The 57,671-nt window shown below is 47.8% G+C and carries 54 protein-coding genes and 1 riboswitch (1 of these 55 cut by a window edge); of the genes, 11 read left to right on the forward strand and 43 right to left on the reverse strand.

Features of this window, described 5'->3' with window-relative positions:
- Positions 1 to 25 precede the first annotated feature (25 nt).
- Positions 26 to 718 carry a hypothetical protein gene (locus HW560_RS01980; protein WP_179261785.1) on the forward strand — a complete coding sequence of 231 codons (693 nt, stop codon included), beginning with the start codon at positions 26 to 28 and terminating at the stop codon, positions 716 to 718.
- A 143-nt stretch (positions 719 to 861) separates the two neighbouring features.
- Positions 862 to 921 (forward strand): putative holin-like toxin, encoded by a 60-nt coding sequence (locus tag HW560_RS34365; protein WP_367620559.1) that lies wholly within the window; start codon positions 862 to 864, stop codon positions 919 to 921.
- Between the two features lie 314 nt (positions 922 to 1,235).
- Here the strand turns inward: HW560_RS34365 and thiC are convergent, their stop codons facing one another.
- A complete protein-coding gene (thiC, locus tag HW560_RS01985; protein ID WP_257031610.1) occupies positions 1,236 to 3,041 on the reverse strand; it encodes a phosphomethylpyrimidine synthase ThiC in 1,806 nt (601 codons plus the stop codon).
- A gap of 342 nt (positions 3,042 to 3,383) precedes the next feature.
- Positions 3,384 to 3,497, reverse strand: a riboswitch (TPP riboswitch).
- Between the two features lie 119 nt (positions 3,498 to 3,616).
- Positions 3,617 to 4,360: an IclR family transcriptional regulator gene (locus tag HW560_RS01990; protein ID WP_063568040.1), complete on the reverse strand. Its 744-nt coding sequence runs from the start codon at positions 4,358 to 4,360 to the stop codon at positions 3,617 to 3,619.
- A 358-nt stretch (positions 4,361 to 4,718) separates the two neighbouring features.
- Between HW560_RS01990 and HW560_RS01995 the strand changes: the two genes are divergently transcribed.
- A complete protein-coding gene (locus tag HW560_RS01995; RefSeq protein ID WP_090904290.1) occupies positions 4,719 to 5,747 on the forward strand; it encodes an alpha/beta hydrolase in 1,029 nt (342 codons plus the stop codon).
- Positions 5,748 to 5,946: 199 nt separating this feature from the next.
- On the forward strand, positions 5,947 to 7,266 hold the full coding sequence (locus tag HW560_RS02000) for a Fe-Mn family superoxide dismutase (RefSeq protein WP_179261787.1): 1,320 nt from the start codon (positions 5,947 to 5,949) through the stop codon (positions 7,264 to 7,266).
- 135 nt (positions 7,267 to 7,401) lie between these two features.
- On the opposite strand, the gene HW560_RS02005 is transcribed toward HW560_RS02000, so the two are convergent.
- The 9 genes from HW560_RS02005 to HW560_RS02045 all read right to left on the reverse strand — a co-directional run bounded on the left by HW560_RS02005 (position 7,402) and on the right by HW560_RS02045 (position 18,433).
- A complete protein-coding gene (locus tag HW560_RS02005) occupies positions 7,402 to 11,043 on the reverse strand; it encodes an S-layer homology domain-containing protein (RefSeq protein WP_179261789.1) in 3,642 nt (1,213 codons plus the stop codon).
- Between the two features lie 271 nt (positions 11,044 to 11,314).
- Positions 11,315 to 11,539, reverse strand: a complete 225-nt coding sequence (locus HW560_RS02010; RefSeq protein WP_053779639.1) for a hypothetical protein — start codon at positions 11,537 to 11,539, stop codon at positions 11,315 to 11,317.
- A 70-nt stretch (positions 11,540 to 11,609) separates the two neighbouring features.
- The gene (locus HW560_RS02015) at positions 11,610 to 12,464 is read right to left on the reverse strand and encodes a lipoate--protein ligase family protein (protein WP_090904287.1); all 855 of its coding nucleotides are present in this window, start codon (positions 12,462 to 12,464) and stop codon (positions 11,610 to 11,612) included.
- A gap of 268 nt (positions 12,465 to 12,732) precedes the next feature.
- On the reverse strand, positions 12,733 to 13,326 hold the full coding sequence (gene folE / locus HW560_RS02020; RefSeq protein WP_076290489.1) for a GTP cyclohydrolase I FolE: 594 nt from the start codon (positions 13,324 to 13,326) through the stop codon (positions 12,733 to 12,735).
- 88 nt (positions 13,327 to 13,414) lie between these two features.
- Positions 13,415 to 13,678 (reverse strand): YneF family protein, encoded by a 264-nt coding sequence (locus HW560_RS02025; protein ID WP_076290490.1) that lies wholly within the window; start codon positions 13,676 to 13,678, stop codon positions 13,415 to 13,417.
- Between the two features lie 223 nt (positions 13,679 to 13,901).
- A complete protein-coding gene (locus tag HW560_RS02030; protein ID WP_090904286.1) occupies positions 13,902 to 14,933 on the reverse strand; it encodes an HD-GYP domain-containing protein in 1,032 nt (343 codons plus the stop codon).
- A 15-nt stretch (positions 14,934 to 14,948) separates the two neighbouring features.
- Positions 14,949 to 16,790 (reverse strand): tRNA epoxyqueuosine(34) reductase QueG, encoded by a 1,842-nt coding sequence (gene queG / locus HW560_RS02035; protein ID WP_090904285.1) that lies wholly within the window; start codon positions 16,788 to 16,790, stop codon positions 14,949 to 14,951.
- A gap of 178 nt (positions 16,791 to 16,968) precedes the next feature.
- Entirely contained in the window at positions 16,969 to 17,574 is a 606-nt protein-coding gene (gene lepB, locus HW560_RS02040; RefSeq protein ID WP_256222425.1) for a signal peptidase I, read from the reverse strand.
- Positions 17,575 to 18,007: 433 nt separating this feature from the next.
- Positions 18,008 to 18,433: a GNAT family N-acetyltransferase gene (locus HW560_RS02045; protein ID WP_024632996.1), complete on the reverse strand. Its 426-nt coding sequence runs from the start codon at positions 18,431 to 18,433 to the stop codon at positions 18,008 to 18,010.
- A 536-nt stretch (positions 18,434 to 18,969) separates the two neighbouring features.
- Between HW560_RS02045 and HW560_RS02050 the strand changes: the two genes are divergently transcribed.
- A complete protein-coding gene (locus HW560_RS02050; protein ID WP_024632995.1) occupies positions 18,970 to 19,581 on the forward strand; it encodes a superoxide dismutase in 612 nt (203 codons plus the stop codon).
- Positions 19,582 to 19,698: 117 nt separating this feature from the next.
- Here the strand turns inward: HW560_RS02050 and mutY are convergent, their stop codons facing one another.
- Positions 19,699 to 21,030 (reverse strand): A/G-specific adenine glycosylase, encoded by a 1,332-nt coding sequence (mutY, locus tag HW560_RS02055; protein ID WP_090904284.1) that lies wholly within the window; start codon positions 21,028 to 21,030, stop codon positions 19,699 to 19,701.
- A 58-nt stretch (positions 21,031 to 21,088) separates the two neighbouring features.
- Complete coding sequence (gene acpS / locus HW560_RS02060) at positions 21,089 to 21,505, reverse strand: holo-ACP synthase (protein ID WP_179261792.1); 417 nt, start codon at positions 21,503 to 21,505, stop codon at positions 21,089 to 21,091.
- Positions 21,506 to 21,691: 186 nt separating this feature from the next.
- Between acpS and HW560_RS02065 the strand changes: the two genes are divergently transcribed.
- The gene (locus HW560_RS02065) at positions 21,692 to 22,507 is read left to right on the forward strand and encodes an alpha/beta hydrolase family protein (RefSeq protein WP_179261794.1); all 816 of its coding nucleotides are present in this window, start codon (positions 21,692 to 21,694) and stop codon (positions 22,505 to 22,507) included.
- A gap of 99 nt (positions 22,508 to 22,606) precedes the next feature.
- Here HW560_RS02065 and nadE read toward each other — a convergent pair whose 3' ends face one another.
- From nadE to HW560_RS02080, 3 genes are all read right to left on the reverse strand, one after another.
- On the reverse strand, positions 22,607 to 23,416 hold the full coding sequence (gene nadE / locus HW560_RS02070; protein ID WP_179261796.1) for an ammonia-dependent NAD(+) synthetase: 810 nt from the start codon (positions 23,414 to 23,416) through the stop codon (positions 22,607 to 22,609).
- 137 nt (positions 23,417 to 23,553) lie between these two features.
- On the reverse strand, positions 23,554 to 23,988 hold the full coding sequence (locus tag HW560_RS02075; RefSeq protein ID WP_179261798.1) for a BrxA/BrxB family bacilliredoxin: 435 nt from the start codon (positions 23,986 to 23,988) through the stop codon (positions 23,554 to 23,556).
- A 168-nt stretch (positions 23,989 to 24,156) separates the two neighbouring features.
- On the reverse strand, positions 24,157 to 25,878 hold the full coding sequence (locus HW560_RS02080; protein ID WP_179261800.1) for a two-component system sensor histidine kinase NtrB: 1,722 nt from the start codon (positions 25,876 to 25,878) through the stop codon (positions 24,157 to 24,159).
- A gap of 169 nt (positions 25,879 to 26,047) precedes the next feature.
- On the opposite strand from HW560_RS02080, the gene HW560_RS02085 reads away from it, so the two are divergent.
- A complete protein-coding gene (locus HW560_RS02085) occupies positions 26,048 to 27,316 on the forward strand; it encodes a BaiN/RdsA family NAD(P)/FAD-dependent oxidoreductase (RefSeq protein WP_179261802.1) in 1,269 nt (422 codons plus the stop codon).
- A 176-nt stretch (positions 27,317 to 27,492) separates the two neighbouring features.
- On the opposite strand, the gene HW560_RS02090 is transcribed toward HW560_RS02085, so the two are convergent.
- The 5 genes from HW560_RS02090 to HW560_RS02110 all read right to left on the reverse strand — a co-directional run bounded on the left by HW560_RS02090 (position 27,493) and on the right by HW560_RS02110 (position 31,038).
- Entirely contained in the window at positions 27,493 to 27,876 is a 384-nt protein-coding gene (locus HW560_RS02090; protein ID WP_179261805.1) for a hypothetical protein, read from the reverse strand.
- A gap of 38 nt (positions 27,877 to 27,914) precedes the next feature.
- Positions 27,915 to 28,715: an alpha/beta fold hydrolase gene (locus HW560_RS02095; RefSeq protein WP_179261807.1), complete on the reverse strand. Its 801-nt coding sequence runs from the start codon at positions 28,713 to 28,715 to the stop codon at positions 27,915 to 27,917.
- Positions 28,716 to 28,728: 13 nt separating this feature from the next.
- A complete protein-coding gene (locus HW560_RS02100; RefSeq protein ID WP_179261809.1) occupies positions 28,729 to 28,959 on the reverse strand; it encodes a ribbon-helix-helix domain-containing protein in 231 nt (76 codons plus the stop codon).
- 75 nt (positions 28,960 to 29,034) lie between these two features.
- Positions 29,035 to 30,285, reverse strand: coding sequence for an ABC transporter permease (locus tag HW560_RS02105; RefSeq protein WP_179261811.1), 1,251 nt, complete (start codon positions 30,283 to 30,285; stop codon positions 29,035 to 29,037).
- Positions 30,286 to 30,306: 21 nt separating this feature from the next.
- Entirely contained in the window at positions 30,307 to 31,038 is a 732-nt protein-coding gene (locus HW560_RS02110) for an ABC transporter ATP-binding protein (protein ID WP_179261813.1), read from the reverse strand.
- A 299-nt stretch (positions 31,039 to 31,337) separates the two neighbouring features.
- Here HW560_RS02110 and HW560_RS02115 point away from each other — a divergent pair, with 299 nt between their 5' ends.
- Positions 31,338 to 31,583, forward strand: coding sequence for a hypothetical protein (locus HW560_RS02115; protein WP_257031613.1), 246 nt, complete (start codon positions 31,338 to 31,340; stop codon positions 31,581 to 31,583).
- Between the two features lie 146 nt (positions 31,584 to 31,729).
- Here the strand turns inward: HW560_RS02115 and HW560_RS02120 are convergent, their stop codons facing one another.
- On the reverse strand, positions 31,730 to 33,046 hold the full coding sequence (locus HW560_RS02120) for an MFS transporter (RefSeq protein ID WP_179261815.1): 1,317 nt from the start codon (positions 33,044 to 33,046) through the stop codon (positions 31,730 to 31,732).
- Positions 33,047 to 33,388: 342 nt separating this feature from the next.
- Between HW560_RS02120 and HW560_RS02125 the strand changes: the two genes are divergently transcribed.
- Positions 33,389 to 33,850, forward strand: coding sequence for a MarR family winged helix-turn-helix transcriptional regulator (locus HW560_RS02125; protein ID WP_062326256.1), 462 nt, complete (start codon positions 33,389 to 33,391; stop codon positions 33,848 to 33,850).
- 89 nt (positions 33,851 to 33,939) lie between these two features.
- Here HW560_RS02125 and HW560_RS02130 read toward each other — a convergent pair whose 3' ends face one another.
- The 5 genes from HW560_RS02130 to HW560_RS02150 form a co-directional block, all read right to left on the reverse strand.
- Positions 33,940 to 34,125, reverse strand: coding sequence for a hypothetical protein (locus HW560_RS02130; protein WP_179261817.1), 186 nt, complete (start codon positions 34,123 to 34,125; stop codon positions 33,940 to 33,942).
- Between the two features lie 31 nt (positions 34,126 to 34,156).
- The gene (locus tag HW560_RS02135; RefSeq protein ID WP_179261819.1) at positions 34,157 to 34,645 is read right to left on the reverse strand and encodes a hypothetical protein; all 489 of its coding nucleotides are present in this window, start codon (positions 34,643 to 34,645) and stop codon (positions 34,157 to 34,159) included.
- A gap of 118 nt (positions 34,646 to 34,763) precedes the next feature.
- The gene (locus HW560_RS02140; RefSeq protein ID WP_256222442.1) at positions 34,764 to 36,272 is read right to left on the reverse strand and encodes an MDR family MFS transporter; all 1,509 of its coding nucleotides are present in this window, start codon (positions 36,270 to 36,272) and stop codon (positions 34,764 to 34,766) included.
- A gap of 204 nt (positions 36,273 to 36,476) precedes the next feature.
- Positions 36,477 to 37,049, reverse strand: a complete 573-nt coding sequence (locus tag HW560_RS02145; RefSeq protein WP_179261821.1) for a GNAT family N-acetyltransferase — start codon at positions 37,047 to 37,049, stop codon at positions 36,477 to 36,479.
- A gap of 197 nt (positions 37,050 to 37,246) precedes the next feature.
- Complete coding sequence (locus HW560_RS02150) at positions 37,247 to 37,543, reverse strand: hypothetical protein (RefSeq protein WP_179261823.1); 297 nt, start codon at positions 37,541 to 37,543, stop codon at positions 37,247 to 37,249.
- 186 nt (positions 37,544 to 37,729) lie between these two features.
- On the opposite strand from HW560_RS02150, the gene HW560_RS02155 reads away from it, so the two are divergent.
- The gene (locus tag HW560_RS02155; protein ID WP_175382173.1) at positions 37,730 to 38,218 is read left to right on the forward strand and encodes a GAF domain-containing protein; all 489 of its coding nucleotides are present in this window, start codon (positions 37,730 to 37,732) and stop codon (positions 38,216 to 38,218) included.
- Between the two features lie 154 nt (positions 38,219 to 38,372).
- On the opposite strand, the gene HW560_RS02160 is transcribed toward HW560_RS02155, so the two are convergent.
- From HW560_RS02160 to HW560_RS02190, 7 genes are all read right to left on the reverse strand, one after another.
- On the reverse strand, positions 38,373 to 39,188 hold the full coding sequence (locus HW560_RS02160) for a MerR family transcriptional regulator (RefSeq protein ID WP_179261825.1): 816 nt from the start codon (positions 39,186 to 39,188) through the stop codon (positions 38,373 to 38,375).
- A gap of 366 nt (positions 39,189 to 39,554) precedes the next feature.
- Positions 39,555 to 40,979: an aldehyde dehydrogenase family protein gene (locus HW560_RS02165; RefSeq protein WP_179261827.1), complete on the reverse strand. Its 1,425-nt coding sequence runs from the start codon at positions 40,977 to 40,979 to the stop codon at positions 39,555 to 39,557.
- Positions 40,980 to 41,069: 90 nt separating this feature from the next.
- Positions 41,070 to 41,492 (reverse strand): universal stress protein, encoded by a 423-nt coding sequence (locus tag HW560_RS02170; RefSeq protein WP_179261829.1) that lies wholly within the window; start codon positions 41,490 to 41,492, stop codon positions 41,070 to 41,072.
- Positions 41,493 to 41,511: 19 nt separating this feature from the next.
- Positions 41,512 to 42,732 (reverse strand): MFS transporter, encoded by a 1,221-nt coding sequence (locus HW560_RS02175; protein WP_179261831.1) that lies wholly within the window; start codon positions 42,730 to 42,732, stop codon positions 41,512 to 41,514.
- A gap of 261 nt (positions 42,733 to 42,993) precedes the next feature.
- On the reverse strand, positions 42,994 to 43,434 hold the full coding sequence (locus HW560_RS02180) for a helix-turn-helix domain-containing protein (RefSeq protein WP_090999248.1): 441 nt from the start codon (positions 43,432 to 43,434) through the stop codon (positions 42,994 to 42,996).
- Positions 43,435 to 43,680: 246 nt separating this feature from the next.
- Positions 43,681 to 44,040: an SdpI family protein gene (locus tag HW560_RS02185; protein ID WP_179261833.1), complete on the reverse strand. Its 360-nt coding sequence runs from the start codon at positions 44,038 to 44,040 to the stop codon at positions 43,681 to 43,683.
- Positions 44,041 to 44,118: 78 nt separating this feature from the next.
- Positions 44,119 to 46,500, reverse strand: coding sequence for a heavy metal translocating P-type ATPase (locus HW560_RS02190; protein WP_179261835.1), 2,382 nt, complete (start codon positions 46,498 to 46,500; stop codon positions 44,119 to 44,121).
- 263 nt (positions 46,501 to 46,763) lie between these two features.
- Between HW560_RS02190 and HW560_RS02195 the strand changes: the two genes are divergently transcribed.
- Positions 46,764 to 47,135 (forward strand): ArsR/SmtB family transcription factor, encoded by a 372-nt coding sequence (locus tag HW560_RS02195; protein WP_053779670.1) that lies wholly within the window; start codon positions 46,764 to 46,766, stop codon positions 47,133 to 47,135.
- A gap of 139 nt (positions 47,136 to 47,274) precedes the next feature.
- On the opposite strand, the gene HW560_RS02200 is transcribed toward HW560_RS02195, so the two are convergent.
- The 9 genes from HW560_RS02200 to HW560_RS02240 all read right to left on the reverse strand — a co-directional run.
- Entirely contained in the window at positions 47,275 to 48,435 is a 1,161-nt protein-coding gene (locus HW560_RS02200; protein ID WP_179261837.1) for an AI-2E family transporter, read from the reverse strand.
- 314 nt (positions 48,436 to 48,749) lie between these two features.
- Positions 48,750 to 49,784, reverse strand: a complete 1,035-nt coding sequence (locus HW560_RS02205; RefSeq protein ID WP_179261839.1) for an LLM class flavin-dependent oxidoreductase — start codon at positions 49,782 to 49,784, stop codon at positions 48,750 to 48,752.
- A gap of 164 nt (positions 49,785 to 49,948) precedes the next feature.
- Positions 49,949 to 50,260, reverse strand: a complete 312-nt coding sequence (locus HW560_RS02210) for an ArsR/SmtB family transcription factor (RefSeq protein ID WP_063567799.1) — start codon at positions 50,258 to 50,260, stop codon at positions 49,949 to 49,951.
- A gap of 147 nt (positions 50,261 to 50,407) precedes the next feature.
- Positions 50,408 to 51,085 (reverse strand): NAD(P)H-dependent oxidoreductase, encoded by a 678-nt coding sequence (locus tag HW560_RS02215; protein ID WP_179261841.1) that lies wholly within the window; start codon positions 51,083 to 51,085, stop codon positions 50,408 to 50,410.
- A gap of 270 nt (positions 51,086 to 51,355) precedes the next feature.
- Positions 51,356 to 51,814, reverse strand: a complete 459-nt coding sequence (locus tag HW560_RS02220; RefSeq protein WP_090904259.1) for a 2-thiouracil desulfurase family protein — start codon at positions 51,812 to 51,814, stop codon at positions 51,356 to 51,358.
- Between the two features lie 60 nt (positions 51,815 to 51,874).
- Complete coding sequence (locus tag HW560_RS02225) at positions 51,875 to 53,143, reverse strand: hypothetical protein (RefSeq protein ID WP_179261843.1); 1,269 nt, start codon at positions 53,141 to 53,143, stop codon at positions 51,875 to 51,877.
- Positions 53,140 to 53,718 carry an RNA polymerase sigma factor gene (locus HW560_RS02230; RefSeq protein ID WP_257031619.1) on the reverse strand — a complete coding sequence of 193 codons (579 nt, stop codon included), beginning with the start codon at positions 53,716 to 53,718 and terminating at the stop codon, positions 53,140 to 53,142. Before HW560_RS02230 ends, HW560_RS02225 begins: the two co-directional genes overlap by 4 nt.
- 175 nt (positions 53,719 to 53,893) lie before the next feature.
- Positions 53,894 to 54,628, reverse strand: coding sequence for a class I SAM-dependent methyltransferase (locus HW560_RS02235; protein WP_179261845.1), 735 nt, complete (start codon positions 54,626 to 54,628; stop codon positions 53,894 to 53,896).
- Positions 54,629 to 54,733: 105 nt separating this feature from the next.
- On the reverse strand, positions 54,734 to 57,671 hold the 3' portion of the coding sequence (locus HW560_RS02240) for an invasin domain 3-containing protein (RefSeq protein WP_179261847.1). The gene runs 1,343 nt beyond the window's last position; the window shows 2,938 of its 4,281 coding nt (coding positions 1,344-4,281); the start codon falls outside the window, past its right edge — the gene reads right to left on this strand; the stop codon is at positions 54,734 to 54,736.

Below are 57,671 nucleotides of genomic sequence, written 5' to 3' on the forward strand. Positions count from 1 at the left end.
ATAGAATCCATTTCAGGGGGCAAGTATGATGATGACCATTGGCTGTTTTCACGCTCACTATTCCAATATTGCACTGATTGAAGAAGCACTCGCTCCTTATGAGGTTGAATTTGTACATTATGTCGATCCGGGTCTGGATCGCCTCAAACATGATGCTGATTTTACCGAGGCAGTTACGCATGAGAAAGTATCACAGACGCTGCAATGGATCGCCCAATGCCATGCAGATGCCATCCTCGTCACTTGTACCCTGTTTGCAGCCGTACTCGAGCAAGAGGCACAACATATTCCCGTGCCCGTGATAGGAATTGATGATCCATTACTTCAGGAAATGCAGCAAAATTCTGGCGAGTACATCCTTGCGTTTACCAACCCCGCAACGATTGAAGGAACGATGGCGCGGGTGAATCAGGCTTTGCAGCAAGATGATGAAGATGAGCAGCGACACGAGGCCGTGACCGTAAAGACTGAAGCAGTATTGATCCCGGGCACATTCGAGTTAATTATGCGAGGCGATAAGGAAGGTTATCTTGCAGCAGTTAGCGGCGGTTTACAGCATCTTGCTGAGCAGTATCCGGATAGCACGCTAGTAGCCGCTCAACTGTCCATGGCTCCTGCAGCAGCACGGGTTACAGCAGATAAAGGCATGGCGATCTATAGCCCTTTGGCTTCGCTAGCGGCGTATTTGGAGAAGAAGTTGAGCTTGAAGCGGTGTTGAGTGTTGAGCTCATGAAGCAAAATAAAAAGGCTCTCGAATGAGAGACTTTCGAAAGGAATAATTATTTTGAGCCAATCTGTGGTGGGAAATAGATTGCCTCCGGTGGGAGGTGATCCTATGAACTTCTCTTTCAACGACGTAAAATCGTGTTCGCAATGCTAATTATTGCGCTCTTGACATACATCGACCGTAAAAAGAAGTGACCCGCCACAGGTTGACGGCCTGACGGGTCACTTCGTCTGAACTATGCTGCACTTGGAGGAATACCCACCGCAAATGCTGTGCAGGAGTAGCCATTGGCCTGGCTACTCTTATTTGTTTTTCACTTACATTCATTTTATTAAACATCTGGGAGACAATCAACCTATAACTGATAAAATATGTTGTGTCATTATCCTTGTTCCTCGAAGTTAAGTGTGCGCACCACATACCAAGTAAGAGGCCGCTCTTCTCCGCAATCACGGAGAGGAACGGCTTTTCACCATGTCAGGCCGCCCAGATTGCGCTGTAACGACGCTTAGGAGCGTGTCCGGTATTCCTCAGCCTTTTCCTGCATACCCGCTGCCACGGCCTCATTCTCGGACAAACCTTTGTCTGCGGCAAAAGCACGAATATCCTGCGTAATGCGCATGCTGCAGAACTTCGGCCCGCACATGGAGCAGAAATGGGCTTCTTTTGCCCCTTCGGCCGGCAACGTCTCATCGTGGTAGGACAGCGCACGCTCAGGGTCCAGCGACAGGTTGAACTGATCCCTCCAGCGGAACTCAAAGCGTGCTTTGGACAGCGCATCATCCCGCCGCTGGGCACGCGGGTGACCTTTCGCCAGATCAGCGGCATGCGCAGCGATCTTGTAGGCGATAACCCCTTCCCGCACATCATCCTTATTAGGCAGGCCCAGATGTTCTTTTGGCGTAACATAACAGAGCATCGACGTACCGAACCAGCCGATCATCGCTGCCCCAATGGCCGAGGTAATATGGTCATATCCTGGTGCAATATCGGTCGTCAGCGGTCCCAGCGTATAGAACGGCGCCTCCTTGCAAATCTCCATTTGCAGATCGACATTCTCCTTGATCTTGTGCATCGGCACATGTCCCGGACCTTCAATCATCACCTGCACATCATGCTTCCAGGCGATTTGTGTTAGTTCACCAAGCGTCGCCAGTTCCGCCATCTGGGCTTCATCATTGGCATCGTAGATGCTTCCTGGGCGCAGTCCGTCTCCGAGAGAGAAGGCCACGTCATACCTTTTCATAATCTCGCAGATGTCTTCAAAATGGGTATACAAAAAATTTTCCTCATGATGCGCAAGACACCATGCTGCCATGATGGACCCGCCCCGTGACACAATGCCCGTCATGCGTTTGGCGGTCATCGGAATATATCTCAGCAGCACGCCTGCATGGATCGTAAAGTAGTCCACACCCTGCTCTGCCTGCTCTATGAGCGTGTCACGATACAACTCCCAGGTCAGTGCTTCGGCTTCTCCATTGACCTTCTCCAGTGCCTGATAGAGCGGAACTGTTCCAATGGGTACAGGTGAATTGCGGATGATCCATTCACGGGTTGTATGAATGTCCTTGCCTGTGGAAAGATCCATCACCGTATCCGATCCCCAGCGTACGGCCCAAGTCATCTTTTCTACCTCTTCCTCGATGGAGGAGGATACCGCAGAGTTCCCGATGTTAGCATTGATCTTCACATGAAAATGACGCCCGATCAGCATCGGCTCACTCTCCGGGTGATTGATGTTCGACGGCAGGATGGCCCTGCCACTCGCCAGCTCCTGCCGCACAAATTCCGGCTCCACACCCTCACGGATGGCAGCGAACTCCATCTCCGGTGTGATCATTCCCTGCCGTGCATAATGCATCTGGGTCACGCAGCGCCCTGCCTGTGCCCGTAACGGTTTACCACGCAAGCCTGGATACTTCTCGGCTCCAGTTCGCTTCCCTCCGGGTTTCAATCCGTTATCCTCCGGTTTTACCGTTCGTCCCTGGTAGGCTTCAACATCTTCACGCTCCGTAATCCAGCGGGTGCGCAGCGCTGGCAGCCCTGCCCGGATATCGGCATGAAATCCGGGATCAGTCATCGGCCCGCTCGTATCGTAGACACGCAGCGGTTCGTTATGCTCCACTCCTTGGGGAGTATTCGTGTCATGAAGGGCAATTTCACGCTCCGGTACTGCAATGTCCGGTCGTGAGCCCTGAATGTACACTTTGCGGCTGCCCGGGAAGGGCTTAATTCGTCCGGCCGCACCTGCACTCTTTTCCAACACCTGATCCTGCTCGTCTTGTCCCAGCGTTCTGTTCTCTGTACTCATCGCTCTTGTCTCCTCCTCATTGGTGATTGCCTGGATTGAAATGCTTGCGCACGAGTCCAAACCATCCACAACATAGAAAAAGGAAGAGCGATCATACCACACAAAATAGGGACATACAGTTCAAGTAATACAGACAGTCGAGGAAAAAAAATCCATACCACCGCTTCGCCAATAGCTCCCAGCTCTTTATCCAAAAGCAGCTCTGACAACGGCTTCCGCCTGTTTACTGTATAAAAAAAGCCGGTTCCCAAGGGAACCGGCTTATGTCCATCACCAATAACGCAACTCATTCAGGCTCCATAACGGAGTCCATCCATAGGTTACATTATATGGTGTTCGTGGTCGTATCGCCGATTACTTCCCTACGCTGGTATGATCCAGATCAGGTGCAAAGGGTCCGGAATCTCATGCGATTCCGTCTCAGTCCGGACAATTCGGACTCCCCCAGTAACGTTAACAAGTTGCAGCATCTCAGCCGCAGATTCATATTCAATTATGCTGACCCTGTTGGGCCGTCCATTACAGAGTAGCGCAACCGGATCATAAAAACAACCTTTAAATTCCAGAACATAAAATCAGGATAACATCAGTCCCATCTGTGTAGCAGCTTCCTTCAGCACAGGTGCGTATTCATGCAGCGTCTCCTGCGAAAGGCGACTAACAGGCCCGGATACCGACAGAGCAGCAGCGATGTTGCCTTTCCGATCCATGATGGGTACAGATACAGCGGCTGCTCCCGGTTCACGTTCCTCATAACTTGTTGCATAGCCATATTCCAGAATGTCTTTCATCTGTGCCAAATATACTTTGGGATCGATAAATACGGGCCATTCCGGTCCATTCATCAGATCTTCGCGGTCCTCTTCGGTGGCAAAAGCCATCAGCACTTTACTGGAGGCTCCCACGGATAGCGGAAGTCTGACGCCCACCGGAGCTACACGGCGAATCGCCTGATCACTCTGTACAGCTTGAATTCGAATCCGCTCACTGCCATCACGCAGATATAAACTCACGGTTTCGCCCAGTCGATCTCTGAGCCGCTCCATCGCAGGAAGGAGCAAAATGGCCGGATCATCGCTGCGAGACATATGGGCAGACAGTTCCCAGATGCGTATGCCGAGTCGATACTTCTCGGTGGCTGCATCCCGGATCACGAACCCTTTGTCCTCCAAAGTAGCCATCAGACGATGGACTGTACTTTTGTGCAGACCGATCTGGCTGGCAATTTCCGTGAGTCCCAGATCACTGCGGGTTGTAAAACACAATAATATATCCAGCGCCCGTTCTACAGCCCGGACGGTTAACTTTCGGTCTTCCATGGCAAGTTGCCCTCCTCATGTTTCATCACATGAAACTTGGTTACATAAATTATATGAGAAACGGTCTCATCTGTAAACCAAAAAGAGCCATTTGGAATAGGAATAATTGTAAATATTTTCTTTTTATAAATTAAAATCCCCTGCTATTTGCACCCTAAGGAAATGTTAACCAGATATCTTCAGAACTATATAACAATTGCGTAACAAATGCCTCCAATCAATTGACTTTGACTATATTGGAACATACGATAAAGATATATTAAATTAAGATTTTGCTTCAAAAGTAGTCAGAAAAATCATTTATCCGCTCTGTTCGTCTCGTTGTTATCTTCATTTGATTTTTAAAGGAGGGGCAATCATGTATCCGACATCCCAGAGCGAAGCCCCGCTGCAAACGAAAGTGTCAGATCTGCCTTCTTCGTTATCACCGAGGCTGATCCGGTTCAAACATATTGTCGTGGCGTTGTTGCTCTCCGTTGTATTTTTTCTGCTCTTTTGTTTCATCGCACTGCACGGTTATATTGCTTGGGTATTATCCAATCCAACTGTAGCGCCTGTATTCTCCAATCCCATGCAGGCCAAGAACATGAAGTATCAAGACATCACATTCCCTGCGGCAGACGGCAGTCGAACGATGCAGGGTTGGTATATTCCGGCTGATGATAATGCAAACAAAACCATCATATTCAGCCATGGATATGGTGCGAATCGTGAAGAGACCTGGGTACCGATGTATGACCTGGCCCATTATGCACACCAACTCGGCTTCAATGTGGTAATGTTCGATTACGGTTTCGCTTCACAGGTCAACAAAGCTGTCGCCACAGGCGGCAAAGCCGAGTCCCAGCAGCTGCTTGGTGCAATCCAGTTTGCGAAGCAGCGCGGAGCTCAGGAGCTTGTTGTATGGGGTTTCTCCATGGGTGCAGGTACAGCTCTGCAGACTGGGCTTATTACCAAAGATGTGGATGCCATGATTCTGGACAGCACATTCCTGCTTGAGCCGGATACGCTGTATCACAACATCCATAATCAGATTGATCTTCCGCGTCAGCCTACGCTGGAAATTATGAACCTGCTGTTCCCGATTCTGAACGGGACTGGATTGCAGCAGATTCCGTATCAAGAAGTGAAAAAAGAAGATTATCCTTTCCCGATTTTCTTTATCCATGGTACCGAGGATGAGAAAGCTCCTTACCCGATTGCGGAACTGCTTGCCGGCAACCAGACCAATCCGAATTCCGATGAATGGATTGTGGACGGTGCGCATCATGAGCTGATCTTCCGGGAGCATCCGAAGGAATATCTGCGCCGTGTCTCCACATTCCTGAGTCATGTGACCAAGACGAGCAGCGATGATGTGGACAATACCAATACCGGAGAATCGTGAAAACCCGGTAATTCAAGAGCCCCTATGGGGCTCTTTTTTTGTGTACACATAGGACAAGGTACCTGGAGAATATACTTTTGGGACGTAATTAAAGACAGCTCTAGCTTGTACATTGCCAAATTGAACGAACGGGAGAATCAAATTTAATTTCTGCTGCTGGATCTGAATTTCAATTCACTTGAACGGAGGTTTACCGCATATGAATTGGTATGGATATGGGCATCTGCTGCCTCTGAGGGTACTCGAAGAAGTCCGTTTCTGGAAAGAGCAAGAGAAGGAACATACGATTGTCATTCGCGCCTTGGTTCCTGATCTTGAACCCTTTTATGTCAAATGGCTTGCGGAATGGGAAGCGATCTTTGAGAATAGCGAACGAGTCGCGAATCAGCTGTTGAAGCAAATACTGCCGGGAACCCAGCCACCTGCTCCTTACATCATCCGCTGTATTGAACAGCTCGTGGCTGAGACCTGCACACAATCGCGTGAGTTCATTAGACAGCTGTACGTCCTGCTGGAGCAAAGTACTGCTGTTCAGCAAGTGCCAATTGCCAAAGTGGTTATTCTGCATTTCATTCGCGAATCCGAGTATTTCCTGGGGGTACTTGAAACGCTGAAACAATCTGGAGCTTTGCGGGATTTGGAGTCTGATTCATCGTTTTCACTGAATGATATTCTTCAAACCTCGGGACAACCGGCTGATGCCAACGTAGTGACTTCAATGCCCATGTCTGAACAGCCCTATCGTGAAGCTGTAGAAGAATCATCCAATGCTGCGGGAAAAGCCAACAACCCTACTCCAGCGGTACAGACACAATCTTCGGCGGCTGTACCGTCCCCCAATGCAAGTACAGAGGGCACAACCAACTCTACAGCAGTGCCGGTCAAAGAGAAACCTGTACCTATTGGTGGACACACACTGCCACCCCTACCCTACGCCTACAATGCGCTGGAACCATATATTGACGAGATGACGATGCGCATACACCATGACAAACACCATCAATCCTACGTAGACGGACTGAACACCGCGGAGAAAAAGCTGGCAGAATCGCGGAAAAAGAATAATTTTGAACTCGTCAAACATTGGGAACGCGAACTCGCATTTAATGGTGCAGGCCATTACCTGCATACGATCTTCTGGACGATCATGAACCCCAAAGGCGGAGGCAAGCCTTCCGGTATGCTCGCAGAGCAAATCAAGCGGGATTTTGGCAGCTATGAAGCGTTCAAGAATCAATTCACTGAAGCCGCCAACAAAGTGGAGGGCAGCGGCTGGGCCATGCTGGTCTGGAGCCCGCGGGCGCATAGATTGGAAATTTTGCAGGCGGAGAAACATCAGAACTTATCTCAGTCCGACATCGTGCCTCTCCTGCCGCTTGATGTATGGGAACATGCCTACTATCTGAAACACCAGAATGAACGCAAAAAATATATCGAGGACTGGTGGAAGGTTGTGTACTGGCCAGCTGTGGCGGAACGTTATGAAACTGCGCGCAAGCTGTTATGGCCGCCTTATTAGAATTCTCGGGCTAAGCATAGCATCGGGGCGTACTCTGGAGCGCATTGAATCCATGGTGCTATATGTTGATGTAAAAAAAGAGATATCTCCAGCCGAATGACTGAAAGATATCTCTTTGAGTTTGAATACAACTATTTACTTGCGGATAGAAGCTGCCTCAATCGCTTCATAAGCCCAATGTGTGGCAGGTACATCCGACCAATGTCCTGACGCATTCGTTTCAGCTTGAAGACCGATCAGCTTATTCAGCATTGTAACAGCTTCAGCGCGGGTTATCGGCTGACTTGGACGGAACATTCCATCCTTGTATCCGGTAACTACTCCCGCCGAACTTAATTGTTCTACTGCTTGTTGCGCCCAATGCTCGTTCATATCGGTAAATGCTGTCGGCGCAGTAGTCATCTGAGCAGATGTTAATAACGGCTGTAACACGACAGCCATTTCTGCGCGGGTAATCGCTTGATCCGGCTTAAAGCTGCCATCTGTATAGCCTTGAACAGAACCGGATTGGGCTGCTGCTGATATAGATGCCTGTGCCCAGTGGCTGGATGTAACATCTGTAAATTCATGACTTCCCTCAAGAGTAGATGTTCCCAGAATACGCGTGATTAATGTTGCCATTTCCGCACGAGTTACATTACGCTCTGGTCGGAAACTTCCATCCGTGTACCCCTGAATATAAGGTTGTGCTTTCAGTGTGTTGTCTGTCCAGTCTTTGACCCTAACAATGGAGAATGTACTGAATTTGTTTACTTCAATCTCGACGCCTTGCTGATTATCACCGTTTAGGGTAACCCGTTTGCCGTGTACAAGCTCCTTCGTTCCATCACTATGCTCAATATATACACCTAGCTCCTCAGACTTCACACCTGCAACCTGATTAGCATCTAAAGGCAATATGAGCGTAACAGGTCTGCTCTGAAGATTCGTTTCGATCATCATTGGACGTCCAATGATCTGGATATCCGTTGTACCTACAGATTGGATGATCGACTCATTCGCCTGTGCTCTCGTTTGGATCTCTAAACGTTGGGATTCCTTCTTCACCGGTACAAGACGGAAATAAATATCATCTGTGCGTCCGTTCAAGGAACTCGCCGGAATGATAATCTTTACATTAGGATTGGAAATAACCAGATTCACTCCTTGCTCAGCCAGCATTACTGACGATTGTGGAGAGAGCTTCAGATCCCACTGTGATACTTCATCTTTTGCGTCTGGAATCAAGACAACCGCTGTATGGGAGCCTGTCTGTTTCAACTGGTCGATAATGGTTTGCGTTTTGCTCTGATCAAGAAGAAGTTCATCCTTAACCGTACCATCTGTTCCTCGAGTACGATTAATCTTCAAGGAAGCGATCGTTGAAGCTTGATCCCCATTCGCCACATCCACTTTGATTACTTCTTTCTGTGGAGCTTGTGGAGTTGTTGGCGTTACAGGAGTTGGAGTAATAACTCCCCCACCTCCCCCATTACCTGGCGTTTCTGGATTGGATGGAGTTATGTTAATCTTCACTGAATTAGAAATTCCATATTCGGATACGCCATCTTCATATACAGCTCTAACAGCGAAAATATATTTTTCGCCTTCTCTAAGATCATTAATTTCCCAACTGCTATTCAAAATATTAGAAGTAACAAGTACCCATTGTGAAGGGTCTACTGGTGCTGATGAACCTTCGTACATATAGACCGAAGCTAATCCGTTCAAGATTGGATCCCAAGTTAACACAACCTTTTTCTCACCTTTTGTTGCCACTACATGCTGTGGTACAGGAAAGTTCGGGTCTGGGTCTGGATTTGGATTAGATCCACCACCATTATTATTCTCCTCTTGCGGGATCACCACGTTAGATGCAACATAATCTGAATTTTCTTCATCGGAAGCATATGATCTAACTGCAAACACATAAGATTCACCATTCGTCAGCCCACCGATATGTCCATCGATGTAACTGTCCGTCACATTTGTCCACAGATCCGGATCCTTTGGTGCCTCCGTACCTTGGTACATATACACGCGATATTCTAATTCTGGCTCTGTAGTCCATTCAATGGCAGCCTGACCATCACCAGGTGTAGCCACTACGTTTTGTGGAAGAGGCGTTGAGTTTGCAAGTGTTTCATATCCCCGACCTCCCATGTCCCAGAGCTGACCATTCGTATCTTCTACCGCCAGGAACATTCGGTACAAAGTGTTCTCTTCCAGTCCTGTAAACAAGAACGATCTTACTTCATTAGCTTCTAGATCAACATAAGATAGATTAGCTAGGGCATGTAATTTAGTATCTTCATTCGACTGCCCCTCAATTTCTTCATCAAACACTTGATTGTCAAAATAAAATCTACCAGCTTCATTAAGCTTCACTATAACTTTAGATGTGGACTGAGTAATTGTTCCGCTTGTAGGATATGGATACAAATAATCTATTGTCCGATCAGGCAGTGGTGGAGTCGGCGCAGTCATAAGCTTGGATGAACGCAAGATCGGGTACCCATCATTGATCCTGTTACGAGTTGTCCAAACTCCATCGAAATCCCATCCATTGAAATTAGATTGTTGTTTCATCTGCTCAGTAGTAAGACCCATTGCATAATTAGAACCATTCTGCTGGTTCGTACTACTCTTGGCTAAATCATAGTAGTTATTAGTAAAGATAACTTGATTCTCTGGATCATTCAGATTACCAATGACTGACCCTATGGTCTGATTATCAATGGGTGATGATGAATTATCAGGAACAGTGATATCCATAGACGCAGCTACATAATTATTTTGAATATCTATTTTTGCGGAGGCTGATTCATCATATTTTTTCACTTCACCAATCAGTCCGCCAATGGCTTCAGCAGAAAAATCATTATTCCCTGTAGCATGTGAACTCACTGAACCAACCACATAGTTATCCGCAATAGTGTGGCTAAGTTCATAATTAAGTTGGCCAATCAAACCGCCTACCTGGTAGTTACCCGTCACCTGTCCTGAAGCGTAGCTCTGACGAATGAAATTATCATTCGACTCTCCGATCAGTCCACCTACAGCCTCATAACCACTCACTATACCCTCAGCAGCATTTGCAATGATTGTGCTCTTATTACTTTCTCCAACAAGTCCCCCGAGTGAGTCGCCATCCTCACCTAATGCAATCACCTCGACATTAGTGCTGTTATTTATATACTCACTTTCGTCCGATAAACCTGAAATACCGCCTACTCTCATATTCCCTTGTATATTTCCACTGATTTGGATGCCTTCAATACGCGACTCTATGCTCCGTCCGGCAAGTCCGCCTACGATCACATTTCCTTTTATAGAAACATCGTTTAATATAAGATTTTTAACCTCAGCACCTTGTAATACAGAGAACAGACCCACATCGTTCTGATTCTCATCCGTCGTTTTCAAACCGGATATTGAATAACCATTCCCATCGAACCTGCCTGTAAAAGGCATAAGCTCATCTTCTATTATGTCAGCAATTGGAGTCCAAGATCCTCCATTCAAAAACGTGCTCATGGCTGCTTCAGAAATATCATTCTTCAGCTTGTAATTACCGTTTAAGTCTTCTCTTACACAATAGAGCTCTTCAGGCGTACTAATGAGCTTCCATTCAACATCATCAGAATCTTTTTCCGTCAGATCATAGCAACTCTTGGCCTGTACGACACCTTGTTGAAATACAACTGGCAGCATTCCGAAGACCATAAAGAATGTTAATATCACAATCCCTATTCGTCTCAGGAGCCTGGAGCGCTTCTGGTGATCCTTTTTTCGCATGTTCGAATCTTCCCTTCTCTTTCCGTTGTTGTAGGAAGATTATACCTATAAGCTCTGAACCGATTCTGAACATTTATCGGCATTTTTCGTGAAAATATGCCTTTTCTCGCATTTTCGCAAAACCACTTTCAAATGAACATATTTCTTCCCGTGCAATTATTGTTCAGCGAGGCACGCCTGAATCGAATAAATCAAATACAGATACAAAAAAGCAAGTCTCTATACTAGAGACTTGCTTATCATTTGAGGCCCACTATGCAGAGCGTTTACCTTAGGAAGCGCAACCCTCACAGGCAACATAGTTGTCGCCAACCTGTTTGCTAATGGCGATCAGATCGCCCAGCTTGATATCTTCTTCACCTGTAAATTCAAGATCAGCGATACGCGCAACGATTAGGGCAGCTGCTTCTTCCTTGCTTGTAGCCATTTGGCTGAATTCAGACTTTTCGCCTGTTGAAATGACCTCATATAAGTACGTATATCTTAAAGTTTCCATGTAGACACTCTCCTTCCGAAATCACATCATATCATCTCTATTAACCAATTCCAAGTCCAAGCTTGTGAACCTAATCGTAACGCAGTTTCATCTGCTCAGCCGTCCGTATGACGGTTTCCCGTTCCACAGTCAACACACGGCTCGTCTCCGCTTGGGGAAAGCGCTGACGCAGTGTACGTACCAGCGAGGCTGTATACGCCGCGGCAGAAGGGACACCTGCCAGTTCCTGCAAACTCGCCATCGTTCCGGGCCGAACATCCGGGTACCCTTCGCTGGCTCCATCTGCTGCATCCTGATAAAACTTACGCACGTCGGCTGCCAATTGGTCCCCTTGTCCTTCCACGATGATAAAGGCCGTAATGATATAAGCCTTGGCCTGTCTGCGCTGGGCGATCCCACAAAATTTCAGTCCACCCACACTGACATCATAATCGCCAGGACAGAAGGCGCCTTCGATCTCCCCCGTGCGTGCCTGATTCGACCATGGTGTTAGCGACTCAGCGATCAGTGAGGCCATCTCCCTGAAATCATCATGAATATTGATGGCACGTCCCGGGTTCGGCAAAATTAAAGACACGTTAACCACCCCTGGATTCAGGGGAACTGCTGCACCACCCGATGGACGAACGCAGACCGCCGTTCCCTGGCTTCTAATGCGTTCCATCGCTTCAACTGCCTGAGGCAGCCTCCGATCCCGCAGCCCCGCTACAAAGGCATCTGGATGCCGCCAAATATGAGCAACGGGCAGCTGACCTTCTCCCACCCGGCGGCACATGACTTCTTCCCAAGCAAATGCTTCAAGCACACTGCTCCCGCGCCGCAGCAGCGGTGTCTCCCAAATCTGTAGCCGCAAGGAATGATCCGGCTGCATCTGCTGCTTTGCTCCCGGCGATCCGGGTTGATCTGAATTGGACGGTACATTCATATAAGATAGCCTCCGAATAAACTAATCTGGATGAATTTTAATTGAGTAATTGCGTGATCCTTATGTATCCCCTTGTGTGAATGCAAAAGTAATATATAAATAAGCCGGTTCCCCAAGGAACACGGCTTATTTATGAATGCTTCCATTGGCACAAGCATCTATTCTGCCATTTCAGATCCGGCAATTTGCCGAATTTAATGGAAATAACCATAATTGTACGAAAGATTGAATGCTTCTGGCTTGTCCAACGAATGGAATGAGCCCGAACTTAATCTTTTACCAGCGACAGGAACTCGGCACGTTGTGCCGGATTGTCACGGAAGGAACCACGCACAGCAGACGTTACCGTCTTGCTGCCCGGCTTCTTCACGCCGCGGGAACACATGCACAAGTGCTCGCCTTCCACGACGACCATGACACCGTTCGGCTCTACTGCCTCAGTCAGAATATCGGCAATCTGTGAGGTAATTCGCTCTTGAACCTGCAGGCGGCGGGTAACTGCCTCCACCAGACGGGCCATTTTGCTCAATCCCACAATCTTGCCACTCGGTACATATCCAATGTGCACCTTACCGAAGAAAGGCGCCATATGGTGTTCACATTGGCTGTAATAGACAATGTCCTTCACAATGACCAGTTCTTCATGATTCTCGTCAAACGTCACACCAAGCACATCGCGCGGGTCCACTTCATACCCGCCAAAAATCTCTTCATACATCCGGGTTACGCGTGCAGGCGTTTCTAACAGCCCTTCCCGCGTACTATCCTCACCAATCAATTGCAAGATCTGCTCAATGTGATACTCGATCTTCTCCCGATTGTCGGATACTTTTGAATTCAAATAATCTTTAACGCCAGCCACTGCCGAACGCCTCCTTTCGAACCACATGCTGTAAGCAGCTATTCACTTCAGCAACTTCAGCATTAAGCAAAATGCTCGCTCACAGCTATTATTTTCGGCGGCCCGAGTTTTTACGCGCAGGATGTTGTTGCGGCTGAGGCATCTTCGCGCCAGGCTGCTGGTTCTTCATCATCTGCTGGGCGCGCTGCATTTGCTTGCCGTTCAGGTTATAACCCATTTGCTTCGCCATCTTCTGGAGCATGTCGGGATCGCTTTGCATTTTCTCAAGCTGTTTCCGCAAGTAGTATACCCCAATGAAAAATCCTCCGACCAGACCAACAATCAATGTAATAATCGGTATTGCTATTTCCATCTCTTAGACACCTCTGTATACAATCTAAAAAGCCTGATGATCCGTGTCAGCACATGATGTTATACGTTCACGATGCAAACATGACACGCACCGGATTTCCTGAAAGCTATCATAGCATTTCCGCACGCCTTGAGCAAACGGATTTTCCAGCTATACGCTGAATTTAACATCCAGAAAACAGATCGAAAACATTCAGTAAATCTCCCAGGAGCATCCGTATAAGTTACATCAGTACCGCCTCTATGAAAACGGTTGTATGCTGAGCCAGATCCACTTCAATCACATCCAGATCATAACGTGTACTGCCCCGCGCCACCCGAATGACTGGCCTGCCGGGCAAACCCCGGTGCTGACGTACAATGACTCCGGTCTCTTTGGTAGACAACCGAACTGCTGTTCCGTTCGGATACACGGACACACTCCGGTTGAATTCGATAAGAATGTCACGATCCAGCTTCGTGCCAGACATCGCCATCATCTCTTCACAGGCTTCATGTGGCAGCAACCTTCTACCCGAAAGGCCGTTGATCAGATTATCATACGTGTTAGCTGCACTAACGATTTTAGCGAAAAGATGAATGTCTTTTCCCTGGATACCCCTCGGCAGTCCCGTACCATCCACATGCTCATGATGCTGCAGAGCCGTATGTGCCACAAGCAGATTAAACTCCCGTTTGGACTTGATCAACTCGAACCCTTTCCACGTGTGATGCAGGGAAGAGTTTGCTGCTGAACCACTGCCAGGTGGCTCCCCAACCTTTCCGATGTCATGCAATAGTGCTCCGACGGCCAGATCCTTGAGCTGAACATAGTTAAGCCCCAGATTCAGACCAATGACAGAAGACAGCAAACATACATTCATGGCGTGAACATACTGTGCATTATCTTTGGTCCGAATATCTGTGAGCTGAACAAGTAGTTCTCGCCCGTTCAGAACATCGTTCAACAATTTATCGATGCTGATGGCGACCTTCTTCGGGCTCCAGTCTTTCCCGGAACGGATAGAATCGAGTGTAACACTCATTTCATTAATTACTGCCTTTTTCGTGGCTTCATCCAGAATGTCTTCTGTATCCACATCTTTATACGCTTCATCCTGGATGTACAGCATGGTCACGCCAATACGCTTCAGCGTATTGACCATAAATACGGTGAGCTGAACTCCGGCAGACAGCAATACCGTGCCGTTGCCGGAATATATGGTTTTGCCCAGAAGCTCCCCCGCCTCCACGCTCTCCACGTTAACATACTTCATGAACGTCCCCCGCTCTTACGATTGCTGCTCCAATGTGAGCAATTGCTCTTTGGTTTGCAGCCCGCCTACATAACCCACCAGGGTTCCGTCTTTACCGCTGATGCGGTGACAGGGAATAATAATCGGAAGCGGATTTTTACTAATCGCATCCAGAACTGCTCGAACAGCTTTGGGCCTGCCGATAATTTCCGCAACCTGTTGGTGTGTTGAGGCCTCTCCATAAGATATATCGGACAGGACTTGCCATACTTGTAGCTGGAATGGTGTTCCAAACAAATCAAGCTTCAGTTCAAACGCTTTTCTTTCTCCTGCAAAATACTGCTTCAACTGTTGTGCAGCTTCACTCAGCTTCTCTTCATTTTTCTCATATCGATATTCGCCAATCCATGTACGGGCCCATTGTTGCAGATGCGCCTCGCGCACATGGAATGCACCAAAATCAATGTGACAAAGGCCCTTATCCGTGGCACAGAGCGTTAGTGTACCGATCGGTGTCAGTACCTCATCGTAATATACCGGCGTTCCATGCAGGCCTGTTACGGCTGATGGTTTCCATGCTGCTGCTTCCGGTTTGACAGGCTCTGTCGTCTGCCCGTTTTCCTGTTCGGGTGTCTTATTCTGTTCCTTCTGATCCTCAGGCTTATTGTTGCTCTTTAGCTCTGCCTGAGGCTTATCGGGTAAGGTCGCGGACGAACTCAGTCGTTCCTTGGCCTTCTGCAGCATGCTTAGCACGTTCCCATCTTGTTCGTTAGCGGCAGCTTCCCCAATGGCTCTCATTGCGTCTTCTCCTCCAATTCTGCTCAGCGCCCAAGCTGCAGTTCCCCGCAGCTCGGGACGCGGATCACGCTTCAGTACCTCCGTTAGTTTCGGTACAGCGGTTTTGTCTTTGAAATTGCCGAGGGCAATCACGGCGTTGCGCTGGATTGGCTTCTTGCCCCGCCAAGCGGCGGAACTTTGGCCGAAGCGCTCTTTGAATTCACGGTTACCGATGTCAAGCAGCGGTATCAGCAAAGGTTTTACAATCTCCGGATCGGGATGAAACTCGGGATGGTGATCCCAGTTTTTACCCCGATTCTTCGGACAGACAATCTGACAGGTATCACAACCGTACAGACGGTTGCCAATTTTCAGCATAAACTCTTCATCCACGAAGCCTTTTGTCTGGGTCACAAACGAAATGCAGCGCTGTGCATTCAGTTGTCCCGGCCCGACCAGTGCTCCAGTTGGACAGGCATCAATACACTTCGTACATTCACCACAATCCTCGGTCACCGGGTTATCTGGCTGAAATGGAATATTCGTGACCAGTTCGCCGAGAAAGATCCATGAACCGAATTTGGGCGATATAATGGCACAGTTCTTAGCACTGAATCCAATCCCCGCACGCTGGGAAACAGCACGGTCCACCAACGCCCCCGTGTCTACCATACTTTCGATCATGGCCTCAGGTACGCGCTCACGTATAAAATGAACCAGCTTGTCCATCGCTGCACGCAGGACTTGGTGATAATCCTGCCCCCAGGCTGAACGAGCCAGAATACCACGGTATGCACCAGGCTCCGACTTCGGCGGATTGACCATCTTCGAGGGATAGGCCACGGCAATCGCAATGAGCGAAGCAGGCTCGCCATCTTTCAATGCAGGACGCACCCTTTTCTCAATATCAGGCTCCTCAAATCCGGACTCGAATCCTTTCGCCCGATGTTGCTCCAGAATGGATTTCAAGGTCACGAATGGCTCTGCTGAAGCAAATCCTATATCATCAATACCCATCTCGGGAGCAGCTGCCTTAATCTCTTGTTTTAACTTCTCCCATACAGCTGCTGCCTTTGCTGCTCCGGTCTGTACACTCGTCATATCTATTCCCTCTCTTCTTCCACGCTAATTCCGTAAATAGTGAACGCCCGCCTCAGGTGGGAGGACAGGCGCTGATTTCGATATACAAGTCGGACATACCGGAGCTACAAAGAAACCGAGTCTATATCGTTTAACGCAAAATGCAGCGTGAAGTTGTTGTCCTTGTCCTGCTAACATTTTACAATTTTTTAATTTCCGAGAACGGCCAAAAAATAAACTCCGCCCTGCCTACAATTTCACTGGATGTAATGCTGCCAAACACACGGCTGTCCTTGCTCTTGCCTTCATGACGGTTATCTCCCATCACAAAGTAATGATCCGCTTCCAGCGTAATCGGTCCAAAATCAGGGTCCTGAACCTCCGTATCCGTGTACGTTTCCGCTTGCTGCTCCCCATTCACGAATAAATGATGGTCCCGTACTTCAACTGTGTCTCCTGGAAGTCCGACAATCCGTTTGACCAGAAAATCTTTTTTCTCCACACCTTCGCTTGGATCACGAAGCACAATAACATCTGATCGGGACGGTGTCCCAAAATCATATACAATTTTATTCACGAACAAACGGTCCTTCTCAACCAGCGTGGGCTGCATCGATTGACCTTTGACCATCGAAAGATTGAATACAAACAGGTTCAACAGCATCATGATTACAAAAGCAATCACTATCGTTTTCACCCAGTCCCAAAGCTCTGCACCCCAGGATTTCCCCGGTTGATCAGGCACTCCCGGACTGTTTCGTTCCTTGGAGGCTACATGCTCCGTTGAAAGATTGTTGGAGTTCAAAGAGACACCTCGTTTATCCATTTTGTAATAAAAAACGTCGATCGGCATACTTTCAAGGAACACAGATCGCATATAGTGAACGTTTTTCTTAAAAATATCAGGAAGCTGACGCTTCGTGTCTATCCGTGTTTATATGTTCTGATATTACCAAAATCGAGTGATCATAATCCTTTTAATTCTACTTCATTTGCAAGGGTGAAACAATTGGTTATGAGCACCAACACTCCTTGAAGGGTGAATAACAACGAGATTAAAACAGTTAAACCAGGGATTAATTTAAATGAAATGGCGTTCAGAAGTGGCGAAAAAAGGGGAATAATCGGTGAATAGCACTCATATAAATAGAAAGGCATATCCCTCACGTTGTTACACGCTGAAAGATACGCCTAATATGAAATGAAAATCTGTTATATTTCTTTTTTAACCATGCAAACTAAGCTTTGGACAAGATACTGAGTTTCTGGAAAGCGCTCATAATCTGATTGGCACCGTAACCCATTGCTTCATAAAGAGGCATGGCTACTTTGTTGTGCTCATCACCCGCCACCCATATTTGACTGACTTTACGCTGCTGGAACCTTTGTTCCATGGCCTCGACAAGTTTTTTGCCGACTCCGCGGCGACGATAGTCTGGATGGACCGCAATACGATAGATGCATCCCTGGTTGTGGTCAATCGTACCGATCAAAGCGCCGACGAGGTCTCCCTCTTCTTCCGCAACCATGATCAGGTCAGAATCCCATGACAATTGACGGGCAAACGGGCCCATCGTGTTCTCATAACACTCTTCCGATAGTGCAACCTGGAGAAGCTCTGTCATCTGGCTTGCATCACTCAACTGAAAGGAACGAACGTGCATGTCTTAAATCTCCCTTTTCGTTAGCTTAGATGAGGTTTTACAAAAAGGGGCTCCCCTTTTTACCAAAAACCCAATGTTCATATAATGACAAAAAACGAGAAAATACCGCTTCTTCGTCAATTAAACCATACTTTACGCCATAAAACACGCATTTTCTTTTGAAAGCGCTTAATTGTAACCGTTTACATAAGAATATTAAACTTTTCCTCTCTTTAAACGCCTGAAATCACATAAATAGTTTCATAATGGGTAAAATATGTTTGTTATCTCTGACCCATGAATGGATTAACGTCTGGGGGACTTAATAAACAAAAATGTTGCTTAATTAGCCCGAATGCGGTTTAATATTAGTGACAAGGGTATTATTACATAGGTACCTGGGCAATTTGCATAAATCCTGTGAGCGACTTTCACTCAGCAAGATATAGATCGAAGTGATCCTATTCGTCTAGAACTTGTCCCGGAAGCGATTCGAATTGAATTATGCAAAATGCTGACCTTAACAAAAATTCAAAAATCTCAGGAGGTATTTCACTATGACTTTTCAATTACCAGCACTTCCTTACGCTAACGACGCACTGGAACCACATATTGATGCGCAAACGATGGAAATCCACCACGATCGCCATCACAATACTTACGTAACGAACCTGAACGCAGCTCTGGAAAGCGCTCCTGAACTGCAAGGTAAAAGCTTGGAAGATCTGATTGCTAACCTCGACAGCGTACCTGAAGGTATCCGCACAGCGGTTCGCAACAATGGTGGCGGACATGCTAACCACAGCCTGTTCTGGGAAATCATCGGACCTAACGGCGGCGGCGCTCCTACTGGCGACATCGCAGCAGCAATCGATAGTGAACTGGGTGGCTTTGACAAATTCAAAGAAGATTTTGCAAAAGCAGCTACAACTCGTTTCGGTTCCGGTTGGGCTTGGCTCGTAGTTGGTAAAGATGGCAAATTGTCCATCACTAGCACTCCTAACCAAGACAGCCCTCTCTTCGAAGGTCTGACTCCGGTTCTGGGTCTGGATGTATGGGAGCACGCTTACTACCTGAAATATCAAAACAAACGCCCTGACTACATCGGTGCTTTCTGGAATGTAATCAACTGGGATGAAGTAAACAAACGTTACGCTGCAGCGAAATAAGACTGCCAGCATAATAGAAGAGCCTGATTCGGTCAAACGACCGGATCAGGCTCTTTTTTTTGTATACTTATGCTTGCTGCACGTTGGTTGATTTAATATTTGTATGGCAAGCGCCCCTTACTCACTAACATCGTCATATGCCCCTGCAAAATAACTGCTGATAAGCTTCAGGAAAATGTTAGGGAACGCCATTTTGTCCATATCTTCCGGACCAATCCAGCGATAAGTCAGCCCATCGCCTTTTCCACTCATTACATCATGCGCCTGTTTACTTGCAGCAAATGCTGACAACGGCTCGCCTTGTTCATCAAGCGAGCCTGAGATGTTGGCTGCATCGATGATGCCTAGCTCCGATACTTGGGCTGGAGCAGTAGTTTCCTTGGCAGCCGCCTGTGCATCGTAGGCGGCTCTGGCTTCCGCGGCGATCAGCGGAAGCTCGTTACTCTGGTCCTGCTCGGTGCACTTGTACACCTGCAGGCTCCAGACAATGTGGCTGAACACATGCTCCGCATGGGTAGCCAGCCCTTCCGGGCGGGCAGCGAAGCCTTCCGCCCACAGACTGCCGGCCAGCAAAGCCATGGCCGGCTCATCTGCCAGCGGCCCCGCCGCCTTGCCGGCTGCGGCGGGCGCCGCCAGCACATGCGGCAGCTCCCACATGCGGGCCAATAGGCCCGTCGCTGGGCGCTGGCGCACAAGCACACGGCCGCGATGAGCACCGTGGCCCTCCACAATGGCGACCAGCCGCTGCTCAGGGCGCGGCGGCTTCGCCTTGGTCTTGACCGGCAGGGTGAGCTCCCGTCCGGCGATGCGGCCGGAACATTGCTCCATGACCGGGCAAGTCAGGCAGTGCGGCGCTTTGGGCGTGCACACCAGCGCGCCAAGTTCCATCAGCGCCTGATTGAAATCACGCGCACGCCCTTCCGGAATGAGCTCTCCTGCGAGCTCTTCCATCAACACCCGGGTGCTGCCCTTCATAATGTCCTCATCAATGAGGAAGTATCGGGACAGAACCCGCATCACATTGCCATCCACCGCTGGCTGCGGCTGGTTGAAGGCAATGCTGAGAATGGCCCCGGCTGTATACGGGCCCACCCCTTTTAACGCAAAGACCGCTTGCTTGTCCTGCGGCATCTCCCCACCGTGCAGCTCCATGACTTGTCTGGCAGCTGCCTGAAGATTGCGGGCACGCGAATAATATCCGAGTCCCTCCCAATTTTTCAAAACCTCTTCTTCCGGTGCTTCAGCCAGAGCCTGTACAGTCGGAAAATTCCCGATAAAACGGTTAAAATACGGAATCACCGTATCCACCCGAGTCTGCTGCAGCATAATTTCCGATACCCACGTGAAATAAGGATTGTTATGGCGACGCCACGGCAAATCTCGTCTGTTGACCATATACCAATCCAGCAAATTCACGCTGAAATGTCGTTTCTGTTCCAATAAACCCATATTCCCGTCCTCTCCTGTTACCATGCTTACGTTCTTCACACGTTCTCCCACAGTACTATTAATCAGATCCAGTCAACGTCTTCCCCATCTGCTCTACAATAGCAAAGGCCGCAGCCAACTCCGTCTGGTGCGTAATACTCAAATGAATATCATACTGTTTACCGTATGGCAGCTGCAGTCGTTCCCATGCTTCATCAGAAAGTGTGGCAACGGGACGCCCTTTCGCATCAGGTAGCACTTCAATGTCGGTAAAACTCATCATGCTTCCAATGCCACAGCCAAACGCCTTGGACACCGCTTCCTTCGCTGCGAATCGCCCGGATACAAACTCTACCATGCGTTTTCCCCGTTGATTCGCAATCTCCCGCTCTGCATGCGTTAAAATCCGCTTCATAAACGCTTCGGCGTGGCGACCAGACAACAGCTTGCGCATGCGACCAATCTCCAGTACATCGTTTCCAATGCCATATATCATCAACGCTTCACCCGCTTAACCTTTTATGCTGTAAACGATCTCCATTCGGTCATCTGATCGGTACCTTATCCGAACACGTATTCTATTGTAGCAGGAGGCGCGCATGGATGCGAGTACCTTCGTCCACATTACCATTTATGTTAAAATATGAATCAGGAATAGATGAAACTTTAGGAGGAATAAGATATGTCCACAGCATTTGAACTGCCTGTTGACGGAAATGCCGTCATTCGCGGAAATATATTCACTGCACGGCAATCCGCTCAAGGAATCATTATCCTGGCTCACGGTTACAAAGGCTTCAAAGACTGGGGCATGTTCCCCTATGCTGCATCGAAGCTGAGCGAGAACTATCACGTCCTGACCTTCAATTTCTCTCACAACGGTGTTGGAGAAGATCTGGAGCAATTTTCTGAACTTGAAAAGTTTGCAGTCAATACGTACAGCCGGGAGCTTGCCGACTTGGCAACACTGCTTGATTATGTGTCCACACAGCCAGAACTTCACGGACTGCCAGTAGTTCTAATTGGACATAGCCGCGGTGCAGGCGTAAGCCTCGTGTACGCACTGGATCATCCCGAACAGATTGCAGCCGTACTCTCCTGGAACGGGGTAACCAATCTGGATCTCTTTACCCCTGAGCAAAAGCAAGAAATGCGTACACATGGCCGCAGCCATGTCACGAACGGGCGAACCGGCCAGCAGATGCCTCTGGACGTATCTATTCTGGAAGACCTGGACGCGCATAAGGAGCGTTACGCCATTATTGATCGCTTGGCTTCTTCCCCTTTGCGTGTGGCACTTATTCAGGGAACAGAAGACGGCAAACGGCTGCGTGACGGCTCGGCAGCACTGGTTCAGGTTCGCCCGGACATCCCGTGGCATCAGATTCCCGGCGGAAATCATACCTTTAATACTGTGCATCCATTCAAGGAATCAACACCGCAGCTTGAGCAGGCGATATACGAAACACTTCGCCAGATCGCAACTTGGATGAACTAATCTTGCATAACAAAAAGAGTCGCTGCCATATGCAGTGACTCTTTGCCGTTCAGATGCTTGCATTGTCCATATCTAATCATGGCATGCTTGCAATCCATATTAGATGCCAGGAATGGCATTGCGTTTGTGATGGGTACGCTTGTAAAATGCTTCAAGACGCTCTTGCACAGCCGGATCAATCTGTTTGCCTTCCAGATAGTCACTGTTCGCTTCATACGAAATGCCCAGCTCATCTTCATCGGTCTGGCCTTCCCAGAGTCCTGCTGATGGAGCCTTGTCCAAAATGGCCTGTGGCACGTTCAAATACGCAGCCAGCTGACGCACTTGACGTTTGTTCAGGCTGCTCAGTGGTGTAATATCCACGGCGCCGTCACCCCATTTGGTGTAAAAGCCTGTGATGGCTTCAGAGGCATGGTCAGTTCCGACAACCAGCAGGTTTTCCTCAAAGGACAGAGCATATTGCATCACCATACGGGTTCTCGCTTTCACGTTCCCTTTGCCTTGATGAGTCATATGACGCGGGCTGCCCATGGATTTGAAACCTTGCTCCACTTCCAGTGCGATCTCGTTAACTGCATCTTCGATGTTGGTTTCCACGACATGCTTCAGGTCATAAGCTTTTGCCACAGCATAGCTGTGGTCAATGTCCGATTGCTCACCGTAAGGCTGGAATACACCCAGCGTTTTGTATTCCTTATTCTCTTCTGCTGTAAGCTCATCCGTTGCTTTTTTGCAAAGCGCCGTAGCTACAGCACTGTCAATCCCGCCACTGATTGCGATTAGCAATCCTTTGGAATTGGCATTCTTCACATAGGTTTTTAGAAAGTCAACGCGCTTGCGCACTTCCTCATCTTCATTAATACTTGGTTTAACCTTCAATTCAGCGATGATCTGTTGTTGCAAACTCATCGTACACACACCCCGTTTCTAAATTAATGAAATTTGATGTCCATTTTGAAAGGTCCGAATGGTTCAATAACCCTATTCGCTCAAAATGAAACGCCCCGGCATCGGTCATCCGAAAGACGGGGCGCTCTTTGAGCTAATTAACGGCAGTAACGGTCAAACACACTTGTGAGCTCAGCCGCAATTTCCTCCGCAGAACGGTCTTCCACTTGATGACGCTCAATAAAGTGAACGAGTTCTCCGTCTTTCATCAGAGCGATGGAAGGTGAAGATGGAGGATACGGTGCAAAGTATTCACGAGCTTTCGCTGTAGCTTCCTTATCCTGACCGGCAAATACCGTGTACAGGTGGTCTGGTGTGATATCATGCTGTAACGCTTCGGCTACACCTGGGCGGCATTGACCTGCCGCACATCCGCAGACGGAGTTAATGACAACCAGAGCGGTACCTTTGGCATCCGGCAAACTTGCTTCAACTTCTTCTGGAGTACGCAACTCCTGAATTCCCAAACGAGTCAGATCATCCCGCATCGGTTGAACCATATCTTTCATGTATTGATCAAATGACATAGACATTCGGTTTCACTCCTTAAACATGTAAGTTCTATTATTTAAAAAATTAAATGCTTTTGTGCTATTCCTATTATACATCCCTAATCAATGAAAGCAAGGTTCAAACACCGCCTGCGGAAAGGCTTCTCCATTAATATTATGTCTCATTCCTTGGCAAAACATGCTTAAAGTTCAGCGTTGAAATGCAACCTTGAACGTTGTACCCTGGCCTTCCTCCGATTCGATGGTAATGGTTCCGTTATGTCGTTCGACGATACTCAGACACATGGATAATCCCAATCCGGTTCCTTTGGCCTTAGTCGTAAAAAAAGGTTCGAACAACTTCTCCTGCTTCACTCTAGGAATGCCTGGGCCTGTATCTCGCACACACAGCTCTACGGTGTCATCCACCAACCGGGTCTCAAGTGTGAGTACCCCTTTTTCACTCATGGCTTCCATGCCGTTACGAGCCAGATTAAGTACCACTTGTTTGATTTCCTTTGAATTCAGATGCAGCTTCGGCACATTGTGATCCAGCATAAATTCAATACTCTGACCTCGCAAATTCGCATCCGCCCATAACAAAGGACTTAGTTCATGGATGATATCATGCAGCTGGGATTCTTCTTTCTCCGCAATTCGATTCTGAGCCAATGACAGAAAATCATTAATAATGCTGTTTGCCCGGTCAAGCTCCTCCAGAACGATCCGATAATAGTGATCCAGGGATTCCGGACTCTTTTCCTGCATTAATTGAAGAAACCCACGTACAACCGCCATCGGATTCCGTACTTCATGGGTAATACTTGCGGCCATTTGGCCGACCAGACTGAGACGATCCACATTATCGAGCTCGCTTCGCAGCATTTCAAGCTCAGTAATATCCTGAATGATTAACATGGCCCCGATAGCCTCTCTTGGCAGTTCTGCTGAATACGCGTAGATTGGAACGGTCCGGGATTGGAACACGTTTGAACCGTAACGCACCGTCAGCCCACTCACTTCTCCATGAACAATGGCTTTACGAATACTGCTCTCCATCTTGTCTGCCTGAGCTTGTTCGACAAACTGACTCGCAGGTTGCCCAATCAAATCCGGTGTGGTTGTGCAAGGCAGTTGATCCCGCGCCGTTTGCTCCATCGTATCGTTGACGAACTGCACGGTCCCTTCCTTATCTACGGTTGCTATGGATAAAGGAACGGCATTCAGAATTTGGTTAAGCTTTTCCGTTTCGGCTATGTATCTATGATGAACTTCGGACAAATGTTGCTCAAGCCCCCGGTGATGCTGCATCTGTTCAATCCAGAGCATACTAAGACTTCCAGCAATAATTGCACCGATCGTATATCCCAGAGCTGACAATACCCACAGTACTATGGAGAATGTTGTTTGGCTTTCCATGGATGCGATATACAGTACACTGGCCACAACCATCTCTGCCGTTATCAGAGAGATAACAGTTCCCATTTTGCGTGAACGTGTATAATGCTTGAATCGTTTGGCTGACAACCATACAATAGGATAGAGAAGAATGCCCGTTTGAAGTAGAAATCCGTACAGATTATAGGGATGCGCAAAGAGAAAATAGAAGAATATCTGGAGAAGAGACAGCATTAGGCCTAAGCGAGGCCTGCAATACAATATGACGAGCGTCAGAGGCACAATGCCCAAGGAGATGGAGACTGACACCGGGCTCCCATAGTGGGCAAAAAGCAGACACAGTAACATGCTCACCACACTGGTTGCGGCAAAACTGGTCTGTACCATCCTATGATATCCTGCCTTGACGACCGCTTGCCTGGAGAGCCCCAAGTGCAATAATGGAATCAGGAATACCGCAGCTCCTGCAAGCAGTATTTGTAAAAGAATGTCCTTCAACGCAACCACAATGCCATCTCCTTCCTCTGCCTGCACATTCCCTCATGTATTTCTGATTAAAACATAGGCGACAGTATATTACAATATATCCCTTAAGACAGCATAATAGAACTGCTAATACATTTGTATTGTTTCATATTCAGGCAGGAGTAGACAGCTTTTTCGGAAAACAGACAAAATCAATGAAAAAAGAGGGTAATAACGCATGTATGATGTCATTGTAATTGGTGGTGGATCTGCAGGCCTCATGGCCTGTGTTGCTGCTGCCGAGCATGGAGCCTCCGTGCTTCTGCTGGATAAAGGAGATCAACTCGGCCGCAAACTCGGGATCTCTGGCGGCGGTCGCTGCAATGTGACCAATGCCAAGGAGACGGATGAACTGATCCGGCATATTCCGGGCAATGGACGCTTTTTATATAGTTCGTTTCAGAATCTGGACAATCAGGGAATTATGCGTTTTTTTGAAAATCTCGGTATTGCCCTGAAAGAGGAGGATAACGGGAGAATGTTCCCGGTAACCGATAAAGCCAAAACAGTCGTTGATGCGTTGGTAGGCAAAATTGTTTCCCTTGGGGTAGAGATTCGCACCAAACAGCCGGTTAAGGAATTAATTCAGAATGGTCAACACGTGCAGGGCGTGAAGCTGGCTTCCGGCACAACGATACTTGCACGCTCTGTTATTATCGCTACCGGGGGCAAATCAGTCCCACAAACCGGATCAACCGGGGATGGATATCCTTGGGCTGAAGCGGCTGGACATACGATTACAGAGCTGTATCCGACGGAAGTGCCGATTGTGTCTGGTGAGAGCTGGATTCAATCCAAAGAACTGCAAGGCTTGTCCCTGCGCGATGTTGGGTTATCTGTTCTAGATGCCAAAGGCAAATCAGTCATCTCTCATCGTGGAGATATGATTTTCACCCATTTCGGCGTATCTGGACCGATCGCGCTTCGTTGCAGCCAGTTCATTCGTAAGGTGCAAATGAAATCCGGGAACCCCCAGGTCACGATGAGTATTGATCTTTTCCCGGATCTGTCCGCCGGTGCGCTGGAATCCCAAGTTCAGCAGGTGCTGGAGCAAGAATCCCGAAAGGCCGTCAAAAACATACTCAAAACGTGGGTTCCTGAGCGTATGATTCCATTGATGATGAAGCGTGCAGAGATCAGCGAAGACCTCACATTCCACCATTTCCCCAAAGGTATGTTAAATACATTAGTGGGGTTAATGAAAGATTTTACTTTCCGCGTGGACGGAACTCGTTCTCTCAAAGAAGCCTTTGTTACTGGCGGGGGAATCCACTTAAAGGAAATATACCCCAAAACAATGGAATCCAAGCTGCTACCGGGACTATTCTTTTGCGGAGAAGTGTTGGATATTCATGGCTACACGGGAGGCTATAATATTACCGCTGCCTTCTCTACGGGGTACACGGCTGGCATGCATGCTGCAGAGTATAAAAACGCTCGCTCATAACTTGAACATAAGATGTTCATGGACCGATTCCGGTTCCACATCATATAAGGTTACTAAGTGCACGAAAAAACCTCGACATCCCGCTATCGGTGGGGTATCGAGGTTTTTTTGAAATGTATGCCAATTCAAAATCACTGTAATCAACAAGGCAAGCAGCATCGTTGCCCATGTTATATTTACGCCTTCACACTGCCCGAGAAACCATCGACTGAGTCATCGAATGTCGGATCTTCATCCCGGTTATGCATTCCCTGTTCGGGATTGCTCCCTTGTCCACCGCTCGCATAACCTTCATTCCAATCTTCATTCACAAGATGAGCCGGAATGGATATATTCTGAAACTGATCCAATCCATCTGTTTCGGAGAGAAACACCGCACTACCCCCGTGTGACTGCACGATCTCCACAGCAGATTGCGTATCCTGGCGATCTGTAGGAATGTACAATTCAAGCGGGCCTGACTGGTATGGCTTATACCCCAGTTCCTCCAGTGTGGCCTGCGCCGCCAGCAGCGCTGCATTGTCTGCGAAATGCACTTGAAGTTCACTATCATCCATCATATTCTCATCCTCCTTAACCTCGTAGCTATCACTGAACATCAACTTCCAAGAAAATTCATCACGACTCCATTAAATGTATCTGCTTCCTCCACAAAAGGAAGATGCCCGCATCCCCCCATGACTACTTTGGAGGAGTTGCACAACGTAGTATGTAACAAATCAGTAGATTTTATATTATAAGGATGATCTTGATCTCCAATAATCATACAAGTTGGCAGCATAATTTTATGAAGTCTTGTAACAGCGGAAGGTTTAAGAGGTAATGATAATCTGGGCTCAAAGCGACAAAATACATCCGCATTCCTTAGTTGATTTAGAATCTGATCTCTTGCCATTTTTTTTGAGATGGGGGGAATGAAGTATTGCCAGAAATCACTCTTTATAAATGACTCGATAGCAGTCTCTCTGCCCTTGAAACGTACTGAAAGGTAATTTTTCAGACCATTCCAGATCATTTGGATAGGCATTGAATTACCGCTAATGAAAGGAGCTGAAAGTATAAGGCCACATACACGTTCAGGATATTCCAATGCAAAATCCAAAGCGACTCCGCCTCCATATGAAGAACCCAGAAGGATCGCCTTAGGAACGTGTAAAGCATCCATAACTGCTTTTAAATCAGCCACATTGGAAAACTTAGTTCGGGGAGTACTTGAACGTCCATAACCCCTAAGGTCATAACGTATTACTCGATACATTCGTGAGAAAAACATAGCCTGCTTGTCCCATACTTCATGAGTGTTAAAATTTCCATGTATGCATATAAAAGGTTCACCCTCACCAGAGACCTTACAGTATAAGGACGAATCATCCGCTCTTAAGATATACTCGTTATCCATAATCCTCCTCCTATTAAAGTAAATCAGCCTGATGCAGATTATCCTCAATAAGTGATCTTAACACTTCGGATATAGTATGATCTCCCCGTTGGCAGTAGCGGTCGATCTCATTCCAGCACTCCTCGGGCAGGGTCAATGAAATTTTACGTGTTATTCCTATTCTTTTGCGCCCAGCTCCCTTACGCACTCCTCCTTTTTGCTTTTCGACCCCCATAGGAATACCTGTATTACCATATTGTCCCATATTCATCCTCCTCCAACAGAATCATTGCATAGAATTATTAATCATTCAATTATTGCTACCTTATTCAAAAGAAATTCAATCCGTTCGAATGGAGCGAATCCAGCCTGTTATAGACAGGACGAACAGCCCGAATGCCACGACAGCCACAGCCGTCACGATACCTTCCAACCAGCCTAGCCAAGCTGCCCCCAGTGAAAATCCCATTAAAATCCCCAGCGGAACAAACAACATCCGTACCATGGTCACACCTGCACGATTTAACGCCTCCGAATCGTAGGATACGAGCTGAACATAGTCCGAGGTTGCAAATACCTCCCAGGAGCGATAGAAAAGTACACTTAACATGATGACCAACAAGCCACACACGATTACATTGACCGGGAAAGGCGGCAAAGCAACGGCAGCGATCGAAAGGCCCCCAAGCTGCAAGTACAATTTCATAGTCGAGGAGTTACGAAAAAATGCTTTGAATGCCGTCTCAGCTGTCCGATTAGAGATGGTTCGATGACGTAGCAACTTTCGCTGCTTGCGGAATATGATCGTCCGGGTGCGCGGCGCTTTCGGCTTGGTCACAGACCGGCTCAGTAAAAGGGCGGTAAACTTTAGCCGTTCTCGTAAATCTTCACGCACATCACCCTCAAAGGTTCCCTTCATCTCCAGCCTCATTCGGGCAACCGTAATCAGAAGAAGGATTGCGGCTACAATGCCTGCAAGCAGTGTCCAGATGTGTCCATGCATCCAGGATGTTACCCCAATCGTGAACATGCCCATTGCAACTGCTAAAGGGATGATGCGAATCCAGCGTCTCCATCCGGTATAACGTACTTTCGTCATATGGAGTACAATGACCTGGAATGAAGCTACTGTGCCAAACCAAATCGCTATTAACGCGATATGGATAAATGACATGTCATACACACGGGACCATAGTGGTGAGGTCAACGCCGTAATTGCAATCATTTTACCCAGATGCTGCAAGCAACCCCGATAGATCCCTTGTTTCATCAATGTACGCATCCACAGCGACCTTGATTTCAGGAACAACACATCCGCTTCCTCTACAAATAGTAGAATTCCACCTGTAAGCATAATGATGTCGATCAGCCCTGTCAGTATAGGCAGCGTTAATCCGGTCGCCCAGGAGGGCAGTGGTTTGGACCATAAACTCACGTACCATCCGCTGAAATACAGCAGACCCGGAATAAGCAGGTATACCCATACCGTCCAATCTACTACCAGTTTCAGGTTTTTTAACTGTTCATTGAAGTGCTCCTTGCGTCTGCGTCTATATAAACCAAGTGGCGTGTATGCTCGAGAGGTCTCCATCTCTTCTCCCCCCCTTCCCGGTCAGGATGTCAGTGTGTCAAAACAATCAAACAATGAGGCGTCCGGCAAATCTGCTGCTGCACGGATTTCGTCCAGTGTTCCCTCAGCAGCAGAGCGTCCGGAATGGATGAGAATAAACCGATCACAGATTCGTTCAGCGGTATCCAGTACATGCGTTGACATAAGAACACCCGCACCACGGCGGCGCTCATCGTCCAGCAACTTCAGAAAATCCTTGGTAGCGCGTGGGTCCAGCCCGATGAAAGGCTCGTCCACAATATATACATCCGGCGAGGACAGGAAGCCGATCATCAGCATCATTTTCTGCCGCATCCCCTTGGAAAAACTGGCCGGAAGATCATTGCGGACGTGATCCATGCCGAAACGAACCAACATCTCCTCCGCCCTGGCAACAAAGACCTCTTCCTCCATCTCATAGGCCGCCGCTGCCAGATCGAGATGTTCCCACAGGGTCATATATTCGTAAAACACAGGTTGTTCCGGGATATAGGCATAGCGTCCGTCTCCCCCAATGGTTACTTCATACTTCGCATGCTCAAGCAGGCCAAGTAATGTTTTGATGGTCGTGCTTTTGCCAGCCCCATTTGGTCCGATAATTCCCACCAGCTCCCCCGGCGCTACGTGTAATCGGATGTTCCTAATCGTGGATTGACCCGCCTCATACCCTGCTTTCGTAATATGTACGTCCAGTATGGACTCCTGTGCGGCTGTATCTTCGTTTTCGATTTCCATATCATTCACTCCCTGTCCTGTCAGGTGCTTGTTGGGTTCTATATTGATATTGTAATCGAGTTCTTGAGGAATTGTTTGATCATTTTGAGCTTTTGTATAATGATTTTACATTTGCAATTCATGTTATATGTTATAACGTACTAACATTTATACTTACTTACGTATTCATTTCTTAAGTTGAATCATACGATAGGAGGAACATACTATGAATGGTGGTTCCCAAATGAAAGAGGACAATTTTAAGAAGAACATTTTATCTCGTAAGATAGGTAAAATGGGTAAATAGCCTAGGCGTTAGCTTGCCAAAGGTTTTGATTGATAAGCTCGATGTGTCACAAGGTGATGAGATTGAATTTATTGAGAACAGTCAAGGTGAGATTATACTCAAAAAAGTTAGACAATTGAAAATACCTGAAAATGTGAGACCTGAAGTACTGGAAGGTTTTTTTGATGTTTTTGATGTTGAATGGTTACCATCTCCAAATGGAACGTCAATATGCAGTAGAGTTCATGATCAATATTGCAGAGGGCAAGCACTCATTTGAAAGCATCGCAACTATATTAAAGTACCATTCAGTCGTGCGATAACATAATCTTATAATAAACGAAAAAAGCAGGGGATCTGGATCCCCTGCTTTTTTATATTACAGTGAAAATCTCATATTTGTATACTCGTTTCACTCACCTGTTATCATGGATTTGCTGCAAGACTCCCGTCCATATCGTTCTTTTTTTGCCTGCGAATCACTACATAAATCACGCCAAGCAGCGTCAGCAAAATGCCTGAACTAATAAAAGCCGGAATAACTCCGAATGAGGTCACCAAAAATCCACCTACCACCGGACCCATGATGTTACTGGCTGTCATGATGCTGCCAACCGTTCCAAACACACGCCCCGTCATGGATTCAGGTGTTTGTTCCTGAAGTAGAATTTGGAACGGAACAATGGCAAACCCAACCCCCACACCCGCCAGGGCAAATAACGATATCAGCAGCAAATTGGCGCCAAGACCGGCATGCGGCCATACTCCTACGATCATTCCTACTCCACCAATGACAAGACCCATCAATGATGTTCCAAGCCCCATCTTGATAACATGCCCCGCCCTTTTCCACTTCTGAACACTCATCGCTGCAATTAACGTTCCAACACCGCTAGCTGCGACGCACCATCCGAGCAGATCACTTGAAATACCGGGAAGCTGTCTGAACAGGACTACCGTCTGGGAATCCGCAAATTGCAGAAACAGAAGGGCTGAAGCAAGCAGGACTAGCGAGGTTCCCACATGAGGAAGAGATGCGAGCATGCGGATGCCTTCCATTGTATCTTTCAAAAACGTAGCTTTTTCACCTGTTTGTGCAACACCTGCTGTCTCTTCCCTTACTTGTTCTACGTTCTGATTCACAGATTGGATCACTCGGGCTCCAGGAATCCATAGCAAAATAATGCCTGAGATCAGAAAAGACGCGGAATCCAACACGAAACACCAGGTAATCCCAAAAGCAGCAACCAACAGCCCGCCAAGGGCTGGACCGATAATTTTGGACATCTGTTCAATCACCGAGCTGATGGACACTGCCTGCCCCAATTGCTCCTGCGGCACAATTTCCTTAAGCTTGCCGTTCTTGGCTGGTGAGAACACCACATCGAATAAAGACTTGAGAATAAGCAATACATACACATGCCAGATTTGATCGGCAAAAATGAGCCCTCCAACGATCACAATTCGCGCACCGTCTGCGCCGATCATCAGCCACTTCCGATTGACCCGGTCTGCCAGCGCCCCTGCAAATGGTCCGGTAAGCAAGACAGGCAATGCTGCACAGAGCGTGGTAAACGTAATCTCCCATGGCGTTGCATTCCAGCGAATACCCACCAACGTAAGGATTGCCAGCAAGTGCAGCCAGTCTCCCAGATTGGAGATAGCCTGCGCAGCCATCAAAGTGATAAAAGATCGATTGTGCTTCAGGGGTCTTCGTTCCTGCATCGTTAATCCACTTGTCATCCTTCTTCTCCTCCGCCCTCAACCCATTCATGATATGAATTTATTATAGAGAGCAGGCTGTGCCCCCACCTCCTGCCAGAGACGGAGAAGCCGCGGCGCCTTCAGGATGATCTTTCCATAGCTTATTTTCGAGTTTTATGAATTCTGACTACAAGTGTAAATATTCTTTAGTTCAATTTATATAGACGAAAATGATTAAATTTTAATTGCTAAAAATGCAAATCTTGTGACATATCGCATGTTTTTCGTGCAAACAGGTGCTTACAATAGAAATATGGCGAACCTCTGAATCGTCAAATGTAAATTCATCAACTCCAATAAATCTGAAAAGGCGGGATCAGTATGCTGGAATTACAGGAAATCGGAACCGAACGTTCTCTTCATCTGTACCGCACCTTGGCCCAGACATTTAAGAGCGTGAATGAACACGCTGTATCCGGAAGCAAAGTGCATGGCTTCAACCCCACCGCTTACGGAGTGCTCGAAGTGTTATATATGAAAGGAGCACAGCCCATTCAACAAGTCGGTGCACAACTGCTGTTACAGAGCGGGAATGTCACATATGTCATTGACAAGCTGGAGCAAAAGGGGCTTTTACACCGAAAACACTGTCCGCAGGACAGACGCATTATTTTCGTGGAATTGACTGAGGAAGGTCAGCGTACGATGGATGACATCTATCCAGGGTACGCTCACAAAATAGATCGTGCTGTCAGCGGTCTGAGCGAGGATGACAAGACATTGCTCTCTGAGCTGTTGGAAAGGCTTGCACTTGGTGCGGATCGTTTATCCGCAAACGGCTAGGCCAGCCCCATATCACCTGATCCAAACTAAAAATAACCGGTAACGCCTATTTAGGCGAACCGGTTATTCGTATTTATTTACTAATCTAATCAAAGGTACAGAATCCACATCAACACCGTGAGAACAGCAACAACCAATCCACCTGCAATGAGCAAATCCACAATGTAACTGGACAGACCTGAGCGGCTGTGACCCTCAACCTCCCTCTGCGTCTCTTCGTACTTCCGTTTGGCTTCATCTTCATTGGACGAATTCAGATTATTGGGAAACATCATCCTCACCCCTACTCCAAATGAGATATCTATATTATCCTGTGCTGGTCTGCTGCTTCTGCTTACGTGATCTATTCAAGATCCATCCCAGACCTGATTGCCACAGTAAAAAAACAAAAGTTGTTATGACTACGTATTGATAAGGGCCAGCATTCTGAAAGGCATGCATTCTGTACACAAAGATGGAGAACAACAGCGCACTGCCTACACCAAGAAGAAAATAAGCTACGATTGTATATATTACCTTGGATACAGGTCTGTTCATTTTCAGAGAAGCAAGCACTTGGTCCACAAATAGCGATAAAGGCAGGATCAGAAACAGAAGAACAGCCAAATTGATAAGAGTGCTTATGATCAATGTATACCAGAAGGGATAGTAATATGTATCTTCCGCTCGTTCCGCCAAGGGAACATATTGCATGAGTCCGACAACGATGGAAAGTGAAATGCAAGTCATAAGGACTGCCAGCAGCTTGATTGGAAAGGGCACATACCGGAACGATTTCAGGGATTGCTTACTCATCTTAACTCGCCTCCCATTCCATTATTGTAAATTATAGATAATCCCTTCTAGAAAATAATAACAAAAAAGCAGCTGAGAAACAGCTGCCTTAATCCAATGATTATTCTTTTCACTTCGTTTACTGCCCAGAAGCTTGCGCTTGCGGCGGAGCATCTGCATCTTCAGGAACGATTAACCGTTTGCGTAAAGCCAATGTCGTTACCCATGAGATAATAGCAATGACAAACATAATGATGAACAAGGAATGCAGACTTCCTTCCAGCACGTTACGCAGAAGTGCCCATTTGTCATCCGACAGAGCGGCTTCCGTATGTGGAGCAAGCAGTTGATTCAGGTCCCCATCCGAAATCCCAGCCTCAGCCAGATGCTGCTCGCTCGACAACGTGGATATCCGGTAGTTCAACCATGTGCCGAAGGCTGCTGCACCGATGGTTTGTCCAAGCGTACGCATAAAGGTATGTAACGCCGTGGAAGATCCACGCTCTTTATACCCAACAGACGACTGTGAAATGATCGTGAATATGGTAAAAGCAAATCCGAAGCCGAGTCCGTAAATAAACGTCAATATAAACAGTACGGCTTGAGGCGATGTTCCACCGACCAGGAAAAGTCCTCCCGATCCAATGGCGATCCCGGTTAAGCCAATCACCGCTGTTAAGCGTGATCCAATCTTCATTAACAGACGGCCGGCAAGTACACTACCGATCAGCCAGCCAACAGACATCGGCGCAAGCAGCAACCCGGATTCAGTCGCATTACCGCCCCGAACCCCCTGCACCCATAGTGGCAAATAACTGGTTAGGCCAATCATCAGGGTACTGGTTAGTAATCCGGCGATATTCGCCACCCGGATGTCCCGAATACGGAATAGATGGAGCGGTACCATCGGGGCCTGGGCTCTTTTTTCCACCACAAAAAATAAAATCATAAACAAAATAGCGACAATACTCAGTCCCACAATAATAGGAGAACTCCAGGCATAATACTGTCCACCCGCGGACAATACAAAGAGCAATGCTGTAATACCGACGGTAAAGGTCAACGCACCCATATAGTCAATTTTCGCGGTACGCGGAGACATTTCTTCCTTCAGATAACGAAACACAAACCACATCGCCAGCAGTCCGAACGGCAAATTGAACCCAAAGATCCATTGCCAGCCCAGATTATCTACGAAATAACCGCCCAGCAGCGGTCCGACTAGAGATGAAATGCCCCACACGGAGCTGATCCAGCCCTGTATTTTGCCCCGTTCTTCAATGCGGTAGATGTCGCCAATAATCGTAAACGTAACAGGCACAACCGCACCTGCACCAATCCCTTGAATCGCTCGAAAAATAATCAGCTGCTCCATATTCTGCGAAAGGCAGCAAAGAAGCGAACCCAGTAAGAATAAAGCACATCCAATCAGGAATACTGGCTTTCGTCCGTATATATCACTGATTTTGCCGAAAATCGGCGTGCTCACAGCCATCGTTAACAGATAAGCCGTGAAAATCCAGCTCAACAGCTGTACACTTCCCAGCTCACTGACAATGGTTGGCCCTGCCGGACCAATCACTGTACCTTCGATTGCAGATAAAAAAGTCGCCAGCAGCAATCCCGCCAGGATGAAACTGCGGTTCAAACCTCCTGTTGTATTCACACAAACCCTTCTCTCTTCAATTCTCTATATAATTGGAACATTGATTTACACAGCCCACTACGAACCAGAACAACCTTTTGATCGCTGTTATCCCCAGATTTTTTTCATCCCCTTCAAAGGGGAAATCCGGTGATAAATGCGAACGCTACGCTTCTCCAGCTTTGTTCTGCCCCTTCGTTGCTTTCTTTATTTATCTCTCTTACGCAAAAACTCATCATACAACAGGGAGTACATCACCATATCCTTATACCCGGTAGACGTGTGCTGCACCTGACGCAGCAGGCCTTCCCGCGTGAAGCCTCGGTTCGTCAGAAACTCTCCCGAAGCCAGATTGCGCGGATCAACCAGCGCTTCAATCCGATTGAGACCCATCGTCTCATACCCAAATGGTAACATGACCGAAAATGCTTCCGTCATATAACCGTGACGCCAGTAGTCGCGCCCCAGTTCATAACCGATCTCCCCACGGAATGCACCTTCAAGTTGCCAAGTGTTATATCCGCAGCTTCCGATGAGTCGGCCCGTTTCCTTGAGTTCAATGCCCCAGCGAATCGCCTCCTCTTCTCCTGCCATATGGTTCAGCAGCCCGATCATATCCGCAGCCTCACTTGTCCCGATCATGGGCGCCAAATTCATATAACGGGTCACTTCCCGGTCAGACCAGCAAGCAAACATCTGGGCCGCATCCCGGCGGCGCATTTTACGCAAACGCAGCCGCCCTGTCTCTAGTTCGGGAATTCTCCCTTTGCATTTATACATGAAAAGACACTCCGATCCGATCTATCCCACAGACCTCATATTCAATAGCCATCTAACCATAACCTGCACCGAATGGCAACTGTTCAATCATCATGATCACGTCAAAAAACCGGGCCACTTCCCCTCCCGGTCTTGTTGTACGTATGGACAGCTCAAGTTTACATCCTAATTTCGGCACACTTTATCCGAATTTAGGTTCAGGCTGTAGACGTCTTCTTGTCCGACGCCAGCAACTCTTCACTAACCCGGCCGAACACGGCTATGATTTCCTTAAACTCCTCAATGCCTGTCCCGGTAAGGCTCCATTGATCTCCATGGGCGGTCAGGAAGTTCTCCTGTGTCAGATGCTCAAGCTCCTGCTTGATCTCCCGTTCTCCAACGCGATACCCCCGTTCTTCCAATAGAGGCAATGCGTCGCTAACGGTTAAATCCTGATTTTGGGCCAAATATAGAAGATGAATTCGTACAAAAAGATTCTGTACCTCTGCATGCATAAGCCAAGCTCCTTCCCGGGTTGTAGCCCGCCGTGGTTGCTAAGTATTTACCCCACCCAGGAAGATGAGAAACAGGAGGAAATTTCATAATTGACCTGCCCTTTCCGAAATCCTCCGCTTGACTAACCGCAGGCTCTGCACTATCTTGAAAATAAGTACCATTTTTGCTCGGGAGGGTGATTCATCATGTTTCAAGCTGTTTCTTATGAAGGAACACGAAGCGAGCAGCAAACCGCCGTCCTGGGACAGTTAAGTGCTCTGATCCGCGATGAACCTAGCGCTATTGCCAATCTGGCAAACGCTGCGGCGTTGCTCAATGTATTTATGACCGACACCAATTGGGTCGGATTCTATCTGTATGATGGAAAAGAACTTGTACTCGGTCCATTCCAGGGACTGCCTGCCTGCATCCGTATTCAACTTGGGCGCGGTGTATGCGGCACTTCTGCTGCGGAGCGACGTACGATGGTCGTTGAAGATGTTCATGCCTTTCCAGGCCATATCGCCTGTGATGCCGCATCGAACAGTGAAATCGTTGTACCCATTATCAAAAACGGCGAATTGTACGGGGTGCTCGACATCGACAGCCCGCTCAAAAACCGTTTTGACGACGAAGACCGCATCTTTCTGGAAAAGGCGGTAAGCCTGATCACAGAGCAGTTGGAATTATCCTAACTGCCTGAAATAAGGTCTTAAGCCGATGCAGAGTTCATCGGTCATACGATGATATGCAATAACAAAGAGCGCACTCTCCTAGAGGATCTGCGCTCTTTGTTATGATTATTTTTCTTCACACCCATGTTCTGCTCGCCCAAGATACTTTATGCAGCTAGGATAAATCCTGTTCCGCCTTAATCATCATCCCGTCTCGCAAAAACTCGGCCAGCTTGGGGTGGTAGCCATCATACATCTGACGAAAATTTTTGTGCTCGACGTACAGATTGGCCAAATCCCGGTAAATCTCTGCTGTTGGGGTGTAATAATCCTTGATCCAATCGAGATGTCTGCCAATAATCTGCTGTACTTCCGGGCTGCCGGGTTCTAACCCTTCTTCAATAGCGTCCTGCAAGTCCAAGTGAATTCGATCAATCTTCGCCTGTGAATCGAGAAAATCTTCCTTCGTCTTCATCTCCTGACCATCAGGCATTTTGGACTGCTCCGGTGAATTGGCGTTGTAGTTCTGACTGTTCTCTGTATGCATCCGTTCAGAATAGTCATTCTTTGGCGCTCGGTCAGAGATCGGTTCATTCAGAAGCTGGTGACGCCCCTTCCTTGAAAACCCGGCGTACAGTTCGTACTCATCCATTTCCTGCTCTCCACGTAAGTAAGAGATGGTTTTGTCCAGTGTCTGAATCATTCCGTGGAGATGAAGTGCCTTCTCCAGCATCTCGATCCGATGCTGCTGCATAATACGGATCATGTCCCGGGGAGTATCCCTGAGCATGGGGCCAATCTCTTCCTCCTCCATGCCTACTTCTTTACAGAACAGAATCTGCTGTAGTCTCAGCAGCTCCGGCTTCTCATAGTAGATATCCTCATCTTGACCCACGAAGGCTGGATTCAGCAGACCTTTCTCTGCATACTGTCCCAATTCACTCAGACTTACACCGGACATCCCGGATACATCAACCATGGAATATGCCATTGGAATACACCTCCTGTCTGGCCTGTAACTCCAAGGTTCAGGCTTGTTCATACTGCATTTTATTTAAATTTAAGTGAGATATTATAAGACTTCCATCAATTCTGTACCCCAGTAATCCGTTCATTCTCTGGATGGATACACAACGCTTCGGTGATATGAACGGCATGTCATTGGTAGATTTGCGGTATGATAAGTATTTATACCCTTCTCATCAGATGTGAACCCGGGGTTAATAAAGAAAGGCTATGTATTTTTTTACGGTATGGGCTGAACGCAGAAAAAGAAAAAATCCTGTACCCGCTAACTTGGGCACAGGATCACCAGTTTCTATTTTATCTCGAATATCCATCGTCTCACGGTTGGATCTTAATTCTTGTTAAACATGACAAACTTCAATTCGGTCATTTCCTCTACGGCATATTTAACACCTTCACGTCCCATCCCGCTCTGCTTCACACCGCCATAAGGCATATGATCCACACGGAAAGTGGGAATATCGTTAATCATCACGCCGCCAGCTTCGATGTGGTCCGCTGCATGCAATGCAGTATGAATATCATTGGTAAACACACCTGCCTGAAGCCCGTAGATGGAATCATTCACATGCTCAATGCCTTCTTCAACCGAATCCACCGAATTAATGACAACGATCGGGGCAAAGACCTCCTGACAAGACACCTTGGCATCTCGCGGAACGTTAATCAGTACGGTTGGACGCAATACGCCTCCCTCGGCTTCGCCACCTGTCGCCACCTCAGCGCCTGCCTGCTTCGCTTCATCGATCCAATCCAGCGTACGCTGTACATCTTTGGATGTGATGAGCGCAGAGACAACGGTATCCGGATTCAACGGGTCTCCAACTACGACTTTTTGGGCTGCTTCTGCAAAACGACGAATGAACTCATCCGCAATCGCGCTATGCACATAGATTCGCTGCAGTGAAATACATACCTGACCTTGGTAAGTAAAAGCCCCGGTCACACATCTCGGTACCACCTTATCCAAATTGGCATCCGCATCTATAATGACGGCTGCATTGGACCCCAGCTCCAATGTTACGCGTTTCAGTCCGGCTTTGCTGCGAATGCTGGTACCTACAGCAGGGCTGCCTGTAAACGTAATATGGGCCACGTCAGTATGCTCTACAAGTACATCACCGATCGTTTTGCCGTCACCGCTCACCACATTCAATGCGCCATCCGGTAATCCCGCTTCCTGAAGCAAATTGGCAATATAATACGAAGACAACGGTGTCTGCTCCGCAGGTTTCAACACAATCGTATTGCCTGCTGCCAGCGCTGGTCCTACTTTGTGGGCCACCAGGTTCATCGGAAAATTAAACGGCGTAATGGCTCCAATAACGCCCAAAGGCTGCCGCATCGTGTATCCTATGCGTCCTTCTCCGCCTTTGGCTGCATCCATAGGAACCGTCTCTCCGGTGAGCCGCTTGGCTTCTTCTGCGGCGAAACGATACGTTTCCACCGTACGATCAACCTCGGCCAGTGCCGCAGTAATCGGCTTCGCTGCCTCCAGCGCAATGATTCGTGCTGCTTCTTCCTTCCGCTCTTCCAGCAGGGCGGACAGCTTGTAAAGGATGTCTGCACGCTGATGGGCAGGCATTCTGCGCATCTCTTTGCCCGCCTGAACTGCGGCGGCAATCGCTGCTTCGACTTCCTCCGCTGACGCAGAAGATACTTCTGCCAATGTTTCTTTCGAGTACGGTGCCTGAAGTGCTATATAGTCTACTGATTCGGTGGGCTTGCCCCCGATGAACAGATGTTGTTTTTTCATGGTTGTATCCTCCATTCATGTTTAACGCAGCGTTATCCCATACCTATTTATACACCACTTTAGCATCATCAACACAAGAAAGTCATACCTCTATTTGACAGTCATCACCGGACATCCTGCATGTTTCAAGACGCCGTGGCTGACACTTCCCACCACGATTTCAGCGAGCATGCTTTTCCCGGCCGTCCCCATTACAATGAGATCACAGTCTCTATCCTTGGCTACACGGCAGATCTCATTCACGGGATCACCAGCAATCAGCAACGTTTCATAATGAACAGAACGAGCAGCTAACAATTCATTAACAGGTTGTATAATATGCTGCCCTTCTTCAGCGATCCGCGCTTCCAGATCCACACCCAGTGCGGGCTCATTCAGCGAGATCGAAGGATTAACATGTACGATGATCAAGGAAGCCGGTTGTTTCAAACTTTCTGCCAGATCAACAGCTTGCTCCAAAGCCTTGTGTGCATGATCCGACCCATCGACAGCAACCAATATTCGTTTCAGCATTTTCCATTCCTCCTGTTCATTAATGATGCGTGATGGCAGCATCGATATCACGCAGATGTCTGCGGCGTACCAGAAGCACAACGACCCCGATCAGAACCATCAATGCGCCAAAATAAAACGGTGTCTCCGGCAGGAACCACTCGGACAATTTACCAGCAAGCCAAGGTGCCAGCGCACCTCCAAGGAACCGAACAAAGCTGTATGCAGCCGATGCCACAGAACGTTCCACAGGTGCAGCTTCCATAACTGCTGTTGTAATTAATGTGTTGTTAATCCCGAGGAAAATCCCGGCAACGATAACAGCCACAATAACCGTTGTGGATGATCCCATCACCGTACCCACCGCCATCACCAGCAAATCAATGGCGAACAGGGTCAGCATAACGCTCATGGAAGGAACCGATCCGAATCGACGTTGCAGCCTTGGTGCGACAAAGACAGACGTGATCGCCAGCATCAAACCCCAACCGAAGAATACATAACCGAGTCCGTGCTCATCCAGATTCATGACATAAGGTGAATAAGCCATTAAGGTAAAGAAACCAAAGTTATACAGAAAGGCCGTAATCGCCAATGTTTTCAGTGAAGGATAACCCAGAGCCTTGAACGGATCGGACAAGGAACTGCGCGTTTTCGGTTTGGCCATCTTAGGCAGCATAAACGTAATACTGATAAAAGCAATCGCCATCAGAACAGCTACACCATAGAACGGGCCGCGCCATGAGATGGAACCCAGTTCACCACCGAGCAATGGACCAACGGCAATCCCCAGACCAAGCGCTGCTTCGTATAAAATAATCGCTTTGGCTGTCCCCGAAGTGGACAGTCCTACAATAGCGGATAATGCAGTTGCGATGAACAGCGCATTCCCTAGTCCCCAACCACCACGGTATCCGACGAGCGCACCTACAGTGTCAGAGGTCCCGCCGAGGAAAGAGAAAACAATGATCAGCAGAATCCCGCTGAGCAGTGTCCACTTCACTCCAATCCGGCTGGATACAACACCTGTAATCAGCATGGCTACCCCCGTAACTGCGTTATAACTTGTAAACAATAAAGATACCTGGCTTTTGGAAGCATGCAGCTGATCTGCAATCGCAGGCAAAATCGGGTCGACCAATCCTAATCCCATAAAGGAGATGATACAGGCGAAGGCCACTGCCCATACCGCTCTGGGCTGGGATAACAGTCCTCCACGAGATGACGTCAATTCGTCAGGTAGTGAGGGTTCTCTTTTCATACGTAATTCCTCCTGATTCATGATTTATGTTGTGAAGTAATTGTGAAAAACAATGAAATTATCATTTTTATTTTCAGAAATATAGGTAAGAAAACGGCACAAATGACACCGGATCTCCCGGTGCTTATCGTGGAATACTAATTTAGCATTTTGCATAATTCGATGCATTCGCTTCGGGTACATGATATAGACGAATAAAAGCATTTCGATCTATATCATGCTGATTGGAACACGCTCTTTGGATTTATGCAAAATGCTCATTTATGTGTCGTTCTCATGCCCTTCTAATCGTCGAATGCCGTTCTGAACCCGTTCACGTAATTCCTCAAGTTCCTCCTGAACGGCGTGAATGCTCTGAAGTTTCTGCTCGATCAATTGCAGCTGGTCATCCAACGTCGTTTCCATCTTGGTGAGCTTCTCGATCCGTTCCCTCACTTCAGTGGTCTGCTGGTAGTCAAAACGCTGTTCGTTCAGCGCATCCGCCGTTGCCACATAGGTATGCAGCTCCTGAAGCGAGAAACCAAGAACTTCCTTCGCCCGAACCACCTTTTTGAGATAATCGATATCTTCCCGAGTGTATAATCGTGTGCCACCGTCCGTCCGCTGAGGTGAAGGCATAACACCGATCTCTTCGTAATACCGAATGGTACGTTTGGTCAAACCACATTCCTTGGCTACGTCATCGATTTTATATAAACTCATTTCCTTCACCTCACTTTCATATGTCTATAATGTTATGTACATAATTATATATATTATTAACGTTAACGTCAACGTCAGATTTTGGACTTGAATATGTAGTATGGCTCAAACAAGAATAAATTATTGCAGTTTTAATTTTCACAACACGTTGTTAAAAGCAGATCTCTGTTATCCTTCGCCTCTATAAGATGCAAAAAAGATCCGCTCTCGCGGATCTTCGTTCAGGTGCAATTTCACATTGTGCCCCTAAGCGCCTTGCTCCTTCTGCTCCTGTTGCTGGACACGCTGCATTTGCTTCAAACGGCCTTCGACTCTGGTAAACAGCCTGAATGTATAGAATCCTGTAGCCACAAGACTTAGAACCAAAGCTCGTACATCCGTAAGCCAAAAACCGATTATGCCGAATACCGTAATAATCACACCAAACTGCATCATCAGATTGGCGCTATAACGTTGCGCTTCTTCCCATAAATCGGGATGACTCATTGCTCGCGGAGTACGATAACCATATATGCCATTAATCCTTTTCGGCGGCTTTTTGTACACCATTAATCCCAAAATGAAATAGCACACTCCGCATATAATCCCAACAATTGCTCCTGCCACAATGTTCTCCCCTTCTCTTCACTTTCAATGTGCAATTAAACGTATATACGAAGAGCCGTCCGGATCGTTTCGTAAAACTTAAATGTCCTTCACCCGCAGTACACGCATGGCGTTCAGGACAGCCAGCACGGTCACCCCAACATCAGAGAATACCGCTTCCCACATGGTGGCAATGCCGAATACACCCAGCAGCAGGAAGATCGCTTTGACACCCAACGCAAAACCGATATTTTGCCAGACAATGGTTCGTGTCCGTTTTGCAATCCGGATCGCACTTGCAAGTCTGGAGGGTTCATCCGTCATGATGACAACGTCTGCCGCTTCAATCGCGGCATCCGAACCAAGTCCACCCATCGCTACACCTACATCGGCACGCGCCAGAACTGGTGTATCGTTAATACCATCACCGACAAACACCATTTTCTCTTTCGGTGATTTGGCAGCTTCGAGCCGCTCCAGCTGTTCGACCTTATGCTGTGGCAGCAGCTCAGCGTATACTTCATCGACACCCAGCTCACGCCCTACAGCTTCACCAACAGCCTTGGCATCCCCGGTCAGCATGACCGTTTTGCGAATACCGAGCTTCTTGAGTGCCTGAATGGCTGCCGCTGCATCATCCTTCACCTCATCGGCAATGATCAGGTGACCGACATATGAACCGGATTCGGCAATGTGCACCACCGTACCCACGGTTTGCGGAGTCGTGTAGGAGATACCTGCCTGTTCCATCAATTTGGCGTTACCTGCAAGCACTTCACGTCCATCCACACTGACCTTGATGCCATGCCCTGCAACCTCATCGTAATCATCCACACCCTGGGTCCGAATATCTTTCGCCCAAGCTGCGCGAATGGATTCAGCAATCGGATGATTGGAATGAGCCTCGGCAATTGCAGCAAGCTCCATCAATTCATCTTCCGTACGCCCGCCTTCAGGGCGAATAGCTGTAACTTTGAATACACCTTTAGTTAGGGTACCCGTTTTATCGAAAACAACGACTTTGACATCGTTCAATGCTTCAAGGTAGTTACTTCCTTTGATGAGTATCCCGTTACGCGAGGCAGCTCCGATGCCACCGAAAAAACCAAGCGGAATGGAAACGACCAGCGCACACGGACAAGAGATCACGAGGAAGACCAGTGCACGATAGATCCAATCGGTGAATGTCGCACCACTGAGCACCAGCGGCGGAACAAGCGCAATCAATGCGGCAAGAATGACGACAACCGGTGTATAATAACGGGCGAATTTGCTAATAAAATGCTCCGTTTTGGCTTTGCGGCTGCTCGCATTCTGCACCAGGTCCAGAATTTTGGATACCGTCGATTCACCAAAAGTTTTTGTTACTTCAATTGTTAACATTCCGTTTTTGTTCACAAATCCACTCAGTACATCACTGCCGGGTTCCAGTTCACGCGGAACGGACTCACCTGTCAGGGCGGAAGTGTCCACCATGGAGCGACCTGCCTTAACGATCCCGTCCAGAGGTACTCGCTCACCCGCTTTAACCACGATTCGATCTCCAATACGTACTTCTTCCGGCGACACTCGCTTGGTCTCTTCTCCCGCGCCAATCAGCATATTGGCATAGTCCGGGCGAATATCCATCAGCGACTGGATCGACTTCCTTGAGCGATTAACCGCCAGCCCCTGAAACAGCTCACCGAGCTGATAGAAGAGCATAACTGCAACACCTTCAGGATATTGACCAATGGCAAAAGCACCGATGGTGGCCACGGACATCAGGAAGTATTCATCGAATACCTGACCTCGAATGATATTTTTGAACGCCTGGAGAACGATATCTCCCCCTGCGATCAGATAAGCGACAACATAAAGTGCAAGTTGCGCCCATCCTTCCAGCGGAGACCAGATCGCGGCTGCTACCAAAATGGACCCTGCCGCCAAACGTGCCAGCAGCACCTTTGTCTGCCCAGCGCCATGTTCATGCGAGTGTCCGGCATGCGCGTCATGATTGTGACTATCTGCATGACCGTGATCATGTCCAGCATGACTTCCATGATCATGCGTGTGATCTTGGGCTCCGTGATGATGAACGTGGTCATGTGCATGATCATGGTCATGGGAGTGACCGGCATGATCGTGTCCACTCGGCGTATGCTCATGCGTGTGAGCCCCGCTGCCTGCATGGGCGTGCACATTGCCGTTGGCGTGATTTATTGAATCAGCAGCACCACGACTGCCTTGTGATGATTTTCCTTTTTCCGAGATGCGAATATGCGGTTCCAGCCGAAGCACTTTGCGTTTCGCTTCTTCCACCACCTGCTCATCCATATCGGATGTGGTGTGCATGGATAAGGTTTTGGTCACAAAATTGACCGAGCAATCGGTAATGCCTTTAATTTTTTTGACGCCATTCTCAATCTTCAATGCGCAGTTCGCGCAATCCAATCCATCCAGCAGCAGTTCCCTTTTCACCTGTTCCTGTCCGGTTCCCATGTGAACTCTCCCCTTTGCAGTACGTAAGACAAAGTTATCCGTAATTTTTTTGATTTTAAATCAATATATGAGCAATCATTCATATGTTTTGTTAACCCTATTATATGCACGCTTAAACATGAGTGTCAACAATTCCAGTTGATTTTTCATACAGAATATGCTAATAGTAATTATTTCGCTTTAGACGTTTTTTGGATATAATAGGCTTATCGAAAAACATTTGATCAAATCAAAGGTTGAGTTAACATAGGTGGTGATAGGAAATGGAACAACCGGTTAAAGCTCCAGCCGAATGCGACGCGGCCTGCTCTGGAACAGAGGCTGACGTGCAAACCATTCGTGCTTCTCTCATGGATCGCGAGACCTCTTCCGAGATGGCTGATTGGTTCAAGGCTTTCAGCGACCCGACACGGCTTCGTATTATTGATGCGCTGTTGCAGAAGGAATTATGTGTGCACGATCTGACGGTGCTGCTCGATATGGGACAGTCGGCCATTTCGCACCAGCTGCGGTCACTCCGCAACATGCGGATTGTCAAGCGGCGCAAAGAAGGCAAGACTGTGTATTATTCTCTGGATGATGCACACATTGAACAGATCTTCCTGCAGACGCTCCAACATATTAAACATGGCTAGGCATCAGCCTGCCTGTTCACACAACAGAACCCCCGCCTCTCGGCTGTTAGCCGATGGACGGGGGTTCTGTTGAATAAGGGCACCGTTTTGCCAGAAAAAAGAGTTTATCATTCTCTAGCTATGGGCTTGCCTACTCCTGTTACAGTAGATTGTTATTCTTCGGATCATACAGGCCGGATCTTTCCTTGAACCAGTTGAAGATATGCGACACACATACTTTCAGCACCGCGTATCCGGGAACGGCCAGCAGAATGCCCACCACACCGAACAGATTGCCTGAAGTCAGAATGACAAAGATAATCGTGATGGGGTGAATCTTGAGCGTTTTGCCCATAATCTGAGGTGAGATGAATTTACCCTCAATTAATTGCACGATCGTCCACACCGCTACCATCTTCAGCAGCATCACCGGGGAAGTGACCAGAGCCACGATCAACGCAGGCGTAATCGCAATTGCTGGTCCCAGGTAAGGTACAACACTCGTGAACGATGCGATAATCGCAAGAATCAGCGCATAGTCCAGACCAATAATCATATACCCGATGTAGAGCAGAATACCGATGCAGAAGCTGACGATAATCTGTCCACGAATGAACGAACTAATCTGGTGATTGATATCTTCCAGCACATGCATTGCACCTGTACGGCTCTTGATTGGCAGGAAAGATAAAATTTTGGACGGAAGTTTCTTGCCGTCTTTCAGCAGATAGAACAGGATAAACGGAACCGTTACAATGGACAGCACCGTCTCGGTGAACGCTCCGAGGAATCCGCCCAATTTGGTCCAGGTCGAGTTCAGAATGTCCGTGGCTTTCTGGGAGATCGTACCCCACCAGTCCTGAGAATTCAGATTCACTGTCTCCTGGAACTGACCGAACAGTTTGCTGCCCGTAAGCTGCTCAAACTGCTGTTTGACCGTCTCACTGTAAGTTGGAAAATTTTCAATCAGACTCGTAATCTGGTTACGTACGACCGGAATGACTGCCAGCACGACGATTGTCAGAATACCCCCGATAGCGAGATATAAGATCAGAATGGACCAGCCACGCTTGATCCTCCACTTCTCCATGACATCCACAATCGGATTCAGCAGATAATAGAGAATACCCGACAGAATAATCGGCAGCACAATCGTCTTGATCAGCACCGCGAGCGGGTGCAAAACAAAAGATACTTTGGTAAGAACCATCACGTTCAATCCTACCAGCAGCAGAATTAACAGGAAAAGCACGAACTTGTTATTCAGAAAAAATCGTTTAAACCGATCCGGCCAAATACGAGGTTGCTCAGGTTGCTCCATAGGCGTGTCTTCCTCTCTCATGTATCCTTTATCAAAGCATAAGCTGTAAACCTGCATGTTTCTTGACTGTACAAAAAGTAGCTTGTACAAGCCAACATATGTATAACACACTGAGTTTATACGTATGGCGCTATTTAACCGTTTCAAATTAGACAGGTAAGTTCATTTTACCCTAAAAAGAACCTTCTGCCCCATACGATTCCTTTGAAAAATATCCCTACCAAAAACGGCTCGTCTCCGAAGAGACAAACCGTTATAATGTCAGCGGCATCCAAGCCTTATGTTCACGTCCGCTGTTGCGTTTATGCTTTTGTTTATGCTTTTCCCGCCAGTTGAGCGATCAGCTCATACGAGTGCAGGCGTGCCTGATGATCATAGATCATCGACGTAATAATCAGCTCATCCGCCTGGGTCTGAGCAATAAATGATTCCAGTTGACCACGCACGGTTTCCGGAGAACCGTTCACTGCTGCTTTCAGCGTCTGTTCTACACCAACTTTCTCACGATCCGTCCATTTGCCTTCCATATCAGCTGGTGGCTGCACCAACCCGGTTGTGCCACGAATAATGTTCAGGAACTGCTGCTGCATCGTCGTACCAAGCCATGCAGCTTCTTCGTCGGTATCCGCAACGACTGCATTTACACCCACAATAACATGGGGCTCCTTCAAGTAATCGGATGGCTGGAAGCTGCTCCGATACGTTTCAAGTGCAATCCGAGTGTAATCCGGTGAGAAGTGGCTGGCAAAAGCAAACGGCAATCCCAGCTGTCCGGCGAGACGAGCACTGAAATCACTGGAGCCAAGCAGGTAAATCGGGATATTCAATCCTTCTCCGGGTACAGCGCGAACAGGCGCGTGATACGATGTAGCAGAAGCATCGAAGTATGCTCTTAGCTCAGCCAGCAATTCAGGGAAATCTTCACCGCTGTTCAGGTCTTTGCGTAAAGCAAGAGACGTACGACGGTCACTACCTGGCGCACGGCCTAACCCAAGGTCTATACGGCCTGGATAAAGTGACTCCAGCGTACCAAACTGCTCGGCAATGACAAGCGGCGCATGGTTAGGCAGCATGATACCACCAGAACCGAGACGAATAGTCTTCGTTCCACCCGCAAGGTAACCAATAACAACCGAGGTCGCGGAAGAAGCAATGCCTGGCATGTTGTGGTGTTCCGCTACCCAGTAACGGTGATATCCCCAACGCTCTGCGTGCTGAGCAAGATCCAGACTGTTGCGGAGCGCATCCGCAGGTGTGGCACCTACTACGACAGGAGCCAAATCCAGAATGGACAATTTAACGTCGTTAATATGTTTTTTGGGGGATGAAGCTGTGTTTTCGGTAGACATGATAGAAAGTTCTCCTCTGTGTGTATATTTTTATTTTTGTATATCCAGATATATAGATGTAAAAGCGCAAAAAAATGATGTATCCGTACTGCTCCTCAAGCCGTTTGCATCCGGACGGAATACCCGCCTGCACCTGCATTCTTGCTTCCGTCTCGGCGTCCGGCTTATAACTCGTGCTGTACGTACTCGGCAAACTGACGAATGGTTTCTTCGTTGCGGCGATAATACGTCCACTGTCCCCTGCGCTCGGAGATCAGCAACCCGGCTTTCAGCATAGTCAGCAGATAGCTGGATATAACGGATTGAGCCAGTCCGGCCTTCACCTGAATCGTTCCAACACATATGCCACTCTTGCCTGCATCCGGATGCTGGGATAACTCCAGCGGTGGAAAGTGCTGCTCCGGGTTTTTGAGCCACAACAGAATCTGTCGACGTGTCTCGTTGGATAATGCTTTGAATATGAGTATAGGTTCCATGGGTAAGATTATACCGCCTTTCTTTCATTTTGCAAACCAAACAGACCGATTCGACGAATGAACCAGCCTGCCAATATATGCATGTGTATACGTTTAGAACTTGGTGCTGACCGTTGCTTTTACTTGTTCCCGCAATGACTGGTAAACTTAATCAATCCACTGCGTGATTTTATCCAGAGACTGACGGGATTTTTCGCGTGGCGGATCTTCCGCCCGATAACCAAAGGCAGCCATGACGGATACATCCCATACTCCATCCTCTAACAGTCCTTCCTCTTCCAGAATACGATGTACGTCTTCATAGATAAATCCTTCAATCGGGCAGGAGTCGATACCAATCAGCGCTGCCGCAGTCATCATATTACCGAGAGCGATATAAGTCTGTTTGGACGCCCAGTCAAATAAAGTACGCGGGTTCTCAAGCATTCGTTGGTTCTTTTGAAATTTGCCATAAGCTTCACGGGTCAACTCAAAAACGTCATTCGGCATGCCTTTGATTTCTTTCAGCATATATTCCGCGTATGGCGAGTTATAACTCGCATCGGATCGCGCCAGAATGACCATAAAATGGCTTGCCGCCGCCAATTGTTTCTGAGCCCCGGAAGCAACTTCGGACAGACGCTTGCGGAAATCCGGGTTCTGCACAATCAGAAATTTCCATGGTTCCAAACCAATTGAGCTTGGTGACAATCGTCCTGTTTCAAGAATAAACTCAAAATCTTCTTCCGAAATGATACGTGAAGCATCAAACTGTTTGGTTGCATGCCGAAAATGGTAAGCGTTCAAGACGTTTTCTTTCGTAATAGCTTTTGCCGATTGTTCCATATGCCTGCACATCCTTTTTTCTTATTTATGTTTATATTCATGGTCATTGTCTAAACCGAATACCTGAGTGTTATTTTAGATTCTATAATCAAAATATAAAAGTACGCACAATAATGTTTCTTAGTTCATAAAAGTAACTATTGTTATCTAACAAGGTTTTCAACGGTCGGTTGCATAACCTGTTGTAACAAAAAAACAAGTCGCCATGGATCTGCTGCTCCCCAAGGCGACTTACCTGTCATTCGTGTCAGAGATGATTATTTACGAGAATTACAACTGTTCCATGAACTCATTTTCCGAAATAACCGTAAATCCCTCTTGCCGCAGCAAAGCAGACGTAACCCCTTCGCCCGCGACTTTGTGGTTAGCAAAATTCCCATCGTAGATCATCTGTGTACCGCAGGAAGGACTGAATTCTTTGAGCACCACACAGGTGACATCCAGTTTTTGTGCCCATTCAAGTGTCTGATAGGCTCCTTTAATGTACAGATCCGTCACATCCTTGCCACTCTTCTCCATTACCTTGGCTGTACCTGCCAGCACATCCTTACCCGTACCGCCGATAATTTCAGCCGGCTCCCGCGGGGTGGAAAATCCTCCAAGCAGCTCCGGGCAGACCATCTTCGCCTGTTCCTGCTCCACAAGCTCTTGAATCTTTGCATCCAGACTCGCTGTTCCGTTGTAACGGCAGGCTACGCCAGCAAGACATGAACTCACTAAATATTTCATCGTTATGCTCCTTATGCGCCAATCATCTATTAAATTGATTGTACCATATGAAATCAAATTTTAGAGGTTGGCATTGGCATCTATTGTGATCATCGTAATCCGTGCATCTTCTTCATATCGAACCTTAAAAGTATGGTAAACCTCTGTCTCTGCTGAACGGAATGTGACCATTCCAGGCGTATTTGGATCTCTTTCAAGTTTATATAGATCAAGGTCGATTTTGAATATTTGTTTGATTACTGGTGCTGCGTTCTGCCTGATTACACTTTCCTTCATGTTACGTAACTTCTCAAAGTAAAGTTCATACTCTTCCCGAGTTTCAAGGTCTGGAATCTCCCTCTGGAAATCCATAACAGTATATTTATCGCTAAACATCCCACCAATTCTACTTACTAAATAACGATCTCCAAAATACAGGTCCGTTGTATCTTCAAGCGTCTTGCCATTTTGTTCAAAAATTATATTTTTCAAATCAGGTGCGGGCTCACCAGACAAGGCTTCAATCGACATTCTGGCTTCTGTTATTAAATCTTGTGATACAGTATCTGAACTCACACTACCAGAAACGGATACTGCTTCATCCCTTGTCCATTCGATACTGCCTCTGCCCCTACTATTTTCCAAAAACAATGTAGTGAACCATACCGGTTTTTCCTGACCCTGCTTCATTTTCACATAACGTCTGGCTGAGATCGGTTTTAGCGTAGGGTCACTTTTTATCCCTTCAAGAAGTGAAGGAATCTGGCGCAAATAACGATGCTCCAGCTCATTAGCTGCCATCTCCCGTCTCATTTCCACCTCACGCAGATTGCCTGTTGCTGCATCAAGCCAGATCAACGCATATTCTGCATCTCCTTCTTTTCCAGCCTCGACGGACACTCTTCCAGACACAGGCAAGTCCTGCACTTTGGTTATACGTAATTGTTTGCCAAGGTAGTCTCGCATCGTGACGGCTACATTCCTTTTCATCTTGTCTGTGAGCAGGCTCATGCCGGCATCATCCGTATATTGCAGCGCTGCTGTGGGATACACTGTTTCAATCACAGGCTCCACAAGCTGTCCGTTCCAGAGAATGACCGCCGCTGCCACGGCTGCAATCGTCGTGCACGCCATAACGGCTCTGCGGGAGCGAAGACCACGTCTGTGTGGATTGGGCAGTTTTTTTTGCTCGGCGGACTTATCCCCAGCACCACTCATTTTCTGTGCAGATCCCGATTTGAGCCAGGCTACCTGGCGAAGTACATTCTGTTTATGCTCCTCGGCAAAAGGAGACGCCGCAAACGGCTCCTTTCTGACTACTTTTTCCCATTCGTCATCCTTATGTTTCATTCGCTCCGCTCCTCCCACTGTTTCCTTACCTTCGCCTTCGCCCTGGACAGTCGCGATTTGACCGTTCCTGCGCTGATGCCCAGCATTTCCGCAATTTCACCCGTTGTAAGCTCATACTTCAGATGCAGCAAAAGCAATTCCCGGAATTTGTCCGGCAGAGCCATGATGATGTCCCAGATTTCATGAACGTGCTCCCTGCTGATCGCCTCGGCTTCGGCAGAGGGGTGAACCAATTTTTCAGGCTTCATCTCACTCATGCTCGCATTAACCTGTTCCGTGTGGATTGGCAGTGTCTCTCCCCATAAACTGCTGCGAAAAAATCTAGATTTCCGGTATGTAAATGTCGTGTTCCTAGTAATGGTCAGCAGCCATGTCTTCAATGAGCATTCTCCTCGAAAGTGGGCGATCCCGGAATATGCCCGGATAAACACCTCCTGTGACAATTCATCCGCCTGCTCTGTACTTTTGGTCAGAAAGTACGCGTAGTTCCATACGTCGTTCCCGTAATCATCCATCATACTGCTAAGTGTGTAATTATCGATCGTCTGAGCGTGTGCCAGATATTGATAGTCCAACTGATGTTCACCTCACTTAATAAGACTGCGTCTAATCCCATTTGGTTCCCAAATCGTTTATATCTTCTCCCTATCCTGCAAAATAAAATAAACCAGCAAGGTCCAGATGTACTGAACGCGCTGGTCTACCGAGTATAAAACCTATAAACTTCATGTTGATGCCAAAAGCTGCTGCTCAAGCCTTAACCGCGGCAATCATCAGAAACATCGGTCGACGATTCTCGTCTCGCATACCGGGAACCTGCTCCATCATCTCAGGAGATGGCTTGGACTCGGCTACCTGTTGAATGATAAAACCAGCTTGAATCAATTCATTCAGATGAGTCGCCATTGTCCGATGGTATTTCACCACGTCCTGATTCAGAAAGTTCGCTATCCGCTGCCCTTCCTCCTGATAATGATCCACAGGCCAATGCAGTATTTCACCCTGAGATCCATAATGCCAGTCCTGCTCCGCCCGCGCCGTGAAAATAGGATGTTCCACAGACAAGACAAAAGTACCTCCTTGGACAAGACATGCATTGATTTTGGCGTATACCTGATCCAGACGTTCGATATAATGCAAAGCCAGTGAGCTGATCACCACATCAAATTGTCCGGGTACAAAATCAATATCCTCAATCGCCATGCGCTGGTACTCGATATGAGGATCATCCGTCATCTCGCATGCCCGCTGCAGCATATTTTCAGACAAATCCACGCCAACCACAGAACTTGCCTGTTGCTCACTTGCATATCGACAGTGCCAACCAAAGCCGCACCCCAGATCCAGTACGTTCTTGCCATTTAATTCAGGCAGCATCGTTTGCAGTTCATGCCACTCGCCAGCAGCCTCCAGCCCTTGGGTTGATCGGGCCATCTGACTGTAATTGCCGAAAAATTCGGCTTCATCGTATTTGTTTTGCTTCATAATTGGCGATACCTCCCGCTGCAAAAATAATACATTCACTCTACCACATAAACGGTGACCTTACTAAAAAAGGCGAGCCCACAGGCCCGCCAGATTATACTTATTTTACATTGATCCATCAATGAATTCAGCTTGAAGCAGCATCCGGTATAACAGCACCGTTGTTTCGGCCCGAGTTAATGAGCTTTGTGGACGAAGTTCATCTCCATAGCCTTTCACCAAGCCTATATGAATCGCCGTTTGCATAGCAGCATTGGCCCAGCTTCCAATTTGATGGCTGTCGGCATACAGAGACAAGTCCACTTGCGCCTGAGGTTGAACAGTTAATGTAGAGCCTTTAACCAGTTGCATGGATCTCACTAGGGTCACGATGGCTTCTTGTCTGGATACTTCCCGTTCGGGTCTAAAGGTCCCATCCTCGAAGCCATCCATCATTCCATAAGCCTTAACCGTGGCAACAGCCCCGCTGTACCAGCTTGAAGAACTTACGTCTTTATAGCCAGCCTCACCCTCTCCTTGCACTGCATCAGCATCCGGAAGACCAAGAGCTCTGGCCAGTATAGTGGCAAGTTCGGCCCGGGTAATAGATGCATCCGGCATAAATCGGCTGCCATTTATACCCTGGACAATCATCCGCTCATTCATTTTGCTGATTTCCGCCGAAGCCCAATAGTTTTTGATATCGGTTAATGTAGACGTCCTGGATACCGGGACATATACACTGTTCGTGAGACTTTGAATAATAGCAGCCGGATGACCGTTTATATCCACGAACCGGGTTGGTACAGGACGTAATTCCTTCTGCGCCTCGTCCCATACCATAATAGTTGTGACCTTTTCCTGATCACTAGGCAAATAAATTGCCCTTTCCACATATCGGCTGAATTGGTTTACCTCTGTTGCTACACCATTCCGAATGGCCTGCACATTGAAATCCACCGGATGGCCTGCAATTTGAAGCGCCCCTTTAATGGCTGCATCCTTGATTCCGGTTATTGCTTCAGCATCGCCAAGCTCAATCGTGATTCGAGCTTCCGTATCCCCGGACACGCCAGATTTCGGAAGGACCAGTTCAGATAGTGGCAGACGGTACTGCCCATAGGCACTAACCAACGTGATATCTGCTACTTTGCCTACAAGCAGCTTTACAGCATCTGCGGGGAGCTTCAATACGACTTTCGCCACCGCTTGCTCGTAAGCGATGGAAATAGCGCTGACCGTTTCAGCGGAGGCTCCATCAAGCACCTTCTTCAAGGTAGTCATGTCCATTGCGATTTCAACGAATTTCTTTCCGCTCTCATCAGCTTGAAGCTTGGCGATCCCTGATACTTCCTGATCATTTATTTTGATCCGTACCGACGTCGCCAGCGAGGAATCACTCGGATGACTCGCAGCGCTTGTTGAGCCAGACGGACTCGGATTCGAGCCCGGATTCGGGGTTGGTGTCGGGCCAGGGATTGAGCTGGCCGCGGCACGATTTACATTCAGTTGGTACGTCTGCACAGACTGATCCTGTGCTGTAACACGCACGTTGAATGTATTCATCCCGACCACAAGTGGATACGTGACTGTACTTGATCCACTGGTTACCGGCTGACCGTTTACATCTATCACTGAATATGAATCAGCAACGGTCATTACCATGCTCAGACCATTCACAGCATGAGTGGCTTCAATGGTATAGGTTGTTTTTCCCGGATCGAAATTCAGGGCAAGCACGCCCCCCACACCCGTAACTTTCCAGTCCGACAGGTTGCCGTTGCTGCTCTTCTTCACAATGTTCTGCACATCAATCTGACTCACATTCGCATTGCCTGCGGCATCTTTCACATACACAGCATAAATACCGTTCTCCTGCACTTCAAAATGATCGGTAATTTCTGTACCCTGCGTATCAAAATAGGAGACGGACTGAGCACCTGCCGCCCATTTAATCATTGAGATGTTATTCAATTGCCCATAAGCCGTTGCCGTTACGGTGACCTTCACACTGTCAAAAGTAGGATCGGCAGGGTCAGCGTGCAATTCAATCTTTGGAGGCTGCTCATATACAAACGCAATCTCCACCGTCTGATCCAACACCACTTCGCTACTTACCGCTCGTGCAGCATAGGTGACTCGCTCTGCCGCTGTATTGCTGACTTGAAAAACAGCAGTTCCATCCTGACTAGTCCAGCCGTAGGCATCATGGATGACAGATGCTCCGCCGTCAGCCTGAAGTAGCACCTGTTGACCTGGCAACGGATTGCCATAATTATCGGTAAGCTTCACCAGAATGGTGGCTGCACTGCGTCCATCGGCTGGCACAACCAACTCTTTTGCTGTCACAGTAGACTGAAACGAACTCACCGGTCCTGGCACAAACTCCACCGTGATCGTTGTGGTTAATGCATTTCCCCCAACGGTTGCGCTGATCGTTGTCGTACCCACGGTTGTTGGGGCCGTCAACGTTGCGCTGTACGTGCCATCCTGGTTATCCGTTACGGCGCTGACGGTGCCCTGTGTCGATGTAATCGCCACTGACTCACCTCCGCTCGTCAGCCGATTGCCCTGCGCATCCTTTAACGTCACCTTAATCGCGGTCTGGCTCGTTCCATCGGCCGTTAAAGACGCTTTGGACGTTTCCATCAGACTGCTCGCTAATGACGGAGAGCCTGCAACAAACTCCACCGTGCTCGTTGCGGTTAATTCATTTCCCCCAACGGTTGCGCTGATCGTTGCTGTACCCACGGTTGTTGGGGCCGTCAACGTTGCGCTGTACGTACCATCCTGGTTATCCGTTACGGCGCTGACGGTGCCCTGTGTCGATGTAATCGCCACCGACTCACCTCCGCCCGTCAGCCGATTGCCCTGCGCATCCTTTAACGTCACCTTAATCGCGGTCTGGCTCGTTCCATCGGCCGTTAAAGACGCTTTGGACGTTTCCATCAGACTGCTCGCTAATGACGGAGAGCCTGCAACAAACTCCACCGTGCTCGTTGCGGTTAATTCATTTCCCCCAACGGTTGCGCTGATCGTTGCTGTACCCACGGTTGTTGGGGCC

The sequence above is a fragment of the Paenibacillus sp. E222 genome, from assembly GCF_013401555.1.
Taxonomy (GTDB): Bacteria; Bacillota; Bacilli; order Paenibacillales; family Paenibacillaceae; genus Paenibacillus.

What these genes read in the sequence shown, in the direction of transcription:
- HW560_RS01980 (WP_179261785.1), top strand. Translation starts at nt 26, where the DNA reads ATGATGATGACCATTGGCTGTTTTCACGCTCACTATTCCAATATTGCA.
- thiC (WP_257031610.1), bottom strand. Translation starts at nt 3,041, where the DNA reads ATGAGTACAGAGAACAGAACGCTGGGACAAGACGAGCAGGATCAGGTG.
- HW560_RS01990 (WP_063568040.1), bottom strand. Translation starts at nt 4,360, where the DNA reads ATGGAAGACCGAAAGTTAACCGTCCGGGCTGTAGAACGGGCGCTGGAT.
- HW560_RS01995 (WP_090904290.1), top strand. Translation starts at nt 4,719, where the DNA reads ATGTATCCGACATCCCAGAGCGAAGCCCCGCTGCAAACGAAAGTGTCA.
- HW560_RS02000 (WP_179261787.1), top strand. Translation starts at nt 5,947, where the DNA reads ATGAATTGGTATGGATATGGGCATCTGCTGCCTCTGAGGGTACTCGAA.
- HW560_RS02005 (WP_179261789.1), bottom strand. Translation starts at nt 11,043, where the DNA reads ATGCGAAAAAAGGATCACCAGAAGCGCTCCAGGCTCCTGAGACGAATA.
- HW560_RS02010 (WP_053779639.1), bottom strand. Translation starts at nt 11,539, where the DNA reads ATGGAAACTTTAAGATATACGTACTTATATGAGGTCATTTCAACAGGC.
- HW560_RS02015 (WP_090904287.1), bottom strand. Translation starts at nt 12,464, where the DNA reads ATGAATGTACCGTCCAATTCAGATCAACCCGGATCGCCGGGAGCAAAG.
- HW560_RS02025 (WP_076290490.1), bottom strand. Translation starts at nt 13,678, where the DNA reads ATGGAAATAGCAATACCGATTATTACATTGATTGTTGGTCTGGTCGGA.
- HW560_RS02030 (WP_090904286.1), bottom strand. Translation starts at nt 14,933, where the DNA reads ATGAAGTATGTTAACGTGGAGAGCGTGGAGGCGGGGGAGCTTCTGGGC.
- queG (WP_090904285.1), bottom strand. Translation starts at nt 16,790, where the DNA reads ATGACGAGTGTACAGACCGGAGCAGCAAAGGCAGCAGCTGTATGGGAG.
- HW560_RS02045 (WP_024632996.1), bottom strand. Translation starts at nt 18,433, where the DNA reads ATGCACGTTCGTTCCTTTCAGTTGAGTGATGCAAGCCAGATGACAGAG.
- HW560_RS02050 (WP_024632995.1), top strand. Translation starts at nt 18,970, where the DNA reads ATGACTTTTCAATTACCAGCACTTCCTTACGCTAACGACGCACTGGAA.
- mutY (WP_090904284.1), bottom strand. Translation starts at nt 21,030, where the DNA reads ATGGGTTTATTGGAACAGAAACGACATTTCAGCGTGAATTTGCTGGAT.
- acpS (WP_179261792.1), bottom strand. Translation starts at nt 21,505, where the DNA reads ATGATATATGGCATTGGAAACGATGTACTGGAGATTGGTCGCATGCGC.
- HW560_RS02065 (WP_179261794.1), top strand. Translation starts at nt 21,692, where the DNA reads ATGTCCACAGCATTTGAACTGCCTGTTGACGGAAATGCCGTCATTCGC.
- nadE (WP_179261796.1), bottom strand. Translation starts at nt 23,416, where the DNA reads ATGAGTTTGCAACAACAGATCATCGCTGAATTGAAGGTTAAACCAAGT.
- HW560_RS02075 (WP_179261798.1), bottom strand. Translation starts at nt 23,988, where the DNA reads ATGTCTATGTCATTTGATCAATACATGAAAGATATGGTTCAACCGATG.
- HW560_RS02085 (WP_179261802.1), top strand. Translation starts at nt 26,048, where the DNA reads ATGTATGATGTCATTGTAATTGGTGGTGGATCTGCAGGCCTCATGGCC.
- HW560_RS02090 (WP_179261805.1), bottom strand. Translation starts at nt 27,876, where the DNA reads ATGATGGATGATAGTGAACTTCAAGTGCATTTCGCAGACAATGCAGCG.
- HW560_RS02095 (WP_179261807.1), bottom strand. Translation starts at nt 28,715, where the DNA reads ATGGATAACGAGTATATCTTAAGAGCGGATGATTCGTCCTTATACTGT.
- HW560_RS02100 (WP_179261809.1), bottom strand. Translation starts at nt 28,959, where the DNA reads ATGGGACAATATGGTAATACAGGTATTCCTATGGGGGTCGAAAAGCAA.
- HW560_RS02105 (WP_179261811.1), bottom strand. Translation starts at nt 30,285, where the DNA reads ATGGAGACCTCTCGAGCATACACGCCACTTGGTTTATATAGACGCAGA.
- HW560_RS02110 (WP_179261813.1), bottom strand. Translation starts at nt 31,038, where the DNA reads ATGGAAATCGAAAACGAAGATACAGCCGCACAGGAGTCCATACTGGAC.
- HW560_RS02120 (WP_179261815.1), bottom strand. Translation starts at nt 33,046, where the DNA reads ATGACAAGTGGATTAACGATGCAGGAACGAAGACCCCTGAAGCACAAT.
- HW560_RS02125 (WP_062326256.1), top strand. Translation starts at nt 33,389, where the DNA reads ATGCTGGAATTACAGGAAATCGGAACCGAACGTTCTCTTCATCTGTAC.
- HW560_RS02130 (WP_179261817.1), bottom strand. Translation starts at nt 34,125, where the DNA reads ATGATGTTTCCCAATAATCTGAATTCGTCCAATGAAGATGAAGCCAAA.
- HW560_RS02135 (WP_179261819.1), bottom strand. Translation starts at nt 34,645, where the DNA reads ATGAGTAAGCAATCCCTGAAATCGTTCCGGTATGTGCCCTTTCCAATC.
- HW560_RS02145 (WP_179261821.1), bottom strand. Translation starts at nt 37,049, where the DNA reads ATGTATAAATGCAAAGGGAGAATTCCCGAACTAGAGACAGGGCGGCTG.
- HW560_RS02150 (WP_179261823.1), bottom strand. Translation starts at nt 37,543, where the DNA reads ATGCATGCAGAGGTACAGAATCTTTTTGTACGAATTCATCTTCTATAT.
- HW560_RS02155 (WP_175382173.1), top strand. Translation starts at nt 37,730, where the DNA reads ATGTTTCAAGCTGTTTCTTATGAAGGAACACGAAGCGAGCAGCAAACC.
- HW560_RS02160 (WP_179261825.1), bottom strand. Translation starts at nt 39,188, where the DNA reads ATGGCATATTCCATGGTTGATGTATCCGGGATGTCCGGTGTAAGTCTG.
- HW560_RS02165 (WP_179261827.1), bottom strand. Translation starts at nt 40,979, where the DNA reads ATGAAAAAACAACATCTGTTCATCGGGGGCAAGCCCACCGAATCAGTA.
- HW560_RS02170 (WP_179261829.1), bottom strand. Translation starts at nt 41,492, where the DNA reads ATGCTGAAACGAATATTGGTTGCTGTCGATGGGTCGGATCATGCACAC.
- HW560_RS02175 (WP_179261831.1), bottom strand. Translation starts at nt 42,732, where the DNA reads ATGAAAAGAGAACCCTCACTACCTGACGAATTGACGTCATCTCGTGGA.
- HW560_RS02180 (WP_090999248.1), bottom strand. Translation starts at nt 43,434, where the DNA reads ATGAGTTTATATAAAATCGATGACGTAGCCAAGGAATGTGGTTTGACC.
- HW560_RS02190 (WP_179261835.1), bottom strand. Translation starts at nt 46,500, where the DNA reads ATGGGAACCGGACAGGAACAGGTGAAAAGGGAACTGCTGCTGGATGGA.
- HW560_RS02195 (WP_053779670.1), top strand. Translation starts at nt 46,764, where the DNA reads ATGGAACAACCGGTTAAAGCTCCAGCCGAATGCGACGCGGCCTGCTCT.
- HW560_RS02200 (WP_179261837.1), bottom strand. Translation starts at nt 48,435, where the DNA reads ATGGAGCAACCTGAGCAACCTCGTATTTGGCCGGATCGGTTTAAACGA.
- HW560_RS02205 (WP_179261839.1), bottom strand. Translation starts at nt 49,784, where the DNA reads ATGTCTACCGAAAACACAGCTTCATCCCCCAAAAAACATATTAACGAC.
- HW560_RS02210 (WP_063567799.1), bottom strand. Translation starts at nt 50,260, where the DNA reads ATGGAACCTATACTCATATTCAAAGCATTATCCAACGAGACACGTCGA.
- HW560_RS02215 (WP_179261841.1), bottom strand. Translation starts at nt 51,085, where the DNA reads ATGGAACAATCGGCAAAAGCTATTACGAAAGAAAACGTCTTGAACGCT.
- HW560_RS02220 (WP_090904259.1), bottom strand. Translation starts at nt 51,814, where the DNA reads ATGAAATATTTAGTGAGTTCATGTCTTGCTGGCGTAGCCTGCCGTTAC.
- HW560_RS02225 (WP_179261843.1), bottom strand. Translation starts at nt 53,143, where the DNA reads ATGAAACATAAGGATGACGAATGGGAAAAAGTAGTCAGAAAGGAGCCG.
- HW560_RS02235 (WP_179261845.1), bottom strand. Translation starts at nt 54,628, where the DNA reads ATGAAGCAAAACAAATACGATGAAGCCGAATTTTTCGGCAATTACAGT.